The organism is Vreelandella populi (assembly GCF_003989825.1).
In the GTDB taxonomy this organism is placed as follows: Bacteria; Pseudomonadota; Gammaproteobacteria; order Pseudomonadales; family Halomonadaceae; genus Vreelandella; species Vreelandella populi.
This window is the reverse complement of sequence record NZ_RZHE01000006.1, coordinates 514,834-571,478: the sequence shown is the minus strand read 5'-3', so window position 1 is coordinate 571,478 and position 56,645 is coordinate 514,834. Positions and strand designations below refer to the sequence as shown.

The following is a 56,645-nucleotide window of genomic DNA, read 5'->3' as shown; positions in this document are numbered from 1 at the left end:
TGATCGGCACCGATTCGGGGTGAGGGTTGAGCTGGGCAAGCTGTTGCAGCAGAGCGCTTCTGTCCTGCGCGCCTTCACCCATCCCCAGAATCCCGCCTGAGCATACTTTCATGCCTGCCTCGCGTACGGTGGCCAGCGTTTCCAGGCGGTCGCTGTAGGTACGCGTGGTGGTGATCTCGCCGTAATACTCGGGTGAGGTGTCCAGGTTGTGGTTGTAGTAATCAAGCCCCGCACTGGCCAGGCGGTTGGCCTGTTCGCCATTAACCATGCCCAGGGTCATGCAGGTTTCAAGCCCCAGCGCTTTTACCTGACGCACCATCTCCTCAACGGCTAGCAGGTCTTTATCTCGCGGGCTTCGCCATGCGGCCCCCATGCAGAAACGGCTGGCGCCTGCCTCTTTGGCTGCTTTGGCCTGTTCCACGACCTTTTCGATTTCCAGCAGCTTCTCTTTTTTAAGCTGAGTGGTGTAGTGGCCGGACTGCGGGCAGTACTTGCAGTCTTCCGGGCAGGCGCCCGTTTTTATCGATAGCAGCGTGGATACCTGCACGGCATTGGCATCAAAGTGTGCCCGGTGAACCTGCTGGGCCTGAAACAGCAGGTCATTGAACGGCAGCGCAAACAACGCGTTGATGTCAGTAAGCATCCAGTCGTGGCGGGGGGCAGCAGTTGTAGTCATCGGTAAACCATTTTGATTTAATAGGTTGACTAGACTTTATCGGCGCCAAGAGCGCTATGTCAACTTCAAGAGTTTTTCTGGTTTACATGGCGGAGTTCGTCATTCGTAGTGCCCTGCTTTATACTCTGCGCCCTTTTCTTCTCTCTGGAGCGCGGATGTCTGCCTCTGATACTTCCCCTGAGTGTGATCCGGCAACCGGCCATCCGCGCCCACCGCGGCGTGAGTTCAAGGCGCGGGGCAGTTTTGTAATACGCTGTGAAGGCTGCAATCTACCCAAACTGAACTGCCTGTGCCCATATCAGGTAAAGGCTGAAAGCCACGCTCAGGTATGGCTGCTGACGCACCCGCTGGAGCACTATAAACCGACCAACACCGGTCGGCTGATTGGTGATGTGCTGGCGCAGACCCAGGTGTTTACCTGGTACCGTACGGCGCCCGATGCACAGCTGACCGCTCTACTGGCAGACCCGCGCTATGCGCCCTTTGTGATTTTTCCCGATGACCAGCCCGACTATGCGGATCGCGTGGTGGGGATGGATGCGGTACATAGCGCCAAGCGAGAATCTCGCATTCCGGTGTTTATCATTCTGGATGGCACCTGGCGTCAGGCGCGGCGCATGTTTCGTAAAAGCGCGTACCTGGATGGGCTGCCAGTACTGCCTTTGCGCACCGAGCGAGAAACCCGCTACCGGCTACGCAAGCCCGCTTCAAAAGCGCATTTATGCACGGCGGAAGTAGCGATTGAGCTGCTTCGCCAGGGTGGCGACGACAACGCGGCGGCGGTGCTGGATGACTACTTTGATGTGTTTAACGACAGTTACGCTGCCAGCCGGTTCTACAAGAAAATTGCCGAACCCACCGAGGCCATGACGCGTCTGCTGGCACGCCAGGCCGATTAAGCGGATCAATCGCGCAGGATGGCTAGCGGGCTGTACTCGGTAGCCAACGCAGGAGTAATTTGCGCACCCAGTACCAGCGGTTGATCAGCAGGGCGGTAAAGATCAGCCCACAGCCAAGCAGTTGCAGTGGCGCCATGGTTTCGCCAAACCACAGGGCGGCAAAGAGCGCTGTCCATACTGCTTCCAGCATCAAGATGACCGAGGCATGGCTCGGGGTGGTCATGCCTTGGGCCTTGATCTGCAGAAAAAAGCGCAGCGAGCTCGAAAGCAATACGCTTGCTATAAACCAGCCCAGAATAGAGGTATCCAGCGCCACGGGCTGGCGCTCGAAAATAAGTGAGGTAAGCGTTAATACGCCCCCCACCCCCAATAGCTGGAGCGTGGTCAGCGAAAGCGCGGGTACGTTACGCACCACGCGGGTGTTGACGTTGATCAACAGAGCAAAGCAGAGCGCGGCACATACCATTAACAGCTGGCTTTTTTCTACATTAAAACCTGCGTTAAGCGAGAGTAGCCCAAAGCCTGCCAGTGCCACGGGCAGGGCGATCCAGGTTGAGCGCGGCGGCCGGTCGCCAAACAGAAGCTTGGCAACGATAGGCACCAGCAGGATGCCCAGACTGTTGATAAAAGCGCTTTCGCCCAAGTGGCTGGATGTTTGCAGCCCCAGAATCCAGAAGCCGATAGCCACACTAAACAGCAGGCCGACAAAGAAACCGCGCCGAATGCGCCGCGCGGGCATGCGGCTTAACGTCGGCCAGGCAAAGCCCAGCAGGATCAAGCCTGCCAGCAAGAAGCGCGTACCGATAAACAGTAGCGGCGGCATGCCGGCGAGCGCTTCTTTTGAAAAGATCCACCCGCCCGCTGCCACTATGGTGACCAGCAGTAGCAGGGCATCCGCCTGCCAGGGCGCGCGCTTGAGCGTGCTCACGCGGCTGTGCCACCAAACAGGGCTCCGGCAATTCTGAAACCGGCCACCCAAGTGCCCACCGCCGAACCGAGCGTGGCGAGTATGAACACCAGCAGGGTGCGCGACACGCGGTTTTGCCACCACCCTTTAAGGTGAGTGACATCTTTACGCAGCGAAGAGAAGTCGCGCACCTTGGGTTTGCGCATATAAAGCTCAACCCCGGCGGCGACAAACCCGGCGCCAATGGTGGGGTTCAGCGAGGTAAGCGGTGCGGCAAAGAAGGTGGCAATCACCGTTACCGGGTGGGCGAGAGCGATAATGGTCGCCCCGCCGGATAGAATGCCATTGATCAGGAACCATTCCAGCACTAGCTGCCAGCCGAGATCCGTATTGCGGGAGAAGCCAATCGCAAAGCCGGTAATCACCAGGATGGTAATCAGCCAGGGCAGGGCTTTCCAGAGTTTGGAGGGTGGCGGTGTGGCTTCCAGCGCTTCGCGCTCAATCGTGGGGTTTTCGGGAAATGGGGCTTCCAGGTGTTCAACCGTACCTTTCAAATGCCCGGCACCCAACACCACCAGCACGTTTTTATAGCGCCCAGGCGGGGCCTGTTCGGCCAGACGCAGCGCCATATAGCGGTCGCGCTCGCGAATCAGCGGGGTATACAGCGCCTCGGATTCGGCGGCAAACTCGCTAAAGGTGGCTTCCAGCATGTCGCCTTCCTTGAGCTTTTCGATCTCTTCCTTGGAAACATCCTGACGCGACAACACGCTGCCGATCAGTCCGGAAAAGAGCGAAAAGCGCTGCCACCAGGGCACATTGCGGTAGATGCGTTTCAAGGTCACGCCCACGTCGCGGTCTACCAGCAGCAGCGGCAGGTTGCGCGTGCGGCACTCTTCAAGGGCGGCGCGCATTTCCGCGCCTGGCTCGATGCCGGACTGCTCGGCGATGCGCTGCTGGAAGGCGCCCAGCGCCAGGCTTGCCGCCACCATACCTGCCTTGCCTTGCTTGAAGACCTGGAACAGATCCTGCTCGCCCATGGCGTCGGGGTTGTTCATGCTGTGATGGCGGGCGTCGCATAGCTCAATGGCGATAGCATCGAACTGCCCGCTATCGGCCAGCCTGCGCACATCGTCGGCACTTTGCGCCGATACGTGCGCGGTGCCCAGCAGCGTGTAAGTGGTGTCGCCAACGCTGACTGCTTTCAGCGGCCCGCTGGTCGCTGGTATAGCATCAGGTGCCGTTGTCAGCGGGGTGATATTGTCTTGATTCATGGTTTCTCAACTCAAATAGTAATGCGGTGTCATACGGGCTAGCGTCGCCAGAAAGCCGGCGTAAACAGAACGAGCACCGTGAAAATTTCCAGGCGGCCCATCAACATCGCAAGCACTAATATCCATTTGGCAAGGCTTGGCAGTTCGCCGTAGTGGCTGCTGGCTTCCCCCAAGGCAGGGCCAAGGTTATTAAGCGCTGAACCCACCGTCGACCAGGCGGTAATCTGGTCAACGCCTGTGGCCATTACGCCTACCATCATCAAGAAAAACAGCATGACGTAGGCGGAGAAAAAACCCCAAACGGCCTGGGCGATGCTGTCGGGGACGCTCATCTTGCCGACCTTGACTGCAATCACCGCATTGGGGTGAATCAGGCGCATGACTTCGCGCATGCCCTGTTTAACGATCAGGATGATGCGGATCACTTTCATGCCTCCCGCAGTTGACCCCGAACACCCGCCCACAAAGGCGGCAATAAACAGTAAGAAAGGCAGCGCGCCAGGCCAGGCCGAAAAGTCAGCTACTGAGAAGCCCGCCGTGGTGGCCACCGATACCACCTCGAAGAGGCCGTAGCGCAAGCCGCTCATCGTGTCGTAGGTTTGCGTCAACCACAGGGTAAGCACGGTAATGGTGACCAGCCCCGCCAGAAACAGCATCAAAAAGCGGGCTTCCGGATCCTGGAAGTAGTGCAGCAGCCGCTTTTCACGCCAGGCCATGAAATGCAGGCTGAAGCTGAACGCTGAAATCAGCATAAAACCCACACAGATCAGCTCGATAGAGGGGCTGTTAAAGTAGCCGATACTGGCATCGTGGGTAGAAAAGCCGCCAATCGCTACGGTGGAAAAGCTGTGCCCGAGTGCATCAAACCAGTTCATGCCCGCGAGCATGTAGGCCACCATGCAGGCGATGGTTAGCGTGGCGTAGATATACCACAGCGCTTTGGCCGTTTCGGTAATCCTGGGGGTCAGCTTGGAGTCCTTCAGCGGCCCCGGGATTTCGGTGCGGTAGAGGGCCATGCCGCCTACCCCAAGCGTGGGCAGGATGGCCACGGCCAGCACCACGATTCCCATGCCGCCCAGCCATTGAAGCTGCTGGCGGTAGTAGCGAATCGATTCGGGCAGAAAATCGATGCCCGTGATCACCGTTGCCCCCGTGGTGGTAAGGCCCGAGAATGACTCGAACACCGCATCTGTAATACCCAGCGCAGTATCGCCAAACAGCATCAGGGGCAGCGAACCGAACAGGGCCAGTACTGTCCAGAACATGGCGGCAATCAAAAAGCCGTCGCGGATGCGTAGCTCCTTGCGCGCCCGCCGGTTCGGCAGGTAGAGGATCAGGCCTGTCAGCACCGAGATGGCAATGCCGATCATGAAGGCATACCAGACCCCATCGCGAAACCAGAAAGAAATCAGCATGGGGGGGAGCATGGTCAGGCTGAACAGCATCAGCAGCAGCCCTAAAATGCGTAGGATTACCCGCAGACTCATGGTTGTTGCATGCTCCTAAAAGAACGTCAAACCGACTTGGAACAGGCGTTCCACATCGCGGATGCGGCGCTTGTCGATCACGAACAGAATCACGTGATCGCCGCTTTCCACCGTGACTTCCCCGTGGGCGATAATGACCTCCTTGCCGCGCACGATTGCCCCAATGGTGGTGCCCTCGGGCAGGTTGATCTCGCGAATAGTACGGCCGACTACCTTGGAAGACTGCTTGTCGCCATGGGCGATGGCCTCAATGGCCTCGGCCGCCCCCCGGCGCAGCGAGTGCACGTTGACGATATCGCCCCGGCGCACGTGGGTTAACAAGCTGCCGATGGTGGCCTGCTGGGGGGAGATCGCGATATCAATCTCACCGCCCTGCACCAGGTCCACGTAGGCGGCGTTGTTGATCAGCGTCAGCACCTTCTTGGCGCCGAGGCGTTTGGCGAGCAGCGACGACATGATGTTGACCTCATCGTCGTTGGTCAGCGCGCAGAAGATATCGCAGTCCTCGATGTTCTCTTCTTCCAAAAGCCGCTTGCTGGTGGCGCTGCCGTGGAGCACCACGGTGCGGTCGAGCCGCTCGGATAGCGTGGTGCAGCGTTCCAGGTTGTGCTCGATGATCTTGACCTGGTGGGTATGCTCCAAATGCTCGGCCAGGCGCTCACCGATATTGCCGCCCCCGGCAATCACCACCCGACGAAAGCCTCGCTCGACACGTCGAAGCTCGCTCATTACCGCACGAATATCGCGTCGCGCAGCGAGGAAGAACACCTCATCATCGGCTTCGATCACCGTATCGCCGCGCGGGATAATCGGCCGGTTGCGCCGGTAGATGGCCGCCACGCGGGTGTCCACGTTGGGCATATGGCGGCGCAGAAAGGCCAGGTCCTGGCCCACCAGCGGCCCGCCAAACACGGCTTTCACCGCCACCAGCTGAACGAGCCCCCCGGCAAAATCCAGTACCTGCAGGGCGCCAGGGTGTTCGATCAGACGGCGTACGTGATCGGTGACCACCTGCTCGGGGCTGATCAATACATCAATGGGAATGGCTTCGTGGGCAAACAGCCCTTTACGGGTCAGGTACGGCGTGGCGCGTACCCGGGCAATCTTGGTGGGCGTACGAAACAGGGTATGGGCGACCTGACAGGCGATCATGTTGACTTCGTCGGTATTGGTCACCGCGATCAGCATGTCGGCGTCTTCACAGCCCGCCTGACGCAGCACGATGGGGTAGGAACCTGGGCCGGTAACGGTGCGGATATCGAGCTTGGTATGCAGCTCGCGCAGCTTGTTGGCATCGGTATCCACGACGGTGATGTCGTTCTCCTCGCGGGCGAGGTGCTCCGCCAGGGTGCCGCCGACCTGGCCGGCGCCGAGAATGATGATTTTCATTACTGAGCATCGGTTCCATTAAAAGCGCCAGCGCAGGATAAACGTAAGGGCTACGTAGTGCGCTGCAATAAAGACGGCGGCCAGTGTAAACCAGCCGCCGTTGAAAAGCAGGTGAGGATTATTCCAACGTGAAACCGACTTTTACAGTGACCTGCCAGTGAGCCACTCGGCCATCTTCAATATGACCGCGGGTGTCGGTAACTTCCAGCCAGCGCATGTGCTGAAGGGTTTCTGATGCCTTGGCGAGTGCGTTCTGCACGGCTTCCTCGATACCTTTCTCGGAAGAGCCGGTGATTTCTACGTGCTTGTAGGTGTGATGAGTCATGGTATCTCCATCCTTAGTCATGAATTCACTGCCTGGGCATTAGATAAACCTAGGCAGTACGCTTCTCTAGTCTGGCATAAAAAAAGCCATCGTGACGCCCCGCCTCGGGAAACAGCTGTCGGCCGTGGCCGCTCGGGGTTCCCCAGGCCACGTCATCCGGCGTGGTGACGTTGGCATCCGGCGTGCGGGCCAGAAACGCCTCGATTTGCTTGGCGTTTTCCTCCGGCAGTACCGAGCAGGTGGCGTATAACAGTGTGCCGCCTTCACGCAACATCGGCCACAGGTTATCCAGCATCTGCTGCTGGAGCTTGGCCAGCTTGCGAATATCTTCCTTGCGGCGCAGTGTCTTGATATCCGGATGGCGCCGGATAACACCTGTGCCCGAGCAGGGGGCATCCAGCAGAATAGCTTCAAACGGCGTGCCGTTCCACCAGTCGCGCTGGGTGGCATCGGCGTGCTGGAGATTAGCCGTCAAGCCCAAACGGCTGAGCGTATCCTCTACCCGCGAAAGACGCTGGTTATCGCTATCCAGGGCTGTCAGGGCGATATCGAACTGCTCAAGAAGGTGAGCGGTCTTGCCACCGGGGGCGCTGCACGCATCCAGAACCTGTGCGCCATGCCGTGGCGCCAGCACCGGACCAAGTAGCGCTGCACAAAGCTGAGCCGCCTCATCCTGTACGCTGACGTGACCCTCGGCAAATCCGGGTAACGAGGTCACATCGCACGGCACGTTAAGCGTAATACCGTCAGGCGCGTGAGCGCATAGCTCGCCGCTGAGGCCCTGTTCAACCAACCGCTCCAGATAGGCTTCGCGGTCGTTGTAGTGCTGATTAACACGCAGCGTCATAGGGCCAGGCTGATTGTTGGCGTCAACAATCGTACGCCACTGCTCGGGCCAGGCGTTGCGTAGAGTATCCAGCAGCCAGCGGGGGTGGGCTAGCGCCACGCTTTCATCTTTATCAACAGTGGCCTGGAGTTCCTCGGACTCGCGCTGCAAGCGGCGCAGGCAGCCGTTGAGCACGCGTGTCGCCCACTCCTTGCCCAGCAAACGCGCAGCACCTGCGGTTTCACCTACCGCCGCATGGGCGGGAATGCGCATATACAAAAGCTGATAAATACCCACCAGCAGCAGGGCGTGGATATCGCTGTCACGTTTTTTAAAGGGTTGCTTTAAGAGGGTATTCGCCAGGGCTTCCAGACGTGGCAACTGACGGCAGGTGCCAAAGCAGAGCTCTTTTAACAGGCTCCGGTCACGGGCCACCACGCTATGCTCATCCAGGTTGGCAAGAGAACCCTGCTGGGCAATAACCGGCGCCAAGGCACGGGCAGCGGCGGCACGAACGTCCTGGCCGCTGTTGCCTGAGGCGCGGCCGTTCTGCGCGGGGCGTTTCTGGCTCATAAGAAATCTCCTTGCTGGGTTTCTGATTGACCAAGGCGCGTGCCAGTAGTCAAGCGAGCGTGGCGGGCATTGAGCAAATCGCGGACCGCCATGGCCTTGCCGCCCGGCAGTTGAGCGGTGGTTATACACAACACCTCGCGGCCTTCCTCACCACAGGCAATGCGCAGGTGGTCTTCGCCATGCTTCAGAAGCATGCCGGGTAGCGAAGGGGCATGTTCGCCTGGTTCAGCGTTTGCCATAAGCAGGCGCAAACGGTCGTCACCTAGCTGACACCACGCGACCGGCCAAGGATTAAAGGCGCGAATTTTGCGTGCCAGCGCCTGGGCGGGTTGGGTGAAATCAAGTTCGGCCTCGGCCTTGCTCAGCTTGGTGGCGTAGGTAACACCTTCCTCGGGCTGAGGTGTGGCGCTTGCTGTTCCCTGAGCCAGTTCATCCAGCACGTTGATCAGCGCAGTGGCGCCTTGAATGGCCAGACGGTCGTGAAGGTCACCGCCGGTGGTGCGCTCGGTAATGGGGGTTCGGACTTCGTGCAACATGGCGCCGGTATCAAGCCCCGCATCCATCTGCATGATCGTCACGCCCGAAGCTTGATCCCCCGCTTCAATAGCGCGCTGAATCGGGGCGGCGCCGCGCCAGCGTGGCAATAGTGAGGCGTGCACATTGATGCAGCCCAGCCGTGGCGTATCCAGCACGGCCTGAGGCAGCAGCAAGCCATAGGCGACCACCACCATGATATCGGCATCCAGCGCTGCAAGTTCGGCCTGAGCGTCGGTATCTTTTAGCGTTTGCGGTTGATAGACCGGCAAGTTCTGCTCAAGGGCCAGCTTTTTAACAGGGCTAGGCGTGAGTTTGCGACCACGACCCGCCGGACGGTCGGGCTGGGTATAAACCGCGACCACCTTGTGCTTGCTCTCCAGCAGGGCGGCAAGACTTGAGGCGGCAAAATCGGGCGTGCCCGCAAAAACAACGCGCAACTGTGACATGTAAATAGATACCTAATAACAAGAAAAGAAATAAAGCCCTACGCTCACGATAAAGGCCGAGAAGCGAAGGTAGACAACAGCTGTTGTGATTACCGGGCTCCTCGGCCTGACACGTTTTACACCACGCTTTTTGAACGCCAGCTACCAAAACCGAAGTAAACTGTGGTAAAACCGTTTAACCGTTATGCATCGTCCTGCATCAGCTTATGGCGTTTTTGCATTTTTTTCATGACGCGATCGCGCTTGAGCGGTGAGAGGTAGTCAACAAACAGTACGCCTTCAAGGTGGTCGTACTCGTGTTGAATACAATGCGCCAGCAGGCCATCGGCCTCAAGCTCGTAAGCTTCTCCATTACGGTCAAGGGCGTTGAGCTTGACCTTGAGATAGCGCGGCACTTCGGCGTAGTACTCAGGAATTGACAGACAGCCTTCTGAAAGCGGCTCTTTGTCTTCGCCAATGGGTGTGTAACGAGGGTTGATAAGCACCAGCGGCTGCGAGTTATCTTCGCTGACGTCCATCACGACAACACGCCGATGCACGTCAATCTGCGTGGCTGCAAGACCGATACCGCGGGCGTCGTACATGGTTTCCAGCATATCGTCGACAAGCTGGCGAACTTCATCGTCGACGGTTTCTACCGGTACCGCCTTGGTGCGCAGGCGCTCGTCGGGAAATTCGAGAATAGGTAGTTTGGCCATGGGATTACAATCACCGTTATGCAGAATCTTAGATAATCAGGCCGGCTAGCCGCGGCCTGGTACTTTCTTGATGATTACTATACCACGCTGGCAGCGCTCCTGGGCATTGCCACACGGCCTGACAGGCAGCAAAAAGCGCGCCGTCGGCTTGCATAGGCCAGCTTTTAACCAGCCTTTTAAGAGAGCGTAAAATGTCGACACCACCCAAGGCAGCTTACATGAAAAGGGCAGCCCCCAAGATGGCGTTATACGCGTTAGGGCTCGGTTTACTGCTGCTATTCAGCGGTCAAACGCCAGGTAATGAACATCAGCAGGTCGTCAAGCTCTCTCCGCAAATAAGCACAATAGCGCTGGATGAGGCGGGGCAGGAGGAACGCTTTGCCGACTTCGCGTTACCTCTTGCAAGCCTGGATGCTTTCTTGCGCGCGCACCGCGTGTTGGAGGAAGGCGATAATCTGCCAGAACTTGCTTACGTACTGGCTGGAAATCAGCAGCGTCTGATGAGTGCCGCAGGGGATACGCTCTATGCGCGAGGCCAGGTGCCCCATAACGTGGCGCTTGGGATCTATCGCCCAGGGGAGCCTTACCGCGCTGATGACGGCAGGCTGCTAGGGCGTGAGTTGCTCAAGGTGGGAGAAGCGCAGCATCTGCAAAGTGACGGTGATATTGCGCAGTTACACGTACTCAAGGCCAGCCAGGAGGTGCGTAGCAATGACCTGATCTTGCCCCTTGAGTATGACGGTGCTCGCCCGGCATTTCAGCCGCACCCGCCTTTGGATGATATCCGTGGGCGTATTGTTGCCGTGCCAGGTGGTTTGCGGTTCGTTGGTCGTTTGCAAATGGTTGCTCTGGATGTGGGCACTCAGGATGGCTTGGAGCCTGGACATATCCTTCAGGTTAACCAGCAAGGCGCGCTGATCGACGACCCGCGCACCCAAGCGTCAGTTCAATTACCCGCCACGCCAGCAGGGCAGGTGATGATTATCAAGCCCTACCAGCGGATCAGCTATGCGCTGGTGATGCAGGCATCCAACGTGCTGAAAGTGGGCGACTGGGTAGTTGACCCGAATTGATCAATGAACCTTTATTCGTGCAATGCACTGTAAGGAGAGCCGATGGAGACCAGGGAGTGGCTGGCAGTCAATGCCTTGCCTGGGATGGGAGCGCTGCGCATACATCAACTGGTGGCCCGCAGGCCGCGCTGGCCGGAAGGCTGGCTGGCGGCATTGCCCAGTAATGCTGCCAGCGCGTTAAGGCTATGGCTTGAGCATCCTGAGCGCAGTCCGCTACAGCAACAGGTCGAGGCGTCTCTCACCTGGCAGCAAAGCAGCCCCGGTCGGCATATTCTGCATCGTCATCACCCCGCCTGGCCGGCCCTGTTGGATGAAATAGATGACCCGCCCGCCGTACTCTGGGCGCAAGGTGATTTAAGTGCGCTTGAAGGCCCAAAGCTTGCCATGGTGGGAACCCGCAAGCCGACCTCGGAAGGGAGCGCTAATGCGCAAGGGTTTGCCCGCGAGTTGGCGCGCCGCGGGTGGTGCGTGGTTAGCGGGATGGCACTTGGGGTTGATGGTATCGCCCAGCGCGCTGCGTTAAGCGCCGGCGGGAGCAGCATTGCCGTGCTGGGCTGTGGCGTTGATGTTATCTACCCCGCCCGGCACCGTGATCTTCACGAACAATTGGGCCAGGCACCCGGCGGGCTGCTGCTTTCAGAACACCCGCCGGGTACGGTGGCCCGGCCTGCCTTCTTTCCACGGCGCAATCGCATCGTGACCGGGCTTTCTCTAGGCACGCTGGTGGTGGAGGCGACAGAGAAAAGCGGCTCGCTGGTCAGCGCACGTCTGGCACTGGAGCAGGGCAAGGAGCTATTTGCCCTGCCGGGGTCGCTGCATAACGTACAGGCACAGGGCTGCCTGCACCTGCTGCGTAACGGGGCAACACTGGTGCGTCACGTTGACGACATGCTTGAAGAGCTACAGCAGTGGGCAAGCACGTTTTTGCCGCCGCCTACCGTTGAGCCGCAAGTCCCAGTCGCTGAGGCTGATGAGTGCGAAACACTGCCTGATACACTGTTACGTGACTTATCAGCAACGCCTACGCCCCTTGATGTGCTGGTGCAGGCGACCGGTGAAAGCGTCAGCGGCTGCCAGCAGCGGCTGCTCATGCTGGAGCTTGATGGTTGGGTAGCCCAGCAGGCGGGTGGCTGGGTGCGCTTGCCCAGGCCGTGATAGGATGCGGAAAACTCTTTTTATTGCCCGTTGCCTTGAGTAGAGCAGGAGTTGCCATGAAACCGGCTACCGACCTCGATACTGCCATTAATGCGCTGCACGCAGGTGGTGTGATTGCCTGCCCCACCGAAGCCGTCTGGGGGCTTAGCTGCGACCCGGATAATGACGAAGCGCTTACCCGATTAATGCGCATGAAAGAGCGCGACCCGGCCAAGGGCGTTATTCTGGTGGCTGCGAGTATCCAGCAGTTCCAGCCCTGGTTAAATCAGCTTCCCTTGGCCCTGCATGCCCCACTGGCGTCTAGCTGGCCTGGCCCCAATACATGGCTGGTGCCGGATAACGGCCGCAGCCACGCGCTGGTACGCGGGGCTCACCAGCGCGTAGCGCTGCGGGTGACCGACCACCCGCTAATGAAGGCGCTGTGCGAGGCGTTTGGCGGCCCGTTAGTCTCTACCTCGGCCAATCGCGCCGGAGAGCCACCGGCCATGAGTAGTGACGAAATTGTCAGCATCTTTGGCCAGGAGGTCGCCGCGATTGTGGCCGGTGAGCTGGGAGGCAACCCACGACCCAGCACCATACGCGATCTTGCCACGGGCCAGGTGCTGCGCGCATAGCCGTGATCACTTTCTTGTATGACGCCATGGCGTCGCGCCTGGGTGAGGCGCGCGCCGCGCAAAATCCTGGCCCCTTTCCTCTGGATGGCCTGGTACGCAACATTCATGGCGACTTCACCCCCATGATGTGCGGCGGTATCAGCGCACTGCTCTTGCAGATGCTGCATCCGCTGGCGCTGGCCGGTGTATGGGATCACTCAAGCTTTCGCCACGATATGGTCGGGCGGCTAAGACGCACCAGTGATTTCATCGCCACCACCAGCTTCGGCACCTTCGCGCAGGCCGAAGAGGCGATCGCTCGGGTGCGCCGGGTGCACGCCAACGTACGCGGCCACGCCGCCGACGGCCGCCCTTACTCGGCCGACGATCCTGACCTTCTCACCTGGGTGCATGTGGCGGAGATGAGCCGCTTCATGGCCGCACACCTGCGTTATCGTAATCCTCACCTTGAGCGCGAGAGCCAGGACCGTTACTTTTTCGAGACCGCCTGTATCGCCGAGGCGTTGGGAGCGCGCAACGTGCCTGACAGTTGCGCCGCCGTCGAGGCGTATCTCGACACCAAGCGGCGCGAACTCATCTGCGACGAGCGCACCCAGGAAGTCGTACAAGTATTGCTAAACGCCCCGCCGCGCCATCTAATCTTTCGCCCGGCCGGCGCTCTTTTCATGCGTGCGGGTATCGACCTGCTTCCCGAATGGGCCGCAAACCAACTTGAATTGGATATGCCTCGGCTTCAGCGCCAGCTGGTGCGGGCTGGGATCAAAAGCGCCATGCCCATGATCAGCCGCGCGGTGCGAAGCGGCGCCTACCGCCGGGCGCTCGTGCGCTTCCAGGCGCGGCCGTAGCGCTTAGGGGCTTGCTACCTTTTGCCGTTTCGTCCTTCACCCCTCAAGTCTTACGCCTTACCATTGTCACTAACCCCTAAGCACACTATTGGAGACACCGTGGCCCACGAGCATTTAGACAGCGTCAAACATTACCTGCTCGGCCTTCAAGATCGGCTATGCGAAGGCTTAGCGGCGGCTGACGGCACGGCAACGTTTAAAGAAGACAGCTGGCAGCGTGAAGAAGGCGGCGGCGGGCGCTCCCGGGTGATCGAAAACGGCGGCGTGTTTGAAAAGGGCGGAGTCAACTTCTCTCATGTATACGGCGAGCAACTGCCGCCGTCGGCAACGGCGACCCGCCCGGAACTCGCCGGACGCAGCTTTCACGCTGTGGGCGTCTCCTGGGTACTGCATCCGGAAAATCCGCATATCCCCACCAGCCACGGCAACGTACGCTTCTTTATCGCGGAAAAAGAGGGCGAAACGCCCGTTTGGTGGTTTGGTGGCGGCTTCGATTTAACGCCTTACTATCCCGTTCTGGAGGATGTCGTGCACTGGCATCAGGTTGCCAAGGCCGCCTGTGACCCCTTTGGCGAGGATGTATACCCCCGCTACAAAGCCTGGTGTGACGAGTACTTTTACTTGAAGCATCGCAATGAAACGCGCGGTGTCGGCGGGCTTTTCTTTGATGACCTGAATGCCGGCAGTTTCGAGGAGTGCTTCGCCTTTCAGCGTGCAGTGGGCGACAGCTTCTTGGGCGCCTATCTGCCCGTTGTCGAGCGTCGTAAGCTGGACGCCTGGGGCGAGCGCGAGCGCGAGTTTCAGCTCTACCGGCGCGGTCGCTACGTTGAGTTCAACCTGGTATGGGACCGGGGTACGCTATTTGGCCTGCAAAGTGGTGGCCGCACGGAGTCGATTCTAATGTCGATGCCGCCCTTGGCACGCTGGGAGTATGCCTATACGCCAGCACCTGATAGCCCTGAAGCTCGGCTGAATGATTATCTGGTAGCCCGCGACTGGCTGCGCATCGAGTGATGCTACCTGCTCGGCTGCGTAGCAACGTAGGGTAACGTAAACACCGCATAGGAACGCGCTAATGAGTGACCTTTACTGCGTATTTGGCAACCCGATTGAGCACTCAAAGTCGCCGCTGATCCACGCCGAATTTGCTCAGCAGACGCAGCAAATAATCGAATATACGGCGAAGCAGGCGCCTCCCGACGGCTTCGCCGACGCCTGGCGCACTTTTGTCGAGAAGGGCGGGCGGGGAGCCAATGTTACCGTACCCTTTAAAGGCGAGGCGTATGCGTTATGCGACACCCTGAGCAAACGCGCCCAGCGTGCCAAAGCGGTCAATACCTTAACGGTGGGGGGCAACGGACTTACTTATGGCGATAACACGGATGGCGTTGGTCTGATACGTGATCTGAAATATCACCGCGTTACGCTGGCGGGCAAACGCGTGCTGGTAGTGGGCGCCGGCGGGGCCGTGCAGGGTATCCTGGAGCCGCTGCTCGCTGAGCAGCCAGGCGAGGTGATGGTGGTCAACCGCACCCCTGAAAAAGCCCAGCAGCTGGCAGAGGATTTCTGCGACCTCGGTGAGCTGTACAGTGGGGGCTTCAAAGCGGCTAAAGGTCCATTTGATGTGGTAATCAACGGTAGCAGCGCAAGCCTTAACGGCGATCTACCGCCGCTACCCGACAACTTGTTTGCCGACGGCGCCTGGGCCTACGACATGATGTACGGTGCGGAAGAGACGGTGTTTCTGAAATGGGCCGGCACCCACGGCGCCCAACGGCTGGACGGGTTGGGAATGCTGGTTGAGCAGGCCGCTGAAGCGTTCTTTTTATGGCGCAACGTGCGTCCTGACACCACCCACGTGCGCCAGACGCTGCGCCGGATGCTGAACGCTGGCTAACCGAGCTGGAAACCAAAAGGGCCGAGATCGCTCGGCCCTTTTGGCTGGTTTTATCGCCAGCCGACTAAAGTCGGTACCTCAGGGACGCTGACAGTTAGGCGTACGCCCGCTGCTGCGTGCCTGCTCATAGGTGGCGAGCGCGCCATCCATATTGGCCTGAAGGCCCTGAATACGCTGGCCCTGGTTGGGGTGGGTCGACATCCAGGCGGGCGGGGCGCCGCCCCCAGAGGCTGCCTGCATATTTTCCCAAAGCGTTACGCTTTGGCGGGGGTCAAAACCTGCCTGGGCCATGAGATCCAGGCCAATGATATCGGCTTCACTTTCATGACGGCGTGAGAAGGGCAAGGCAATGCCGTATTGAGCGCCGAGGCCCAGTACGCCCATCAGCTGCTGTCCGCCCGGGGTTTGCATGCCTGACGCACTGGAAATCACCGATAGCCCAAGGGAGGTGGCATTCTGGGTTGAGGCACGCTCGTTGGCGTGGCGGGCAAGCACGTGGCCAATTTCATGGCCGACAACGGCGGCCAGCTGGTCCTGGGTGGTGGCGATATTCAGCATGCCGGTGTTTACACCCATGTAACCGCCGGGCAGGGCAAAGGCGTTGGGCTGCTCGGCCTTGAAGACACGCACCTGCCAATCCAGATTGCGCTGCTCGCCGGGAAGCACTTCAACAATCGCATCGGTGATGCATTGCACATAGCGAAGGCTGGCCTGGTCAGCAATGGGGACATCCTGCTGATACTGGGCAAATGCCTGTTGACCCATTTCGTTGAGCTGATCATCTGAGAGCAGCAGTAATTGCGAGCGCCCGGTGGGCGAAGTGGAACAGGCTGCCAGTGAAGCGCACAACGCGGTAACCGCAAATGGACGAAGCCAGCGCATGAGATGGTTTCCTTATAGACGAATGAGTTCCTTGAACACAAGATAACCACTAAGAGCGGTAAATCAATCCCCTTATTGTAACCCTGCTTGCCAGAGGATAGGTATGGACGCTGAACTGAACCAACGTTTAACCACGCTACTTGACCACGTAGAGCAGTGGCTGCCCCCCGCCCCGACACCGGTGGACTGGAGCATCCACGTGGCCGCCATTTGGCAGCGCCATCCGCTGGGTGGCCGGTTGGTACCGGTACCGCCCCGCGATGCCATGACCATGGACGACCTGCTAGGTATTGAACGGCAGAAGCTGGCGCTTTTGGATAACACCCGCGCTTTTCTGCAAGGCTTACCGGCGAACCACGCCCTGCTCTGGGGCTCGCGGGGAAGCGGTAAATCATCGGTGGTGCGCGCGCTGCTTAACTCACTGGGTGGTGAGGGGTTGCGCTTGATCCAGGTCGACCGTCACGACCTGGCAAGCCTGCCCATGCTGGTTGAGCAGTTACGCCATGTGCCGCACCGGTTTGTAGTGTACTGCGATGATCTGTCGTTTGAAGGTAACGACGCTGCCTACAAGGCGTTAAAGAGCGTACTGGATGGCGCTTTGACCGGCCCGCCTGAAAACGTACTGCTGTATGCAACATCCAACCGACGCCATTTGCTGCCGGAGTCGATGGACGACAATAGCGGGTCACAGCTCGTAGGCGAGGAGCTTCATCACGGTGATGCAGTGGAGGAAAAAATCTCCCTGTCGGACCGGTTTGGCTTGTGGCTGGGCTTTCACCCGTTCAGCCAGGCCACGTATCTTGAAGTATGCGAGCACTGGGTCAGGCAGGTAGGCAAGCCGGGCGATTGGGATGACGCAGCAAGAGCTGAAGCGGTGCGCTTTGCTACATTACGCGGTGGGCGCAGTGGTCGTACGGCGTGGCAGTTTGCGGCTCACTTTGTTGGCCGCAAACGCCTGGAAGAGAAACGTTAACGCTGTGGAATCAGCTGGCCATCTTCACCTACATTGAGGCGAATGGTCGGCGTCAGTAGCCCTGCGGGTAGCGTCATGCCAAGCCCGCGCAGATCCCCCGGCGTGATAGCCAGTTGACTACCCGCCGGCAGCTCGCCTTGAGCAGCGAGCTGCCTGGCTAAATTGAGCATCGGCGTCATCTTCTGGGTATCGGTCGCCAGGATATCAAACGCCACCGGCAGGCGCAGGTTGGCGCCGTCGCCTGGGGTCAATGAAACATCCTGGGTATATTTCCCCTGCACAGGATCAACGCCCGGCATATCCAGCGTCCAGTTAAAGCCTGACATGGCCACCGGTGGCATGCCAGCCGGTAACCCCAGACCCATGGCAAGCGTTGCCTGAACCGGCAGGCTGCCAGCGCCCAGGCTTGACGCCAGCAGGCTGGTCAGGTCGCTGGTATCCAGGCCTGCATTGATGCTGTAGGGGCCAATACGTACATCCTCAACGCCCAGCGATGTGACCGCCAAGCGGAACGCAAAAAGCCCTGTTTGGGGCAGTGCAAGACAGCCACTAAGCAGGCTGGCCAAACTAAGGGTCACCAGCCAGCGCCAGTGACGAACGGCATAACGCATAAGTTCCCTCCTAAGAAGGGCAGTGATGGCAACTGCCAACGTGATAGGCTAAAAAGCGCGGCTATTTGAGGGCCCGCAGGATTTTCTGTCAAGCGAATTAAAGGCGTTGAAAGCGCCATGGTAGGGTAGAACAAAAAAACGCCTGCTCAAAGCAGGCGTTTGGGTACGTAGAGCGCTTGGCGATTAGCGGCGCTTCTGGCGTGCCTCTTTGGTGCGGTTAAGCTCGCGCTTCTTGGCCTTCTCTTTATCGCTGGCCCCCGCCATATGGTCAAACGGGTTATCGCCTGAACGGAATTCAAAGCGCATGGGCGTGCCGCGCACCTTCAACACCTTGCGGAAGGTATTGATCAAATAGCGACGATACGCTTCGGGCACTGATGCGGTCTGGTTGCCGTGCACCACGATAATCGGCGGGTTGCTGCCACCCTGGTGAGCCATACGCAGCTTGATACGCCGCCCGTTAACCATGGGAGGCGGATGCTGGCTAACCGCATCCTGCAGCAGCGTGGTCAACCGGTTGGTAGACCAGTGCGCGTTGGCCGCGTTAAATGCCCGATCAATGGAGGGGTACAAGTCGCCGACCGCCGTGCCGTGAAGCGCCGAGATAAAGTGTATTTCAGCGTAGTCGGCAAAGCCCAGGCGGCGCTTGATATCCGAGCGCATCTTCTCTTTGGCTTCGTTTTCCAGGCCGTCCCACTTGTTGATCGCCAGCACCAGGGCGCGCCCGGTGGTCAGCACGTAATCCAACAGGTGCATATCCTGCTCGACCAGGCCGTTGCGTGCATCCAATACCATCACCGCCACATGACACTCTTTGATCGCATCAAGTGTCTTGATGATGGAGAACTTCTCGGCAATTTCGCTAACGTTCTTACGTCGACGAATACCGGCTGTGTCGATCAGCACATAGGGCTTGCCGCGCCGCTCAAACGGAATCTCGATGGCATCCCGTGTGGTACCCGCTTCATCGAATACCACCACGCGCTCTTCGCCTAGCAGGCGATTGACCAGCGTAGATTTGCCTACGTTCGGGCGGCCGATCACGCCGATGCGAATGCCCTTGCTGCCGGTGTCGGCCGGAATGCTGGCATCGCGTTCGGGAAACGGTTCAAGCACAGTATCCATCAGCGTGGAAACGTTACGCCCGTGGGCGGCCGCAATGGGCCACGGATCACCCAGGCCCAGCTTCCAGAAGTCGGCCATGGCCGAGTGCTCTTCAAGACCATCGGTCTTGTTGACCACCAGCCAGGTTTTCTTCTGGTTGACCCGCAGATGGTTGGCAATGGCTTCGTCGGCCACGTTCAGCCCGGCGCGGGCATCGACCAGAAACAGGACGATATCTGCCTCATCAATCGCGGCAAGCGACTGCTCGGCCATGGCCGCATCGATGCCTTCTTCATCACCGCTGATACCACCGGTATCGATGACGGTGTAACTCTTGCCGCCCAGCATACCGTTTCCATACTTACGGTCACGGGTAAGGCCGGGGAAATCGGCCACTAACGCATCACGCGAGCGCGTCAGGCGGTTGAACAGCGTCGATTTACCCACATTGGGGCGACCGACCAAAGCAATGACGGGTGTCATGGAGTGACTTCCAGGGTTTCCAGGCGACCATTATCGGCCTGGACATGAATGGTGCTGCCATCAGTAACGGCGGGCACGCTAATGCCGGATTTATGAACCCGGGTGCGGCCTACGATGTTACCTTCACGCGCGTCGATCAAATGGACATAACCTTCAAAATCGCCAAGCACGATACGGCCATCGGCAAATGCCGGGGCGGTGAGCCAGCGATCCTCAAACTCATCGTTACGCCAGATTTCCTGGCCATTGCTGGCATCGAGTGCCACCACTTGACTGTCATCGGTAACGACAAACAGATAGTCACCTACCATCAACGGCGTATGGCGGCTAGAGAGATTGCTTTCCCAGAGAACGTTGCCACGGGTGGCTTCAAGCGCCACGACCCGGCTGTTGTAACTGGTGATAAACAGGCGACCGTCAGGTGTAATCAACGGCTGGCCGGAAAGGTCGACAAGTCGCTCAACTTCGCTGCGCCCTTGAGGGGTTGCAATCTGCATATCCCAAAGGGGCTGGCCGCTACGGTTATCAAGGGTTGCCAGGCGCCCGTTGGCAAGGCCCACGAACGTGACCGGTTCAATCACCGTTGGCGTGCCGGTGCCGCGCAGGGTCAGTGCAGGCTGTGAGCTGGTGTATACCCAGCGCTCGGCGCCGGTGGCGCGGTCCAGAGCCGTCACCTGACCATCGACGCTCTGTACGACCAGAAGCTGCTGATTGGCTTGAGGAGCGGCGAGCACTTCACTGGAAACCCGCGAGCGCCAGCTAACGCTGCCATCGCGCTGGTCAAGGGCGATCACTTCACCGTTGCGGGTGCCCAGGTAAACCTGACCGGCAATAGCGGTCAAAGCGCTTGAAATTGGCGTATCGAGCTCTACCCGCCATTCGCGCTCGCCATTATTGGCGTTAAGCGCCATGACCAGCCCTTCAGCATCGGCGGCAAACACGGTATTGCCTTCACGCGCCGGGGCAATGGGGTAGCGTGCCCGGCCCAGGCCGCTGCCAACATTCTGGCGCCATTGTGTTTCAAGCGTTGCGGTTTCATTAAAGCTACGTAGCTCTTTAGGCGTGTAGGCGGGTTCGCCTTTGCTGGCACAGCCTGCCAAAAGAGCAACGGCTACCGCGCCTAACGTCACGCGCATGATCTGTTTGGAAAAACGCAGATTCATCATTGTGTCGCCTCCTCGGCGCCGAGATCGTCAAGCTTGAATTGCACGCCGTAAAGCGTTTGATCCTGCTGTTGAGCAAGCGCCAGTGCGTCCTGCCAGGCGCTACGTGCCTGTACGGTCTGGCCAAGCGCTGCATGAGCATCGCCGCGTACGTCAGCCTGTTGAGCGGCCAAGGATTCACTGATGGGCTCATCAAGCAGCTCAAGCGCGGCATCCGGGTTTCCAGAAGCTACTTCAATACGCGCTAAACGCAGCCAGGCAAGGCTTTGCACATAGCGGCGCGATGAACCGTCGGCCACCTGCTCAAGTGACGCTTTGGCGCCGTCAATATCATCCTGCTGCACCGCCAGCCGGGCATCCAGCAATCGGGCGAGATCGGCATACAGCGTCTTGCCGTAATCGTCGGTAAGCTCACTAATCAACTCGCGGGCACTAGCGGTCTGCTGCTCGTCCAGCTCCTGGGCCGTCGCTATGCTGATCAACTGCTGGTAGCGGACCGAGGCGGCTTCTGACTGGCCTTCCTGGTAGTTCTGCCAGGCGTTCCAACCAAACACACCCGCAGCCGCCAGCACAGCACCTGCAATCAGCGAAGTACCGTTCTCTTTCCACCAGCGTTTGACGATATCCAGCTGCTCTTCTTCGCTTCGATCCGCCACGGGCGGTCTCCTATTGCATAAAATCGCCGCTATCTAGCGACGATAAGTGATTGGTAGGCGCAAGCGCCGGTTCGTTTGACCTAGCGGGCCAGCAGTTCGCCAAGCGCTGAAGAGAGCGCTGCCTGGCTTACTCGCTGCTGCTCGCGGTCGTCGCGCAGGAACTTGAGCGTTGCCATCTGCTCGGCCAGCTCATCTTCGCCCAGCAAAATAGCAAGGGTCGCTGCGCTCTTGTCGGCCTTTTTCATGCGGCTTTTAAAACTGCCGCCGCCGCAGTGCAGTTGAAGGCGCAGGTCAGGAAGCTCGCTGCGCAGCTGCTCGGCGAGCGTGAGCGCGGTAACGGTTGCGCTGTCATCCATGGGCACAAGATAGACGTCACAGCCGCCCAGAGCCTCTTCAGGTACCAGATCCAGCGTTTCCAGCAGCAAAATCAGCCGTTCGATACCCATCGCAAACCCGACCGCCGGGGTTGGCTTGCCACCCAGCTGTTCCACCATGCCGTCATAACGGCCACCGGCACATACCGTGCCCTGACTGCCCAAGGCCGAGGTGGTCCATTCAAATACCGTGCGACAGTAATAGTCGAGCCCACGTACCAGGCGAGGGTTGATCACAAAGGGGATGCCCGCCGCATCCAGCATGGCTTTCAGCTGCTCAAAATGCTCGCGAGACTCGTCATCCAGATGATCCATCAACTGCGGTGCGCCATTGAGCATATCGGCCATGGCCGGATTTTTGGAATCCAGAATGCGCAGCGGGTTGCTGATCAGGCGGCGCTGGGAATCCTCATCGAGAACTTCGCGGTGCTGTTCGAAGTAGGCCACCAGCTTTTCACGGTAGGCAAGACGTGCCTCCGCTGAGCCCAGCGAGTTCAGTTCAAGGGTTACATGCTCAAACAGGCCAAGCTCTTTCCATAGACGTGCAGAAATCAAGATGACTTCAGCGTCGATGTCCGGGCCTTCAAAGCCGTAAGTTTCCACGCCCACCTGGTGAAACTGGCGATAACGACCTTTTTGCGGGCGTTCATGACGAAACATCGGGCCCTGGTACCAAAGCCGCTGGGTCTGGTTGTGCAGCAGGCCATGTTCCATCGCCGCGCGTACACAGCTGGCGGTACCTTCAGGGCGCAGGGTCAGGCTGTCGCCATTACGATCATCAAAGGTGTACATCTCTTTTTCGACGATATCGGTCACTTCGCCGATCGAGCGAGCAAACAGGGCGGTTTGCTCGACGATCGGGGTGCGAATTTCGTCAAAGCCATAGCGCTGCATCAACTGGCGCACCTTGGCCTCAAAAAATTGCCAGCGAGGGCTATCGCTGGGCAACAGGTCGTTCATTCCACGGATGGCTTGAATCTTTTTAGCGGCGGACTTGCTCAATGAAAACTCCTTGTTCTGCATCCTGGCTGATGCGCTGTCCCGGCGATCAAATGCTGCGGGCAATCATGTCATCTTCTTGCTGCTGTTTCTGGCGCACTTTTTCGCGGATTAGCCGCTCCAAGTCATCCACTAAGTGATCATTGTTCAATTTGCTGGCGGGCTTACCATCGATATACACCAGGTTGGCAGGGCTGCCGCCTGTCAGGCCGATATCGGTTTCCTTGGCTTCACCTGGCCCGTTGACCACACAGCCGATGACCGAGACATCCAGCGGCGTCATCACATCTTCCAGGCGCTCTTCAAGCTGGTTCATGGTGCTGATAACGTCAAAATTCTGCCGTGAGCAGCTGGGGCAGGCGATGAAGTTGATGCCTTTGGCGCGCAGCTTAAGGCTTTTGAGCATGTCAAAGCCGACCTTGATCTCCTCGACCGGGTCAGCGGCAAGCGACACGCGAATGGTATCGCCAATACCGTCCATCAGAAGCATGCCCAGGCCGATGGAGGATTTGACGGTACCTGAACGCAGCCCGCCGGCTTCCGTAATGCCCAGGTGAAGCGGCTGCTCGATACGGGTGGCTAGGTCGCGATAGGCGGCCACGGCCATAAACACGTCAGAGGCTTTAACACTGACCTTGAACTCTTGAAAGTCGAGTCGGTCCAGGTGGTCGATATGGCGCATGGCCGACTCCACCAGTGCGGCAGGCGTGGGCTCGCCATACTTTTTCTGAAGATCTTTTTCCAACGAACCGGCGTTCACGCCAATGCGGATAGGAATACCGTTATCGCGCGCCGCGCTCACCACCGCGCGTACGCGGTCTTCACGGCCAATATTGCCGGGGTTGATGCGCAGGCAGTCAACGCCGAGCTCGGCCACACGCAGGGCGATCTTGTAATCGAAGTGGATGTCTGCAACGAGCGGCACGTCCACCAGCTTCTTGATCTTGCCAAAGGCGTCGGCGGCGTCCATATCGGGCACGGACACGCGCACGATATCAGCACCGGCCTTTTCCAGCTGCTGGATCTGCGCCACGGTAGCCGCCACATCCAGCGTGTTGGTGTTGGTCATGCTCTGTACGGAAATAGGCGCATTTCCGCCTACCGCGACCTTGCCTACATGAATTTGGCGAGACAGACGGCGTTTTATCGGAGAAGGGGCGTGCATAAGACGGGTCACTCTCCCAGAGTAAATCGGGCTACATTATTGGCGCCTGCGCGTTCTACAAGATTGACCTGCTCACCTTGATAACGCAGCACAACGCCAGTGGCGTTTCCTACGGTTAAACGAAACGGCGGCTCACCTTCCACTGTGGCAGTGGTGCCCGGCATTTGTAAGCCAACAAAGACACGCTGGTTGTTGGCATCGAAAATTTCAGTCCATGACTGCTCGTTGAACGTAAGCTCCAGCCGGTTGGTGCTGCCTGCAGGCGCTGGCTCTTCGGCAGCTTCGCCGGAGATATTCGCCGCCAAATCCAAGGCAGCGACATCGTTTACAGTCGCGGTTTGCTCAGTCTCGGCAGGCGCGGCTTGGCTTTCGGTTGTCTCCGCGGCATCAGCTTCCTCGTCAGGCTGCGTTAAGCGCGCGCCTGGCTGCTCTGAGGAGAGCGCCGGTGTGGTAGGAGGGGCCGGCTCGGCACCTTCCTGAGCACCTGGAGGCAGTTCGTTATTCTCTTCCATGGCCGGGGATTCATCGAAGCTGGGCGGTTCGCTGCCCCCCCGGCTTTGCCACCACATCACCGTCACGCCGATCAAGCCTGCAATGACTAGTACCGTCATCAATCTGAAGAGCCAGACACCAAGCTTTGATGGCGGGCGGTTGACGGAAACCGGCGCCACTTTACGCTCGGCATCTGCCGCGCCAAAGCGCTCCTGATAGCTGTCTAGAACCAGGCGATCATCCAGACCCAGGTATCTGGCGTAGGCACGCAGATAACCCCGACGATAAGCCGCGACCGGAATCTCGTCGTAGCGGTCCTGCTCAAGACCTTCGACCACTGCAGGGCGTAAATTGAGTGCACGGGCAGCTTCACCCAGCGGTACACCTAGCTGTTCACGCTGGCGTAAGAGAAGCTCCCCAGGAGAGGCGTTGATACGAGAAGAAGTAGCGCTATCTTGAAACTGTGTGTCGCTCATGGCTGAGCATCCTTAAATAATTGGGTGATCAGGGCATCAATTAATAAGTGCTAAGCTTGCGCTGGTAATCGGCAGCCGCGGCGTCATCGCCTTCGGCGCGGGCGATATCAATCGCCATTTCCAACGCAACCTGGTCGGGACCTGCCAGCTGTAGATAAGTGTGCAGCGGTGGCCAGGCATCCGTGTAATTGCCCTGCAAAACTTCCAGTTCGGCTAACGTTAAATATCCGCGTGTATGGCGCGGGTCGATACGCTGCGCGCGGGTTAAATAGCCGCGCGCCTTATCAAATTCTTCCAGTGCCAGATAACATTGGCCCAAGTTGGTAAAGAGTTGGGCGCGGTTGGCGTACTGGGGATCTTCTGAAGCACTTTCCAGCTGTTTACAGGCGGCGTCTATCTGCCCCTGCTGATACAAAAAGGCCGCGTAATTGTTACGCGCCCGAGTAAAAGTAGGTTCGGCGTCGATGGCCTGTTGAAAATACGTGTCGGCAAGTTCAACGTCGCCTTGCTGCTGATAGACCAGCGCCATGGCCTGGAGCGCTTGCGCATGACGTGGGTCGATCTCCAATGCGCGCTCAAGAGCGCTACGTGCCCGGGGCAGGTTGGCTTGTTCAAGGTACGCGACCCCTAGCTGGGTATAAGCGTCCTTGGCATCATTATTTGCCTGGGTGGGCGAAGAACTGGATGTGGCACAGCCGGCAAGCCACACACTGCTAAACAGCACAGCGAGCATGGGCACCCTGAATGGGTTAAAGCGCCTGCAGTGACAGATCATGTTTGCCCTCATGGTGTAAGTTGCCAACTATCCGCGAACACGGCAAATAAAAACGTGACCATCAAAGCGCCGTGCTCGCCGGAAGTCAAGATAAGCACTGTTTAGTCAGCATCCAACTGCACGGATTGGATATAGCGTGCACTGCGTTTCGTGCGGTCTTTTACGCGGCCAACCAGCTGGCCACAGGCCGCGTCAATGTCATCACCACGAGTGACGCGTACCGTGGCGTTATATTCCAGGTCGTAAAGCCACTGCTGAAAACGCATTACCTGATTGCGTGAGGGTTTCTCGTAACCTGAGTTCGGGAACGGGTTAAACGGTATCAGATTGATCTTGCAGGGCAACTCTTTGAGCAAGGCAGCTAGCTGCTCGGCATGCTCCTGCTGGTCGTTTACATCCTTGATCAAGGTGTACTCGATGGTGACCTGGCGATTGTCCGGGCATTTGGACAAATAGCGGTGGCACGCATCCAGCAACGCCTGGATGTTGTACTTGCGATTGATCGGCACTAATTCGTTGCGCAGCTCGTCGGTTGAGGCGTGCAGTGAAATGGCCAGGCTAACGTCAATTTCGTCGCCCAGTTTGTCGATCATGGGCACAACGCCGGAGGTCGACAGCGTGACACGGCGCTTGGAAAGCCCGTAGCCGTTGTCGTCCAACATCAGCTTCATGGCGGGGAGCACGTTGTCAAAATTGAGCAGCGGTTCACCCATGCCCATCATGACCACATTGGTCACGGGGCGGTTTGCGGTATCGCGACGCGGGCCTACGCTTCGTTGAGCAACCCATACCTGGCCGATGATTTCTGCGGCGGTCAGGTTACGCTGAAAACCCTGTTTACCGGTCGAGCAGAAGCTGCAGTCCAGTGAACAGCCCACCTGTGAAGACACGCACAGGGTACGGCGTTTACCGTTTTCAGCCGGGATCAGCACCGTTTCGACGTAGCTTCCGTCTTCAACTTCAAGCACCCATTTGCGCGTGCCATCACTTGAGGTGCCTTCATACACCACGCCTGGGCCACGGATCTCGGCTACCTGGGCAAGTTTGTCGCGCAAGGGTTTCGACAGGTTGGTCATGACGGAAAAATCGTCGCTGCCTTCCTGGTGAATCCACTTCATCAGTTGGGCGGCGCGAAATTTCTTTTCGCCAATCGACAAAAAGAACGCTTCCATCTGTTCGCGGGACATGCCAAGCAGGTTCTGGCGCGCAGGCGCCTTTTCGACCGGCGTTGTGCTGTCAGGTGAAGAGTGGGAGGCAGGCGTATGTTGGGCTACGGTGGTGGTCATGGCGGTCAGCGTTCTAGAGAAGAGGCGGGGACTAAAGCCCCCGCGAAAATGGCCGGCAACGAACGTTGAAACGGCGGCGCTAGTAATTAGCGCGGGCAGATTTCGTCGTTACCGAAGAAGTAGCTGATTTCACGCTCAGCGCTTTCTGCAGAATCAGAACCATGGACAGCGTTAGCGTCGATTGTTTCCGCAAAGTCAGCACGGATAGTGCCGGGTGCCGCTTCTTTCGGATTGGTCGCGCCCATCAGGTCGCGGTTTTTGGCAATCGCGCCTTCGCCTTCCAGCACCTGTACAACAACCGGGCCAGAAGTCATGAAGCCTACGAGATCTTTGAAGAACGGACGCTCTTTGTGCTCTGCGTAGAAACCACCCGCTTTCTCTTCAGAAAGCTGAACCATTTTGGCGGCAACCACTTGCAGACCCGCTTTTTCAAAACGAGCGATGATGTCGCCGATCGCATTTTTGGCAACGGCATCGGGCTTGATGATGGAAAGAGTGCGTTCAGTAGCCATGTAAAGATCTCCTTAAAAGGGGATAAAGCAGAAATTGCCGCCCTGGCAAGCCGGGGCGGCGAAGGAAAAGCGTTTCGGCATGTGGCGATAACTTTGCAACACAACGTTACCGGTTGCCGAGTGGGCGCGATTATAGCGCTTCACGCGGGGGTTGAATACCGGTGATGCGCAGAGGGGCATGCGGATTAGACCGTAAAGCTTTCACCACAACCGCACTGGTCCTTGACGTTGGGGTTGTTGAACTTGAAAAAGCGGTTCAAACCTTCGCTTACGTAATCCACTTCGCTGCCGTCGAGCATCTCAAGCGCGTCAGGGGCCACGTAAACGCTGGCGCCGTGGTCTTCGAAGCGAATTTCTTCGTCGCTGACCTCGTCGGCAAAATCCAGTACGTAGCTGTAGCCCGAGCAGCCGCTGGGCTTGACCGACACACGCAGGCCCAGGCCCTGGCCGCGCTCATCAAGCACGAGACGGATCTGTTGTGCGGCAGCCGGGGTGATGTTGAGTGTTGCCATAAGGCGTCCTCCTGATAAAAAGCGCCAGCCGCTTAGCGTGGCGGTGTGCGCAAACCCGTTACCGCATGGCGGATAAGGGTCAGCGCGTGATCAATATCGTCTTCGCTGGTAAAGCGCCCGAAACTAAAGCGTAGCGAGGATAGCGCCAGGGCGCGCGGAACGCCGACGCCCAGCAGTACATAAGAGGGGTCAACGCTTGCCGAGTTGCAGGCCGAACCGGTGGAAACCGCGACATCACGTAGCGCCATCAATAGCGACTCGCCGTCAATTCCTTCAAACGCCAGGTTCAGAATGTTCGGCACTGCCCCGTCAAGTGGGGTATTGGCTACCACGCCGTCAAGCTCGCCAAGCCCTCTCAAAAAGCGTTTCTGCAAACCGGCAATATGCGCCTGATCTTCTGCATGTTGCTGCTGCATCAGCGCAAACGCTTCGCCCATGCCAGCAATTTGATGGGTCGGCAGGGTGCCGGAACGCATGCCGCGCTCGTGCCCGCCGCCGTGAATCAGCGCCTCCAGGCGGATATCCGGGTGGCGCTTGACGTAAAGCGCGCCCACGCCTTTCGGGCCGTAGGACTTATGCGCGGAAAGCGACATCAAATCGATTCCCAGAGCGGCCACGTCGAGAGGAATTCGCCCCACCGCCTGAGCGGCATCCGTGTGAAAGACCGCGCCAAATTCGTGGGCTACTTCAGCAAGCGCGGCAACATCGTTAATGCTGCCCAGTTCGTTATTCACCGCCATCAGCGAAACCAGCGCAGTATCATCTCGCATGGCGGCACGCAGCTGCTCTGGCGTGGTGCGACCATCCTCACCCGGCGTTAACCAGGTGACCTCAAAGCCTTCGCTTTCAAGCGCTTTAGCGGTATCCACAATCGCCTTGTGCTCAATGATCGAGGTCACCAGGTGCATACCGCGCTCGCGATTGGCGCGCATATAGCCAATCAGCGCGAGGTTGTCGGCTTCTGTTGCACCACTGGTCCAGACGATTTCACGTGGATCGGCGCCAATGGTGTCAGCCACCTGGCGGCGCGCCTGCTCGACGGCCTGTTCGGCCTGCCAACCCAGCATATGGCTGCGCGAGGCAGGGTTGGCAAACAGCTGATCCACCGTCAGATAACGCTGCATAACGTCAGCCACACGGGTATCTACCGGCGTGGTAGCGGCGTAATCCAGATAAATAGGTAGTGAGGGCGTAGAGGTCGTAGTCATGAAAAGCCGCTTAATTCAAATGCGCCTGGGTGGTCGTCGTCACACTCAGACGCATTACGGTGATGAGGCAAGAATGCCTGCTTCAACGCGATTTCTTTGCCGCGTAGCAATACGTAGAACATCGGGGCGCTGCATCAATTGGGCAAGGGTAACGTCATCAAGAAAATGCCGAATCTGGCCAGATAGTTCACACCAGAGATGATGGGTCAGGCACGTGCTACCCTGCTGGCAATCGGATAACCCCTGGCAACGCGTGGCATCTACCGTTTCATCTACCGCATCGATCACCTGGGAAACGCTGATTTCACCCGCCGGGCGGGCCAGCAAGTAACCACCGCCCGGGCCGCGAACGCTCTGCACCAGCCCCGAGCGGCGTAACCGGGAGAACAGCTGCTCAAGGTAGGAGAGCGAAATCTCCTGACGCTTTGAAATGTCCCCAAGGCAGGTAGGCCCGTACTGACCGTTCAAGGCCAGATCAAGCATGGCGGTAACAGCGTAACGCCCTTTGGTAGTTAAACGCATGACAGGCACCTCGACGCTGAGCGTTCAGCGTGCTCCCGGCAAATGTGCTGCCATTATGGGAAAACCTGAGTAGTTTGGTCAACCTTTACCCGGTGGCCGGGTGCCATCCACCGTGCCAGCCGTAGGTGTGTCGGTAGCGGCGAGCGGTTCGCCAGGCCCTGCGCAGCCGGTGTCGTTTTCATCCAGAATGCCGGCGAAGTCCTCATCGCGCAGCTCCGGAAGGCGCCCCTCACGGTAGCTGGCATCCAGCTTGCGAAGTGTTGAACACATCCGCTCGATGCGCTCGTCCACGGCGTGCATGTGGTCGAGCATCGCCTGCATGGAACGGGCGACCGGATCGGGCATGTCCTGGCTGACGCCATAGGCATCGAAGCCAAACTTCTGACAAATGGCCTCACGACGAGCCGGGTCGACATCCAGCGCTTCTTCAACGTCGGGGTCGGCGCGTTTAACAATCTTGCCGGGAATGCCCACGACCGTAGCGCCCGGCGGCACTTCCTTGGTGACGACTGCGTTCGAACCGATTTTAGCGCCTGCACCCACGGTAAAGGGGCCGAGAATTTTAGCGCCGGCGCCTACAATCACGCCATTCTCAAGGGTAGGGTGACGCTTGCCCTTGTTCCAGCTGGTGCCGCCGAGTGTCACGCCCTGGTACAGCGTCACGTTGTCTCCCACCGTGGCTGTTTCTCCGATCACAACCCCCATGCCGTGGTCGATAAAAAAGCGCCGGCCGATCGTGGCCCCTGGGTGGATCTCGATGCCGGTCAGCCAGCGCGAAAACGTTGACAGCGTGCGGGCCAGCCATTTCAGGTTTTTGTTCCACAGCCAGTGACCACAACGGTGAATCAACAGCGCGTGAAGACCGGGGTAGTTGGTCAGTACCTCTAGAAAATTGCGGGCCGCCGGGTCGCGGTCAAATACGCTGTTAATGTCTTCACGTAGGCGTTGAAACATGAGTGGTCCTTGATCAGGGCAGGCGCGCGGTCATTTAAGGCATCGTTAGCAGGGTAGCGAGATTGGGGCGTTGACCCGTAACTTCAAGTTTACGCTTTCCCTGGCTATTTGCCGGTGTCGGTTATGGCTTGCCTGCCGCTTTTTCAGTGGCGGATAAAATGCCGCGTAAAATGTTCATTTCCATTTTTTCCGGGCGGGCACGCAAATAGAGCCTGCGCAGCCGCGCCATCAGCTGGCGAGGCTGGGAAGGGTCGTGAAACTCGATAGCAATCAGGGTGCGCTCGAGATGCTCAAAGTAGCGCTCAAGCTCCTCGTGAGTAACTAGCTCATCATCGGCGACAGGCGCAGGAGTTACGTCTTGCTGGCTTAGCCAGGCCATGCGGCATTCATAGGCCAACACCTGTACCGCAGCGGCCAGGTTGAGCGAACTGAAATCTGCGTTGGTGGGAATATGCACATGGGCATGGCAGCGCTGAAGCTCGGCGTTGGTCAGGCCGCTATCTTCCCGGCCAAATACCAGCGCCACACGTGAAGCGGCCGCCTGACATTCGCTTGGCAGGCGATCCGCCAATTCGCGAGGGGTCAGCATGGGCCAGGGCAGGGTGCGGGAGCGGGCGCTGGCGCCAACGGCCAGCGTGCAATCGGAGACGGCTTCTTCAAGCGTTGCGTAGACGCTTGCCTGGTGCAACAGATGATCAGCGCCGGACGCGCGGGAGATGCTGTCCTGGGTAATTACCTCACAGCGAGGGGCGACCAGCGCTAGATCGGCCAGGCCCATGTTGTGCATGGCGCGGGCGACGCCGCCGATATTGCCGGGATGGCTGGTGCCGATTAAAACGATACGAATGCGCTCAAGCATGATAATAGGCTCGGTGATCAAAAGCAGAAAACGGGCAGTTTAGCACGAGTCGATAGCGTGCCCGAGAGGGGTCTGCTAGAATTGCGCGCCATAGGCAGTCCTGCGCCTAACGTTCTTTAACATCACTGTGACAAGGCCCGATCATGAATCCGATGGTCCAATTTACGCTGCGCGCGGCGCGCAGCGCGGTTGAACAATTTCAACGTGTTCGTGAGCGTATCGAAAACGCCCATGAAGAATCCAATCTTGACCGCCTGCTTGAAGATACGGCGCGCAAGGCCGAAGCGACAATTGTGCATCAGTTGGAGCGCGGCTATCCCCAGCACGGTGTTACCGGTCGCTACACGCCTCACAAGGCTGGCGAAGGCGAAGGAGAAGAGATCGTCTGGAAGATTGAACCCATGCATGGCTACTCCAATCTGGCGGTAGCGGGTAAAGGCTTTGCTCTCTCAGTGGTGTGTCTTATCAAAGGCCGCCCGGAACACGCGGTGGTTATCGCCCCCTTTGGCGATGATGAATACATTGCCAGCCGCGGCCGTGGCGCCCAGCACAATGGCAAGCGTATGCGGGTCAGCAAACCCACCGCGATTACTGGCACACGCCTGGCTATGAGCCTTCCTGAAGCGTGGCTGCGTCCTAGTCATCTGCCTGCCTACCTTACCGTCACCCAACAGCTTGCCCCGCAGGTAGAAACCCTGGTGGCGACCGGCTGTGGCCTGCTGGACATGTGCGAACTGGCGGCTGGCCGTGTCGACAGCGCGTTCGTGATGGGCATGGAAGAGCAGGACATGCAGGTAGGTACCCTGTTCTTGAAAGAAGCCGGTGCACTTATGGGCACGCCCGATGGCCAGCCAAGCGTCAAGGTGGAAGGGCAGTTGATGGCCGCCGGGCCGCGCCTTTACAAGGCCATGATCAAGCAGCTGGCACCGCATTTTTGATGAGTAGAATAGCCAGTGGTAAATAGTGAATGGTAAGTGGTCGGTAACGAATAGCTGCTTGTCATTTGCGTATTAAAAAGGCCCTGCCGGGTTGTCCCGGCAGGGCCTTTTTGCGTTATACAAGAACTACTCGTTAGGGCAGCTCTTCTTCCTCTTCATCAATGGCTTTCTTGGTGGGGATCAGGTCCTCACGCGAAAGCTTGAGCGGCAGCAGCAGCGCGCCCGAGATGTAGATGGAGGAGAACGTGCCCACGCCGATGCCAATCAACAGGGCAATCGCAAAGTTCTCGATCATATCGCCGCCCAGCAAGAGCAGGGCAATCAGTACCAGCATGGTGGTGCCGGAGGTTGCCAGCGTACGTGACAGCGTGGCGTTGATCGCTTCGTTGAAGATTTGCGGCATATCGTCGATACGCGAAGTGCGGATGGTTTCACGAATACGGTCATAGACGACGATTGTGTCGTTCAACGAGTAGCCAATAACCGCCAGAATGGCCGCCAGTACGGTCAGATCGAACTCAAGCTGGAACAGCGCAAAGATGCCCACCACGATGATCACATCGTGAAGCAGGGCGACGAGCGCTCCGATGGCAAACTTGTACTGGAAGCGGAAGGCGACATACAGCATCACTACGCCAAGCGCGACCAGCAGGCCCAGGCCGCTTTGGTCGCGCAGCTGATCGCCTACCTGGGCGCCGACAAACTCGGCGCGTACCAGGTTGACGCTCTCACCGCTGGTGCGCAGCAGGTTGACGACATCGCTGCCGACATCCGGGTCGAACGCCTGCTGCAGGCGGATAAGCACCTCAGTGGATGCACCGAAGGTCTGTACCGAGACATCTCTAAAGCCACTTTCTACCATCAGCTGGCGAATGGCATCCAGCGAGGGCGCCGTGGCGTAGCGCACTTCAATCAGCGTGCCGCCGGTGAAGTCGAGCCCCAGGTTAAGCTGTTGGAACACGATAGCGCCAATCGACACAATCAGCATTAAAGCAGAGACGATAAACGCAAGCTTACGCCGTCCCATAAAGTCGATTTGCAGGTGTGATAGGGGTTTCATTGCCACCTCTTGAATTCGGGGCTGAGCGCATGATTCAAACGCATGTTCTTTAAATTCATATCCTTTAAGTCCATGCTCTTAAATCCAAAGCTTTTTGACGGGCTTACTGCCGTAGGTCAGGTTGACCATAGCGCGCGTCACCATCAGCGCGGTGAACATTGACGTCAAAATGCCGATAGAAAGCGTGACGGCAAAGCCTTTCACCGGGCCGGTACCAATCGAAAATAGGATAACCGCCACCAGCAGCGTGGTGATGTTGGCATCCACAATCGAGGTAAAGGCGCGCTCGTAGCCTGCGTGAATCGCCTGCTGAATCGACAGACCGTTACGCAGTTCTTCGCGTATGCGCTCGAATATCAGCACGTTGGCATCCACCGCCATCCCCAGCGTCAGCACGATACCGGCTATACCCGGCAGTGTCAGCGTGGCACCCAGCATCGACATCACTGCGACCAGCAGCGTCAGGTTCAGAGCCAGCGCAACATTGGCGAATATGCCAAACACCTTGTAGCGGATAAGCATGAACAGCACGACCAGCAGCAGGCCGATCTGTACCGACATCAGGCCGCGCTCGATGTTTTCCGCCCCCAGGCTTGGGCCGATGGTGCGTTCCTGCACGAAGTAGATCGGGGCGGCAAGCGAACCCGAGCGCAGCAGCAGGGCAAGCTCGGCGGCTTCAGTCGGGGAGTCCAGGCCGGTAATCCGGAAGCTGTTACCCAGTGCGCTTTGAATGGTGGCCAGGCTAATCAGGCCGCGCTCCACGTAAGGCTCGCGCACAATGGTTTCTTCACCGGTATCCGGATCAACCACCACCGTGTCTTCGCTCTTGTGCTCGATAAACAACACCGCCATGTTGCGCCCGATATTGGTGCGCGTGGCGCGGTTCATCAGCGTACCGCCAGTGCCGTCCAGGTTGATGTTGACCTGTGGGCGACCGTTTTCATCAAAGCTGTTGCTAGCGCTGGAAACGCTATCGCCGGTAATAATGACATCGCGCATCAGCTCGGCAGAACGCACGGGATCATTACGGAAAACGTGAGTTTCCGTTTCAGCAGTCGGCGTGTCGTTACGCGCTTCCAGGCGGAACTCAAGATTCGCGGTAGCGCCCACGATCCGCTTGGCGGCAACGGTATCCTGAACGCCGGGCAGTTCCACCACAATCTGGCTTGGCCCCTGGCGCTGCACCATCGGCTCGGCCACGCCCAGCTCGTTCACTCGGTTACGTAGGGTGGTCAAGTTCTGGTTGATGGCGTAGTCCTGAATCTCGTTGACGGTCTGATCGCTCAGCGTCATCACAAGGCTTGAGGAGCGGTCACTGCCTTCGCTGGTGAACTCGAAGTTAGGGAAATCACGGCTGATCAGGCGGCGAGCGCTGTCGCGGTCTTCGGAACTTGCGAAATCGATCGAGAGGGTACGGCCTTCAACCTCGGTGTTGCGGTAGCGGATACGCTCGCTGCGCAACAGTTCGCGCATGGCGCTGGCATTGACTTCCAGGCGCTGGGTCAGCGCTGCGTCCATATCCACTTCCAGCAGAAAGTGAACGCCACCGCGCAGATCAAGGCCCAGTGTCATGGGGGAGGCCGAAAATGCCTGCAGCCAGCCGGGGGTAGCTTCGGCAAGGTTGAGCGCCACCGTGGCGTCGCCACCCAGCTGTTCATCAGCAATGTCGCGGGCGCTTAACTGATCTTCGTCGTTGCGCAGGCGAATCAGCCACTGGCCGTTTTCCTGCTCGGAGGCTTTGACGGCGATGCCGTTTTCTTCAAGTGCGCTTTCAACGCGTTGGATTTGACGCAACTCCAGCGTGTCACCCTGGGCGCTGCTTAGCTGAATAGCGGGATCTTCGGGGAATAAGTTGGGAAGCGAATAGATAAGGCCAACCACCAGGACGACCAGTATCAGCAGATACTTCCACAGGGGGTAACGGTTGAGCATGCAAGCCCTGCCTTCAATTACAAACGGAATTGCTGTGCATGGAGATTCCATGCACAGCAAAATTTACCATCGTATCTACCATGGCACCCCTGCCGGGGTGGCTGGCACTGAATCGGCAGGGATGTTTTAAGCGTTAGATGGACTTAATAGTGCCCTTCGGCAGCACGGCGGCAACGGCGTTCTTCTGCACGTTTACTTCGGTGCCTTCAGATACTTCAAGGGTCAGGAACTCATCGCTGACTTTAGTGACGCGACCTACCAGGCCACCGCCAATCACGACTTCATCGCCTTTATCCAGGCTGGTGACCAGCTGTTTGTGCTGCTTTGCACGCTTGGCTTGGGGACGCCACAGCAGGAAATAGAAAATCAGCACGAAGCCGACCAGCATGACGATTTGCGCGATGCCACCGCCAGCTGCCGCTTCTTGGGCGTGGGCTGGTGAGATGAAGAAATCCAGCATTGCAGAGAACTCCTAGGTTAAGACCCTAATGGGTAAAAGGGTTAGAGAAGGTGCTGATCAACTAATACGTTAATCAGCACCTCCTTGGCTCATCCGCCAAAGCGGGTGAACTCTATTCGGCCAGGGGAGGCACCGGCAGGCCGCGCCGGGCATAGAAGCCTTCCACAAAGGTCGTCAATGTACCCGCTTCGATTGCCGCGCGCAAATCAGCCATTACACGCTGGTAGTAGCGCAGGTTATGGATGGTATTGAGCATCGAACCCAGCATTTCGTTGCAGCGGTCCAGATGGTGCAAATAGCCGCGTGAGAAATTCTTGCAGGTGTAGCAGTCGCACTCCGCTTCAAGCGGGCTTGTGTCGTGGCGATGCTTGGCGTTGCGAATCTTGACCGTGCCATCGGCGGTAAACAGGTGGCCGTTACGCGCGTTACGGGTCGGCATCACACAGTCGAACATATCCACCCCGCGGCGTACGCCTTCCACCAGGTCTTCAGGCTTGCCCACGCCCATCAAGTAGCGCGGGGTATCCTCCGGCATCCAGGTGGGCAGATAGTCGAGCACTTTGATCATCTCTTCCTTGGGCTCGCCCACGGAAAGCCCGCCAATCGCCAGGCCGTCAAAGCCGATCTCCAAAAGCCCCTTGAGCGAGCGCTCGCGAAGCTCGGGGTGCATGCCGCCCTGAATGATGCCGAAAAGTGCTGAAGGCGAATCGCCATGGGCGTCGCGTGAACGCTTGGCCCAGCGCAGCGACAGCTCCATGGATTTCTCGGCTTCCTCGAAAGTAGCCGGATAGGGCGTGCACTCGTCAAAGATCATCACTACATCAGAGCCCAGCGAGCGCTGCACGGCCATGGACTCTTCCGGGCCCATGAAGACCTTGCTGCCATCCACCGGCGAGCGGAAATGCACGCCCTGCTCGGTGATCTTGCGCATCTCGCCGAGCGAGAATACCTGGAAGCCGCCGGAATCGGTCAGGATCGGCTTGTCCCATTGGGCGAAATCATGCAGGTCTCCGTGGGCTTCAATTACCTCGGTACCCGGACGTAGCCACAGGTGGAAGGTATTGCCCAGAATGATTTCGGCGCCGATCTCCTTGATGGATTCCGGTGTCATGCCTTTTACCGTGCCATAAGTGCCGACCGGCATGAAGGCTGGCGTTTCGACCGTGCCGCGGGGGAAATGGAGGCGACCGCGCCGAGCGCGGCCATCGTCGGCCAGGCGTTCAAAGCGCATAAAGCATTCGTTTCGCATTGTGGTAACTCGTCAAATAATCATCGGTAAAACGCTAAGGGCAACGGCAAGGCGCTTAGCGGGTAAGCAGCATGGCATCGCCGTAGCTAAAGAAGGCGTAGCACTCATCAACCGCTTTTTGATAGGCGTTCATCATGGTGTCGTAACCGGCAAAGGCGGACACCAGCATTAGCAGGGTCGATTCCGGCAAATGGAAGTTGGTAATCAATGCATCCACACAGTGCCACTCGTAGCCGGGATAGATGAAGATATCCGTATCCCCGCTGTAGGGCGCGATTTGCCCGTCGCTACTTTTCTGGCAGGCACTTTCCAGGCAGCGAACGCTGGTGGTGCCTACGGCAATTACCCGCTTGCCCGCAGTTTGTGTTTCGCGCACCTGCTGACAGGTGGCTTCTGACACCTCAATCCACTCGCTGTGCATATGGTGCTCAAGAATGTTATCCACCCGCACCGGCTGAAAGGTGCCCGCGCCCACGTGCAAAGTGACAAACGCGCTGTTGATGCCTTTTTCGGCCAGTGCATCCAGAAGCGGTTGGTCGAAGTGCAGCCCCGCGGTGGGCGCAGCAACGGCACCGTCCCTGCGGGCGTAGACGGTTTGATAGCGTTCGCGGTCGCTGAGTTCGTCTTCGCGGGTAATATAGGGCGGCAGCGGCATGTGGCCGTGCTGCTCTAATAGCGCAATCATGGGCGTATCGCCCAGAAAGCGCAGCTCAAACAGCGCGTCGCGACGGCCTTCCACTACGGCGTGAATATCACCTTCAAAGATCAGCTCGGTGCCGGGCTTGGGCGATTTACTGGAGCGGATATGCGCCAGGCCCCGGTGGCTATCCAGAGGGCGCTCGAGCAGCATTTCCACTTTGCCGCCGCTGGCCTTGTGGCCGTGCAGGCGGGCAGGGATCACTCGGGTATCGTTGAACACCAGCAAATCGCCAGGCTCCAGCAGCTCAAGCAGATCAGGAAAACGGCGATGCTCAAGCGCGCCGCTCTGGCCATCCACGCACAGCAAACGGCAGTCGCTGCGCTGCTCAGAAGGGTAGCGAGCAATCAGCTCATCGGGTAGCTCGAAATAAAAGTCCGCGCGCTGCATGGAAGTGGCTCTTTTCGGTGGTCAAACAGGCGGCATAGGATACCCCCTTCGCTGGACAAAGTCAGTCAATGTGATTGACCTATTGGGTTATCTACGTATAATGCGCATCCATTGCCGGTGTGGCGGAATTGGTAGACGCAGCGGATTCAAAATCCGCCGCCTTTACGGGTGTGCCAGTTCGAGTCTGGCCACCGGCACCAAACTTTAGGGCTTAGCGTTTATCGCTAGGCCCTTTTTTGTTTTCGGCTTTCCAAAGCGTCAACGATCTTCACTAGTGCAGCCTCACTCTTAATACATTGATCTGGGCTACACTCGACCATGTTGGCACAGGTGTTTTAGGCGAATTCTCAGATGCCATGGATACCGTAGGTGCTTCACTCATTGTGTGAATGGCGCTATGGCTACCGGAGAGGTCGATAATGGCCGAAAACCCGACGCGGGCACTCAGCGAGGTGCTTGATCACCTTGAGCGCTCGGTTCAAGGCAAGCAAGTCAGCGTCGGATCGCTTGTGCACGAACTTGGCTCTCACTCCTTTGCATCACTGATGCTGATGTTCGCCCTTATTTCGACGTCTCCGGCAAGTTCGATACCGGGGGTCACCGCGATGGTTGCCGCTATCGAGTTCATCCTCGTCGCACAGATGATCTTGGGGCGGGATTGCCTTTGGCTGCCAAGCGTCGTTTCACGTAAAAACCTGTCGACCAGCAAACTCTGCAAAGGGATTAACTGGCTGCGTAAGCCGATTCATTTTGCTGAGCGTTTTCTCAAACCGCGTCTGGTGTTTTTCGTCAAGCCGCCTTGGTTGTATCTACCTCTCGCCGTTATTTTGGTCGTCACTCCCTTCATGCCGTTTATGGAAGTCATCCCCACCTCAGGTTCGATGGCTTCGGCCGCCATCGCCTGTTTAGCGGCAGGGCTCTTAACCAGGGATGGATTGCTCGCCATGATCTCTACGCTATTTCTGGCGGCGGTGCCTTTCGTGATCTGGTATGTGGGGTTTAGTGGTTAGGAAAAAACGGCCTCAATGACCCAGTGCGCCCGTTTAGCGCCATCTCCGCTGGCTCGCTTTTTCGCCGCGGGTCGTTTTATAGTGCGAAGACAGACTCCAATAAGAAAGGCTATTGCCATGACCCATTTTGAGCTGCAGAGCCGAAACCTGGCATCTGAGCATGTGGCTCACTCGCATGAATTTCATCAGCTGATTCTGGCAACCAGCGGGGTGACAGAGCTTGCCATGGAAGGGCAGGGGGAGCGTGTTACCGCACGCCGTGGCTGTTTGATTCCCTCTTCACGTCACCATGAATATGAAGGCGATGGCAGTAACCGCACGCTGGTGCTGGATATTCCGACTGCCCAATTAGCCAGTCTTGAAAAGGGCGATGATATCGAGCGGCTATTTGATAAACCACGCTTTTTTACCATCCCGCCGGCCTTAAACCAGCTTACCCACGCGCTAGCAAATCAGCTTGAGCAGTGCCCTGGGCTGCAAAATGAAATCGCCATTTTGCTACTGCGCGCGCTGACCATGTATTTGCAGGATGAACCTGCTTCAGCCGTTGCCCAGTTGGGCACGCGGTGTGTCAGTGAACGACTTGATCTGGAGCGCCTTGATGCCTGGCTGGACCAGCATCTAGCCGATGATATACGGGTCGAACAGCTGGCCGCCCTGTGTGCGCTGAGCCCTGGGCATTTTCACGCCTGCTTTCGCGAGCTGACCGGCGTTACGCCCTTGGCCTACGTGCAGCGGCGGCGTTTGGAGCATGCCCGCACCCTGGCAAGGCACAGCGTCTTGAGCCTGGGCCACATCTCGATGCTGGTGGGCTTTCGTGATCAAGGCAGCTTCTCGCGCGCTTATCGCCGCCACTTTGATATTGCCCCTTCATCAGACCGCTAGGCTTTCCCCTTCTTTTATCTCTTGTTGATCACTCTTTATGACTTACCTGATTTCTGGGCAAAACTGCCGGAGTTTGGGGCAAGCGAGTTACCTGGCAACATCGTAGTCTCAAGAGGAACCCATTATTCCTTGGAGAGAGCCTATGAGCGTTACTTATCAAGACAGCAATGCGCGTATGAGCCAGGTGGCTATCCATAACGGTACCGTGTACCTCGCAGGCCAGGTGCCGGGCGATGCCAGCGCCGATATGCGCGGCCAAACCGAGCAGGTGTTAACGCGTATCGATCAGCTGTTGGAGCAGGCGGGTACTTCTAAAGAGCATCTTATTTCAGCGCAAGTCTGGGTGACCAGTATGGCCGAGTTTGACCAGATGAACGCTGCCTGGGATGCCTGGGTTTTGCCAGGGCGCCCGCCAGTACGTGCCGCGCTTGAAGCCAAGCTTGCCAAGCCTGAATGGAAAGTCGAGATCATGGTGGTCGCCGCACTGCCGGAGGCTTGATATGCGGATTGTTTCTGCCGAAGAGGTAGCTCACCACCTCACGTGGGAAGGGGTGATCAGTCGGTTGCATACTACGTTTGTAAATGGCGTTGAGTCACCGCCGCGCCATCACCATGCCATGCACCGGCCTGATGGCGAAGCCACTATGCTGCTGATGCCCGCTTGGGAAGCGGCGGGCTATATCGGCGTTAAAATGGTTAATGTATTTCCACAAAACGCGGATCATGGCATCCCGGCTATTTCTGGGCTTTACCTGCTGAGTGAGGGGCAGCACGGTCAACCGTTGGCCTGTATTGATGGCAGCGAGCTGACCCGACGACGTACCGCGGCCGCCTCGGCATTAGCGGCTCAGGCGCTAGCCAATGAGTCAGCCGAAACATTGCTGGTGGTGGGTACTGGCAAGCTAGCGCCCATGGTGATTGAGGCGCACGCAAGCGTCAGACCTATTAAGCATGTGATGATTTGGGGGCGTAACGCAAGCAAAGCAGCCGCTATTGCGGATGCATACGCCACGCGTTTTACAACCGAGGTAGTCGAAGATTTGGCGTCGGCAGTGGCGGCGGCTGATATCGTCAGTTGCGTGACGCTTTCAACCCAGCCGCTGATTAAAGGCGAATGGCTAACCTCTGGCACACACCTGGATTTGATTGGCGCATTCCGACCACAAATGCGAGAAACCGATGCCGAGTGCCTGCGCCGCGCCGACGTGTTTGTCGATACTTATGCAGGTGCCCAAGGTGAAGCGGGCGATATTCTTCAGGCAATTGATGAAGGTGCCTTCCGCTTCGATGATATTAAGGCTGAATTAGCCGAGGTGCTCTCCGGTACTAAGCCAGGGCGTGCCTCAGAAGAGACTATCACCCTGTTTAAATCGGTGGGTGCATCGCTTGAAGACTTGGCAGCCGCTATTGAGGTCTGGGAGTCGCTGTCTCGCTAAGCGGGGCAAACAGAGGATGGCGAGCATAAATACAATCACGCCACTTCTATGTAAATAACTTAAAACGTCACTCATAACGAAGACCACTAATAATCAAAACGAGGTGTGTTATGAACGCTAATCAACCTTTGCTCTTGGCTACCTTGGCAGTGCTTCCGTTGGCGATTATCAGTGCCAATGCTCAGGCGCAATCCTATGAAATGGTGATCGGTACCCAACTGCCCGAAGACATGAGCAACAACGAAGTCTACCCGGCGCTGGTGCACTTTAAAAACCTGGTAGAAGCACGTACCGACGGCGATCTGGAAGTCTCCATTTTTGGTGGTGGGCAGTTGGGCTCTGAAGTGGAAAACGGCTCCGAAGTGCAGGGTGGCCGCACGCTTCAATCAACCATTATGTCAGCTGGCGCCATGTCCTCTTTTTATGGCGACTATCAAGCAGTCACCGCACCGTTTTTGTTTACCAGCTGGCGTCAGGCATGGACCTTTTTTGATAGCGAGTGGTTTGCCGACTTTATGTCCGGCACTATCGAAGAGGCCAATATGCGCTACCTGGGTACCTTCGACGATGGCGGCGGCTTTGTCGCGTTTACCAATAACGTCCGCTTAATCGAGACGCTTGAAGACCTTGAAGGTCTTAATATCCGTACCGAAGAGAACCCCGCTCACGTGGCCATTATGCGATCACTGGGCGCTTCCGCCACGCCTTTGCCCTGGGGCGAGTTGATTACCGCGCTGGAAACTGGGCTTGCCGACGGTCAGTTTAATGCCCCCGTTCTCAACACCACCTTTAATTTTGATGCGGTGACGGACTACACCACGCTCACCGGGCATGTGTATAACAGCGCCCCCTGGATGGTCAGTGAATCCTGGTATCAGTCGCTGCCAGAAACACATCAGCAGGCGTTGATAAGTTCTGCCCGCGAAGCGATTCAGCTTAGTCACGGTATGTCAGGAGCCTTGGCGACCACCAGTTGGGTGGAATCCTGCGAACGCTTTGAAGCTTGTTACCTGATGCCCGATGCCGAGCGCGAGCGAATGGCTGACATAGCCCGCCCGGCTTGGCAGGCGTGGATCGTTAACGACTTCGGCATGGATGAAACTCGTGTGCAGGGGCTGCTGGATGAAGTTGAGCGGGTAGGCCAGCAATTAGCAGATGATGACCTACGTATTTACGGGCAATAAAGTTTCGTGACGGATAAACGCTGGGGCAGTCGGTTTGCTCCAGCGTGAGGAATCATCATGGGCGTTTTACACCCGTTACGCCGCCTGAGCGATAGCGTTAACCAGGTGGCGATTGTGCTATGCGTTGGCTGCATTTTAGCCATGCTGGGCATCTCTTTTACCGCGTTTCTTTATAAGCTATTCACCGGCAGCACGCTGAGTTGGACCTACTCGCTGGCGCGGCTGTTTTTGCCGTGGATAGGCTTTCTCTCCATGACCATTTCGCTGCGCTATGGCGAACACGTGGCCATGACCCTGCTGGTACGCAGCCTGCCCAGAATAATGGTGCAAATAGCAGCGGGTCTCTGCCTGGCAGTGATTGGCCTGTTTGCGCTGATGTTGATTTGGTATGGCTGGGGTTATTTCACTAATGCGACTCAGGTGTACATGGTCTCCGATCAAATTCGCATTCCCAGTAAGTTCACCGCTGTGGTGGTGCCTATCAGTGGCGTCCTTATGCTTTTGCACTTGGTGCATGGCTTTGCCTTGTTAGAGCACTTTTTAGATGAGCGCGACATGATTGATGAGCTCATTGAAGCCAATGACGGGGAGCGCCGACCATGACGCCTGCGATTTTAGTATTCGGACTACTGTTGTTTATTGGTGCGCCGGTGGCGGTGGTCATGGCGATGTCGGGCTTGGCGGGTGGCTTTGCGCTGGGTGGCGAGCGCATGCTGGGGATAATTGCTGACCGTATGTTTTCCGGCGTTTCCGGCTTTCTGCTCATTGCCGTGCCCTACTTTATCTTTACCGCTGAACTGATGAATCAAGGCGGGCTAACCCATAAGCTGATCGCGTTTAACAATGCGCTGTTTGGCCGGGTGCGTGGATCGCTTTCCCACGTCAATATTTCAGTCTCGGTGTTTTTTGCAGGCCTGACGGGCGCCGCAGTGACCGATACCGTTGCCATCGGCAAAATTATGATCCCCGAGATGAAGAGGCAAGGCTACGACGCCGAGTATGCCGCGGCGGTTACCGCCTGCTCATCGATTATTGGGCCGATTATTCCTCCTAGTGTAGTGATGGTGGTTTACGCCACGCTGCTGCGCGATATATCGGTGATCGATCTGTTTGCGGGCGGCATTATTCCCGGCCTGCTGATGGCGTTGGCACTGCTTGGGGTGAGCTTTTTCCTGGCCTGGAAACGTGGTTACCCTAAACAGGCACCCACCCCTTTTAAAGCGGCGATAGTTGCGCTGCTGGTCGCGCTACCGGCGATGGTGGTGCCGTTGATTATTCTTGGCGGCATTCTTTCGGGCCTAACCACAATTACCGAGGCATCCGGCTTTGCGGCGGTGTATGCCATCGTGATTGGCGTGGTGTTCTACCGCAATCTTACTTGGCGCAAGATATGGGACGCCCTGGTGACCACGGTGCGCTTCTCCGGCGTGGTGTTTTTTCTACTCGCGACCTCGGCAGTGCTGGGCTGGTTCGTCACCCGCTCAGGGATTGCCAGAGACGCGGCCAGCATGATTACCACCTTTAGCGATGTGGCCTTTGTGCAGCTGATGCTGGTCTGCCTGCTACTCTTGTTGATTGGCACGGTAATGGATGTGCTGCCCGCGCTGGTAGTGATTGCCCCGGTGTTAGTACCTGCCATGATACAACTGGGGTTTGACCCCTTGCATTTCGCGATCCTAATGATCGTGGTACTCAATATCTCCAACGTGACGCCGCCGGTAGGCATGACCCTGATGACCGCCGCGCGAATAGCCGAAGTACCTTATGAGCGGGCCATTGTGGCGTCGCTGCCGTTTTACGTGTCGTTTATTGTGGTGATCGTGCTGCTTGCCGCTTTCCCAGCGCTATCTACCTGGATTCCTTCTTTACTCTAACGGGCTGCCAAGGATTGCGAACGCATTATGAAATGTTTTTATCACCCCGATCAGGCCTACCATGCACCGCCGACTTTTCTGCTACGCGGCCAGCCTGCGCCTTCACCGGAGGGCCCGGTACGTGCTGAGCTGCTTACCCAGGGCTTGGCAAGCGTAGGACATACGCTGAGCGAACCTAAAGAGGCCGATTCACCCACGCTGCGCAAGCGCTTGGAACAGATTCATACGCCGCGCTATCTGCATTTTCTCGAGACTATCTACAAGCGCTGGCAGGAACTCCCCAATGCTGCTGAGTTCGTCGCCCCCAATATTCATCCTTGCGGTGGTGGCCATCACTACCCACGCCACCCGATTGGCCAAGCCGGGTGGCATCTGCACGATATGGCCTGCCCATTGAGCGCAACCAGCTTTCGTGGTGCGTTGGCCTCGGCGGCCACCGCTGAAGCCGCGGCAGAAGAGGTGCTGAACGGCGCACCCAGCGCGTATGCGCTGTGTCGACCGCCGGGCCATCATGCGGGGCCGGAGCGCGCCGGCGGTTTTTGCCTGCTAAACAATGCAGGGCTTGCCGCCACCGTACTGCGCGAGCGCTATGCCAAAGTGGCCATCATTGATGTAGATCTCCACCACGGAAACGGCACCCAGGATATCTTTTACTCAAGAAGCGATGTCTGGACCGGTTCGCTACACGCCGACCCCAGCGACTTCTACCCGTTTTTCTGGGGTGGTGCCGATGAAGAGGGCTGTGGTGAAGGCCTGGATACCAACGTTAACTTGCCCCTGCCAGTTGGTAGCAATGGCGAGGTGTATTTAGACGCACTGGCGGTCTTGATTGATCACCTGCAGCGCTATGAACCCGAAGCCGTGGTCGTCGCGCTAGGTCTGGATGCCCATAAGGACGACCCGCTAGCGGGGTTGAATGTCGAGGCCCAGGCATTTATCGACGTAGGCAAGCGCTTGGTGGCGCTGGCGCTGCCCACGGTGATTATCCAGGAAGGTGGCTATCCGACCGAGCATCTCAGCGCCAACTTGGCTGCCTTTATGCAGGGCTTTGCGTCATGAGCACGACCGGTTTTTACTGGCACGAGCGCTGTTTTTGGCACGATCAGGGCGCGATTGGGGTGTTTTCTGCCCCCGGCGAGTTTTTGCAGCCTCAAGCCGCCTCGGAAAGCCCCGAGAGCAAACGGCGCCTTAAAAATATTCTTGAGGTTAGCGGTTTGATAGACGAACTCCGCGTGGTCAAGCCGCCAGCGGCCAGCTTGGAAGACTTGCTACGCTGTCACACCCCGCGCTATTTAGAGGCGTTGCAGGCAGGCGATCAGGCGCAGGGCGGTAACGGCGGCGACTGCGCACCGTTTATGCCGGGCAGCTGGGCTGCTGCCCGCCATTCGGCTGGGCTGGCTATCGCCGCGGTAGAAGCCGTGGCGCTGGGTCAGGTCAGCAATGCTTATGCTCTGTGTCGCCCGCCGGGTCATCACGCGGAAGCGGATCAGGGTCGGGGGTTCTGCCTGTTAGGAAATATCCCTGTAGCCGTCATGCGCGCACGCGCCTTGGGCCAGACGAAGCGGGTGGCAATTCTCGATTGGGATGTTCATCACGGCAATGGCCAGCAGGCAGCGTTTTACGCCGAGCCTGACGTGTTGACTGTCTCGGTGCACCAAGCGGCCAATTACCCGCTGGAAACAGGGCACTTTGCGGAGCAGGGCGAGGGGGCCGGTTTAGGTGCCAACCTTAACCTGCCACTGCCTCCCGGCTGTGGCCTAGGGGCTTATGAATACGCGATGGAAAGACTTATTTTGCCAGCGCTTGAAGCTTTCGCGCCGGATTTGATCGTAGTGGCCTGTGGCTATGACGCCTGCGCCAAAGATCCGCTGGGCAAAATGCTCCTCAACAGCGGCGCATTCGCCCGCATGACGGGCCAGCTTAAAGCACTGGCTGAGCGTTGCTGCAAAGGAAAACTCGTCTTTGTGCATGAAGGCGGCTATTCAGAAGGCTACGTTCCGTTATGTGGCCACGCCGTCATCCAAACCTTGGCGGGCAGCGCGATTGCCGTACCTGACCCGCAGAATGATGAAATCGCCGCCTGGGGCTATCAGACCTTACAGCCGCACCAACAGGTTTTGATCGATGGCTGGCGCCAACAATGGGAGAGCATGCATGACACCGCTTTATGATCGCGACGGCTGGATTTGGCAGGACGGTGAATGGCGCGAATGGCGTGAGGCCAAGGTGCATCTGTTTACCCATACCCTGCATTACGGCATGGGCTGTTTTGAGGGCGTACGGGCCTACGCTGGAGCGGCTGGCACACACCTGTTTCGCGTGGCAGAGCACACGCGCCGCCTGGCGGAAAGTGCCCATGCGCTGGATGTCCCGCTGCCCTTTAGTGAAGCTGAGTTAATCACTGCCCAACGCGAGTGCCTGAATAAAAACGACTTGAGCAATGCCTACTTAAAACCCACCGTGTTTTTAGGGGCAGAAGGTTTGGGGCTACGCGCCCAAGGGCTAACGACCCATGTGATGGTGGCCGCTTGGGACTTGGGTCCGTATATCTCACCCCAGGCTGCCACCCACGGGCTGCGCGCGCTAACGTCTTCCTGGGCGCGCCATCATGTCAATATCAGCCTGTGCCGCGCCAAGACCAGCGGCCACTACGTCAACTCGATGCTGGCGCTCAATACCGCCGTGAAAGCCGGTTTTGATGAAACCATCATGCTTGACCCGGAAGGCTACGTGGCCGAAGCCTCGGCGGCTAATGTCTTTCTGCTGCGCGACGGCGTGTTGCACACGCCCGAGGTGACCTCGTGCCTGCAGGGCATTACCCGGGATAGCGTGATTCAGTTAGCGCAACAGGTGCTGGGCATTGAAGTGCGCGAGCGCAGAATTACCCGCGATGAGCTGTATACCGCCGATGAGGCTTTTTTAACCGGCACCGCTGCGGAAATTCTCCCGCTGCGCGAGTTGGATGGGCGCCATATAGGCACCCGCGCGGGCGCGCCGCCTACCAGCGAACCGATTAGCCCAGACAGCGTGACGGCCCAGTTGCAGTGCTTATACCAACAGGCGGTACGCGGCGAGTTGGATGATTTTAGGCATTGGTTGACCCCGGCTTAAGCCGGGGTTCTAGGCAAGCCTAAGCGGTTCAGACGTGCGCTTTAATGGCCTGTTCAATAATCGCTAGCCGCCCAGGCGCCAAAGCATCCGCCACGGCGGTAATACGTATCACGTTGGCAAGTTCAGGATGCGCCAGCCGTGCAACCAGCACGCCTTCTGCGAGCAGCTGCTGATGCACCGTCGCTGCAATGTCAGCGCTGGGTAGGCGGATGCCGATAAAGTTGGTGGCACTGGGTAACACATCGGCCCCCAAGGCGCGAAAGTGCTCGGCCAACTGCTCGCGGCGCGCTTTTACATCAGCGACGTGCTGATTCACTTCGTCAGGGTGGTCAAGCACTACTTCCGCCGCGGCCAGCGTCAGTGTCGACACTGCATAGTGAATGCGCACCTTCATCATCATGGCAAGCACAGCCGGTTCGGCAATTGCGTAGCCAATGCGCAGCCCCGCTAAGCCGTGGGCCTTGGAGAGTGTGCGCAGGCGAATCACGCCGGGCAGCGCTTTGGCCGCAAACTCGCTTCCCGCGTCATCACGAAAATCCCCATACGCCTCATCCAGCAATAGCCAGCAGGTGTCCGGCAGCGCCTCACGCAGCTTGAGAATCGCGCTATCGCTATGCAGATGGCCGCTGGGGTTATCCGGGTTGGCAAGATAGACAAGACGCGCGTTTTCTTGATGCGCTGCTGTGGCCAGCGCTTCCAGGTCAGGCGCTAACACGCCCGGCGCTTCATGGTAGCTAGGTTCAATCAGCCGGCAGCCTTGCCCCTTGGCAAAATAGCCAAAAGTGGGGTAAGTGCCCGCCGTACACACGACCGTGGCGCCGGGCTCACAGGTAGTTCGCACGGCCAATGCAATCAGGCTGTCAGCGCCAGCATCCACCAGCATATGATCAAGAAGAATGCCCTGCTGAGCGCTCAGCCGCTGGCGTACGCCCAAGGCTTCGGCATCGCCGTAGCCGTACACGTGTTTAGCTAGGGCATCACCAAAGTGCTCGCGCAGCGCCCGATGGGGCATATCCAGGCCTTCGTTTGAACCCAGCTGATGTGGGATCTCTCGGCCAAGGCGGCGCTCAAGCACTTTAATACCCGGAAAGGGGTTAACCGGGCCTTCGCCGGTCAGGTGGTCTGGGTAGCGAGGCATGTCGATATCCTAAAAACAGTACTAATGATTAAGCCAAGACTTTACCGCGATTCAGCAGGCAGTGGGGGTCAAGTGCCTGTTTGAGCGTCTGCATTAGCTCAATTTCAGCGCTGGTCCGACAGGTGCTTAGCCAGGCGCGCTTTTCAAGCCCGATACCGTGCTCTGCCGAAACAGACCCTCCCAAGGCCTGAAGCGGTTCATAAACCAGCGCTTCGACGGCACGGCGCACGTCAGGGTCATGACTGCCGACGCTGATGGAGATATGCAGATTACCATCGCCCAAATGGCCAAACACGACCAGGCGGCCGTCAGGCCAGCGCTGCAACAACTGTGCTTCCAGCGTATCGGTGTAGCGCTGCATATCGATAATCGGCAGGCTGACATCGAAGGTCAGCACCGGCGCTAGCCCTTTGACCAGTCCTTCAATATCCTCACGGATAGCCCAAAGACCAGCGCGTTGTGTGGCCGATTGGGCAATCACGGCATCGACGATCAGTTCACGTTCCAGCGCCTGCTCCAGCGCTTCACTAAACTGTGCTTCAAGGCGGGCTTCATCACTGCCTAACCCTTCGATGATCACGTAAAAAGGGTGGTCAGTAGGAATCGGCGGGGTGTGGCGTCCCGTCGTCTCGGTGAGCAGGCGGTAGTGGTTCTGCCACATGACTTCAAAGGCACCGAGGCTGCCGCCCAGCGTTTTACCCATATGGCCGAGTAGTTCGGTAAGTGCATCAAACGACGGGCAGGCGACCAGCGCTGTCTGCTCAATGGGCATAGGCGGCTGCAAACGCAGCACGGCGCGGGTCACAATGCCCAGGGTGCCTTCGCTGCCGATAAACAGCTGCTTTAGGTCAAACCCAGCGTTGTTTTTCAGCATGCGATTCATGGAGCTAACCACGCGGCCATCGGCCATCACGGCTTCAAGACCCAAAACCTGTTGGCGCATCATTCCGTAGCGAATAACCCGAACACCGCCGGCGTTGGTGGCAATATTGCCGCCGATGGTACAGCTGCCCCGCGCGCCAAGGTCCAACGGGAACTGCAGGCCTGCCTCGCTGGCCGCCTCCTGTACCCGTTGCAGTGGGGTGCCTGCTTGTACCGTCAGCGTGCCGCCGACTCGGTCTATCTCCTCAATGGCGGTCATGCGTTCAAGAGAGATCACCAGTTCATCGGGGCTGGTTTCAGCGCCGTGCACCAAGCCGGTAAGCCCGCCGTGAGTGACGATAGGTTGCTTGAGTTCAAAGCAGGCGCGCATAACGGCCGCCAGCTGGTCGGTATCGGCGGGGCGTACAATGGCACCGGCGTGGCAAAGCGCACCGGTCATCCAGTCTTCCTGACGACTATTCACATCATCGCCGGTGATAACATGGGCAGCGCCCACGATGTTGCGCAGTGTTTCTAGACTTATTTGCACTGATTATCCTTAGAAATTAATGGGTCTTTCGCTACGCGGTCGCGGCAACCGATGCGCTGCGGCCGGGAATCGCCTCCAGCAGCGAGCGAGTATAGGCCTCGCGAGGATGTAAAAATATCTGCTCGGCGCTTCCCTGCTCCACAATTCGCCCATGCTGCATCACCACAATACGATCACAAATTTGCGCAGCGACCCGTAAATCGTGGGTGATAAACAAAAGCGATAGCGACAGACGCTGTTTGAGTTCTTCAAGCAGTTCCAGCACCTGCGCCTGAATCGATACGTCCAGCGCGGAGACGGCTTCATCGGCCACGATCAGCTCTGGGTTGAGTGCCAAGGCCCGTGCAATGCCAATCCGCTGGCGCTGGCCACCGGAAAATTCGTGGGGGTAGCGCTCCACCGAGCTGGCGCCAAGCCCAACCATATCGAGCAGTTCGCCAGCCTGCTTAAGTGCCTGCGCTTTAGGCGTACCGTTGGCGATCGGCCCCTGAGCAATTGCCATGCCCACTCGAGTGCGCGGGTTGAGCGAGGCGTAAGGGTCCTGAAAAATCATCTGCACTCGATGACGTTCACGACGCAGTGCATCGCCTTTAAGCTGTGAAAGGTTAACACCATCCAACAGTAGCTCGCCGTCATCCGGGTGTTCCAGGCGCACCACGCAGCGCCCGAGCGTTGACTTGCCCGAACCGGATCCCCCCACAATGCCTACTGTTTCACCCCGGGCTAGAGTGAGTGAAACATCATCCAGCGCGCGCACTTCGCGAGACGGTTTAAACCAGCCCCCGCGGGAGCGAAAGACCTTATTAAGCCGTTTGATGTCGAGCAGCGGTGTGGTGGTGTTCGCCTCTCGGTGGGGCGGCACGGCATTGCTGGGAATAGCGGCAATTAGCGCTTGGGTGTACTCGTTCTGAGGGTTACCAAGCACCTCGCTGGCTTCACCGATTTCGACAATCTGGCCGTGGCGCATCACGCAAACACGGTTGGCTATCTCGGCCACCACGCCAAAATCGTGGGTGATAAACATCACTGCCATGCCTCGGCGACGTTGCAGGTCGCGAATCAGCTCAAGAATCTGCGCCTGGGTGGTGACATCCAGCGCCGTGGTTGGCTCATCGGCAATCAATAGCACCGGCTCTAACGCCAGCGCCATGGCAATAACCACCCGCTGACGCTGCCCGCCGGAAAGCTCAAAAGGGTAGGCGCTGATCGCCTTTTCCGGCTGAGGAATTCCCACCTCAATTAAAAGCTCCAGAGCACGGGCTTGACGCTGTTTGGGTGTAAGCTTGCCGTGGGCCTCAAACACCTCGGCAATTTGCGCCCCGACGCGCATCAGCGGGTTGAGTGCTGTCATCGGCTCCTGAAAAATCATGCCGATCTTGAGACCGCGCAGCGCCCTATGTTGCTTTTCGGTCAAGGTGATGAGGTTTTGCCCCTCGAATATAACCTCACCCTGAACGGGCCGAACGCCCTTGGGCAGCAGCCCCATGACCGTATTGGCAGCCATGGATTTGCCTGAACCAGACTCACCTACCACACACATGATTTCGCCGCGCTTAACGTCGTAACTGACGTCTTCAACCGCGAGAGCCCGGTCGGCGCCCTTGGGTAGCGCCACGCTAAGCTGACGGATACTCAGTACGGTCTCTGTCGCTATATCAGACATAAAAAGCTCCTAGCGCTCGCGGGAAAGTTTGGGGTTCAGGGCATCATCCAAGCCTTCGCCCACTAGGTTAAGCGCCAGTACGGTCAGCAGAATGGCCACACCGGGGAAGAAGCTTAGCCACCACGCCTGACGAATCACGGTGCGGGCTGCACCAATCATATAGCCCCAGGACATCACGTTAGGGTCGCCCAGGCCGAGAAACGACAGAGAAGATTCCAGCAAAATGGCGGTTGCTACCATCAGAGATGCCAGCACAATAATCGGGGAAAGCGTATTGGGCAGGATTTGGCGCAATATAATAGTGGTGTTGGTTTGCCCCACTAAGCGGGCAGCCTCCACATACTCGCGGTTGCGCAGTGACATAAATTCAGCGCGCACCAGACGAGCCACGGGGGGCCAGCTCACCAGGGCGATGGCCAACACAATGGAAGTAACGCTGGGCTGCATGATGGCGACCAGCACAATGGCCAGGGCAAAGTTGGGAATGGTCTGAAAGAACTCGGTGAAGCGCATCAGGATGTCGTCAATCAATCCACCGTAATACCCGGCAATAGCGCCTAGCGGTACGCCAATCAATAGCGCCACGCTGGTAGATACCAGGCCAATCAGCAGCGACACCCAGGCGCCATGCATCAGGCCTGCGGCCACATTGCGGCCCATGGTATCGGTACCTAGCGGAAAACCATCCTGAGATAAGGGCGGCAGAAAGGGGCGTTGCACCATGCGCCAGGGAGATTCAGGAAATAGCAGCGGGGCAAGAATCGCCATAGCGATAATCATCAGCAGGATAATCAGCCCCACCAGGGCGCCACGGTTCTGCGCAAAACGTGCGAAAAAGCTCATGAGGCCCCCTTGATACGCGGATCAGCCAAGCGGTACACCAGGTCGGTAATAATGTTGAAGACGATGACCAGGGCGGCAGAGAAGAAGAAAATGCCTAGCAGCAGGTTGTAATCGCGCTGTTGAAGCGCCTCGAACATCAGCCGACCGATGCCCGGCCAGGCAAATACGGTTTCCGTCAGAATAGCACCGCCCACCATTTGTCCTGCCTGTAAGCCTGCCAGAGTAATAATGGGAAGTAGTGCGTTACGCAGCACGTGGCGACGTTGGATAATCCCAGGTTTTAAGCCCTTCGCTCGGGCGGTTTTAACGTAGTCCTGCTGAGCGGCGTCCAGCATGGAGGTACGGGTCATCCGGGTATAGATCGCCATAAAGAACAGCGCGAGGGTCGTGGCGGGGAGTATCAGATGTTTTGCGACATCCAGCACCAGGGCAAAACCGGTGTAGCCAGCGCCAACCGTATAAAAGCCGTAGGCCGGTAGCCAGTCTAGATAGACGGAAAACACCAACACCGACATCAAAGCGACCCAGAACAGCGGTGTGGCATAGAACACTAGTGCCAGCGCCATAATAATCGAGCCGGAGGGCTTTTTAACCCGTGCTGCGGCCATCGAGCCCGCGATAATGCCCAATACCAGCGAGATCAGAAAAGCCGTGCCGGTGAGCAGCAACGTCGCAGGTAGCCGCGCCATAATCAGGTCAAATACCGGGACGCCAAGCCGGTACGAGTAGCCGAAATCGAGCATCGCGATACCCGAGACATAGCGCCACAGCTGAACATACATGGGCTGGTCGAGCCCGAAGCGCTCGCGCAGCTGGTTGAGAAATTCCTGGTCGGCAGCACCCGCTTCACCGGCCAGAATGGCAGCGGGGTCGCCAGGGGCCAGCTGGATGAGCAGGAAGTTAAGAATAACGATTAAGAACAGCACTATCACGGCTTTGAAAAGCCGCATGATAATTAAGCGGGCATAAAGCATGAGTATTTCCCTGACAGCAATAGAGCGCCCAGATAGCTTGCGCTACCTGGACGGGCTTGGCTTAGCGGTCTAGCCAGGCATCCCTGAAGCCTTCGTTCAGCCCTACGCTAGAGTTGACGAGGTCTTTCACATCGCAGCGGTAGAGGGTCGGAAAGCCCAGTTCCATCAGCCAGCCAACGGGCACATCTTCATGCAGTATCTCTTGCACTTCTTTATAGAGCGCTTCTCGCTCTTCATCTGGATAGGCGGTAGCAGCTTCGTTGAAAAGCTCATCAACACGCGCGTTTTCATACCCTTCCACGTTATTCCAGGGCGACCCTTTAGCGATGTTGTCGGAAAGGTAAGTGCGTGAAATCCCCAGCGCTGGGTCGCCGTACTGGTATAGGTAGGTAAAGGCGAGGTCGTAATCCCAGTCGCCCAGGCGCTGATTCCAACCGCCAACGTCAGTGGCTTGCGTGCGAACGTTGATACCTACTTCACGTAGGTTCTGTTGCACGGCCTCGGCCCAGCGGGTCCAGGTTTCTCCGTAGGGCAGCGGCAGGATAGTAACTTCTTCGCCGTCGTAACCCATTTCCTCCAGCAGCTCACGGGCGCGCTCAGGGTTATAGTCGTAAGGTTCCAGCGAGTCATCCTGGAAACGAGCATTGGAGCCGAAAGCCGAGAGAGGCACTTTGCCTAAACCATTCCACAGAACATTCCGGGCAAACTCCCGGTCCATGGCGTACATCACCGCCTGGCGGAAGCGTTTATCGGCCGTGGGGCCTTCGCGGTTGTTCATCCAGAGCATGGAGTAGGGGCTGAAGTACTCATGGCCCTCTTCAGTCACACAGACGTTATCCATCTCGGATAAGCGCGGAATATCGAAGTTTTCAACGGTGCCGCTGGGCAGTACATCAATCGTGCCGTTTTCAAAGGCCACGGCACGCGAACCACCGTCGGGAATAATGTGCCAGTTGACGCCATCAAGATAAGGCAGGCCTTCCTCGTAATAGTCATCGTTTTTGACCAGCTCAATCACGGTACCGCGCTCCCAGTTGGCAAACTTAAAGGGGCCAGTACCGATGGGGTGGTCGTTATGTTCGTTGTTGCGAAAATCGGTGCCTGCGTAAAGGTGCTCCGGCACCATGGTGAAGGTGCCCGCTTCAAAAGAGAGCAGGAACGGGCCGAAAGGCTCGATCAAAGTGAACACCACCGTATGCTCATCGGTGGCTTCAATGCTTTCCACATGCTGCAAAACAGCCCGCGCACTGGGGTTTAGTTCGCGGTGGAAAACATCGGCAGAGAATACGACGTCATCAGCAGTGAACGGCTCTCCGTCATGCCACGTAACATTTTCGCGCAGGTGGAACGTATAAGTGCGGCCATCATCGCTGACATCCCAGGACTCAGCCAATTGGGGAATAGGTTCCAAGTCGGTGGTGTAGCGCAAAAGGCCTTCATAAATATTACCAGCCACGACCCGGGTGGGGGCGTTTTGGATCATGCCCAGTACCAAGCCAGGCGGCTCTGGCTGAACGATGGTATTAACGGTGCCGCCCTGTTGAGGGGCGTCGGCTAGTGCGGTGGTCGTAAAAGCGAGTGCTGCAGCGGAAATTGCCAAAGCCAAAGGGTGTTTCATTGTTCCTGCTCCTCGGTTATTTATTAGCACGTAATTAAATTTACGTTGTCGTTAGGCGAGCGAGGCGTGGTACTTAAAAGCCCGGTTATGTTGGTTATTGGGGGCTTTTTTGACCATAGCACCGGTTTGTAAAACTGTCGACAGTCGGCAGTCGTTCATCGACAGAGCGCTTTTTTGCGTCATACTGAAATACGCAATAATTTTAATGAGTAACGTCAATGGCCTTATCAACCATGGCTCCCAAGGCCTTTATTCAACATCAAAATCTGGTTGAGCAAGTTGCTGACTATTTGACCCAAGCGATTATTCAGCAACACTTTTTGCCTGGTGAACGCCTTTCGGAAGTACAGCTTTCCAAAGATTTAGGAGTGAGCCGCGCCCCGGTGCGTGAAGCGGCCAGGCTGCTTGAAAGTCGGGGGCTTTTGATCTCCAAACCACGCCGCGGTTTCTTTGTCAGGGCGTTGAACGCCGTTGAATTTGAAGATGTCTTCGATCTGCGCCTGTGCCTTGAACGTCACGCTATTGATCGGCTAGCCGAGCGCTATAGTGTTGAAGCCCAGCGCGCCTTGGAACAGCAGGTAGAAGTATTGTGTGAAGCCGCCCTTGGCAATGATGAGACGCGCCGAATCGAGGAAGATCTTCAGTTTCATCGCTTAATGCTGCACTACGCGGGCAACGAACGCCTGCTAAAGGCATTTGATGGGCTAACCCACGAGCTGCGCCTATGTATTGCCCTGATTACCAAGACCCATGACGCACCGGACACTATTGCCACCAGCCATTTCAAACTGCTTGAAGCGCTGGCAAGCGGCAGCTCTGCTGTCTGCCGGGAGGCGATTGATTACCATATCGGTGTAGCACGGAAGTTCGTTGTGCGCGGTGTCGGAGAGCCAGGAGAGCTGGGGAGCCAGGAGAGTCAACGATGAAGACGTTTTACCACGGCGAACAAGCACTTCATCATCCGCAGACCTACTTCTCACGAGGGAAAATGCGTACGCCTCAGGAGGTGCCTGAGCGCACCATGCACCTGCTGGCGGCGGCCAAGCGGCTGGGGTTTGATATGCAGCCACCGGTGGATTATGGCGTGGCGCCGCTGAGAGCCGTGCACTCGTTGGCTTATCTTCGCTTCCTGGAGAGCGCCTATTCCC

The 56,645-nt window shown here is 57.9% G+C and carries 57 protein-coding genes and 1 tRNA gene (2 of these 58 only partly in view); 22 read left to right on the top strand and 36 right to left on the bottom strand.

Annotation, left to right across the window (positions count from 1 at the left end):
• A protein-coding gene (gene bioB / locus ELY25_RS07640) for a biotin synthase BioB (protein ID WP_126950672.1) crosses the window boundary here: on the bottom strand, positions 1–676 show its 5' portion. It extends 389 nt beyond the left edge of the window; 676 of the gene's 1,065 nt are visible here — the first part of the coding sequence; it begins with the start codon at positions 674–676; the stop codon falls past the left edge of the window.
• 155 nt (positions 677–831) lie between these two features.
• Here bioB and ELY25_RS07635 point away from each other — a divergent pair, with 155 nt between their 5' ends.
• On the top strand, positions 832–1,575 hold the full coding sequence (locus tag ELY25_RS07635; RefSeq protein WP_126950671.1) for a tRNA-uridine aminocarboxypropyltransferase: 744 nt from the start codon (positions 832–834) through the stop codon (positions 1,573–1,575).
• A 22-nt stretch (positions 1,576–1,597) separates the two neighbouring features.
• Here ELY25_RS07635 and ELY25_RS07630 read toward each other — a convergent pair whose 3' ends face one another.
• The 8 genes from ELY25_RS07630 to def all read right to left on the bottom strand — a co-directional run bounded on the left by ELY25_RS07630 (position 1,598) and on the right by def (position 10,034).
• Positions 1,598–2,503, bottom strand: coding sequence for a DMT family transporter (locus ELY25_RS07630; protein ID WP_126950670.1), 906 nt, complete (start codon positions 2,501–2,503; stop codon positions 1,598–1,600).
• Positions 2,500–3,753, bottom strand: a complete 1,254-nt coding sequence (locus tag ELY25_RS07625) for a TraB/GumN family protein (RefSeq protein WP_126950669.1) — start codon at positions 3,751–3,753, stop codon at positions 2,500–2,502. The genes ELY25_RS07630 and ELY25_RS07625 overlap by 4 nt, the downstream gene beginning before the upstream one ends.
• A 38-nt stretch (positions 3,754–3,791) precedes the next feature.
• A complete protein-coding gene (locus tag ELY25_RS07620; RefSeq protein ID WP_126950668.1) occupies positions 3,792–5,240 on the bottom strand; it encodes a TrkH family potassium uptake protein in 1,449 nt (482 codons plus the stop codon).
• Between the two features lie 15 nt (positions 5,241–5,255).
• Positions 5,256–6,629, bottom strand: a complete 1,374-nt coding sequence (gene trkA / locus ELY25_RS07615) for a Trk system potassium transporter TrkA (RefSeq protein ID WP_126950667.1) — start codon at positions 6,627–6,629, stop codon at positions 5,256–5,258.
• A 118-nt stretch (positions 6,630–6,747) separates the two neighbouring features.
• A complete protein-coding gene (locus ELY25_RS07610; protein ID WP_126950666.1) occupies positions 6,748–6,954 on the bottom strand; it encodes a dodecin in 207 nt (68 codons plus the stop codon).
• A 49-nt stretch (positions 6,955–7,003) separates the two neighbouring features.
• Positions 7,004–8,353, bottom strand: a complete 1,350-nt coding sequence (rsmB, locus tag ELY25_RS07605) for a 16S rRNA (cytosine(967)-C(5))-methyltransferase RsmB (RefSeq protein WP_126950665.1) — start codon at positions 8,351–8,353, stop codon at positions 7,004–7,006.
• Entirely contained in the window at positions 8,350–9,336 is a 987-nt protein-coding gene (gene fmt, locus ELY25_RS07600) for a methionyl-tRNA formyltransferase (protein WP_126950664.1), read from the bottom strand. The genes rsmB and fmt overlap by 4 nt, the downstream gene beginning before the upstream one ends.
• A 182-nt stretch (positions 9,337–9,518) precedes the next feature.
• Complete coding sequence (gene def, locus ELY25_RS07595; protein WP_126950663.1) at positions 9,519–10,034, bottom strand: peptide deformylase; 516 nt, start codon at positions 10,032–10,034, stop codon at positions 9,519–9,521.
• A gap of 218 nt (positions 10,035–10,252) precedes the next feature.
• Here def and ELY25_RS07590 point away from each other — a divergent pair, with 218 nt between their 5' ends.
• The 6 genes from ELY25_RS07590 (at position 10,253) to aroE (ending at position 15,618) form a co-directional block, all read left to right on the top strand.
• Positions 10,253–11,107 carry a peptidoglycan-binding protein gene (locus ELY25_RS07590; protein WP_126950662.1) on the top strand — a complete coding sequence of 285 codons (855 nt, stop codon included), beginning with the start codon at positions 10,253–10,255 and terminating at the stop codon, positions 11,105–11,107.
• Positions 11,108–11,149: 42 nt separating this feature from the next.
• Positions 11,150–12,262 (top strand): DNA-processing protein DprA, encoded by a 1,113-nt coding sequence (dprA, locus tag ELY25_RS07585; RefSeq protein WP_126950661.1) that lies wholly within the window; start codon positions 11,150–11,152, stop codon positions 12,260–12,262.
• A 56-nt stretch (positions 12,263–12,318) separates the two neighbouring features.
• Positions 12,319–12,876: an L-threonylcarbamoyladenylate synthase type 1 TsaC gene (gene tsaC / locus ELY25_RS07580; protein ID WP_126950660.1), complete on the top strand. Its 558-nt coding sequence runs from the start codon at positions 12,319–12,321 to the stop codon at positions 12,874–12,876.
• A gap of 2 nt (positions 12,877–12,878) precedes the next feature.
• The gene (locus ELY25_RS07575) at positions 12,879–13,721 is read left to right on the top strand and encodes an oxygenase MpaB family protein (protein ID WP_126950659.1); all 843 of its coding nucleotides are present in this window, start codon (positions 12,879–12,881) and stop codon (positions 13,719–13,721) included.
• 99 nt (positions 13,722–13,820) lie between these two features.
• Positions 13,821–14,735, top strand: a complete 915-nt coding sequence (hemF, locus tag ELY25_RS07570; protein WP_126950658.1) for an oxygen-dependent coproporphyrinogen oxidase — start codon at positions 13,821–13,823, stop codon at positions 14,733–14,735.
• A 61-nt stretch (positions 14,736–14,796) separates the two neighbouring features.
• Positions 14,797–15,618, top strand: coding sequence for a shikimate dehydrogenase (gene aroE, locus ELY25_RS07565; protein ID WP_126950657.1), 822 nt, complete (start codon positions 14,797–14,799; stop codon positions 15,616–15,618).
• Positions 15,619–15,696: 78 nt separating this feature from the next.
• Here aroE and ELY25_RS07560 read toward each other — a convergent pair whose 3' ends face one another.
• On the bottom strand, positions 15,697–16,500 hold the full coding sequence (locus tag ELY25_RS07560) for a M48 family metallopeptidase (RefSeq protein ID WP_126950656.1): 804 nt from the start codon (positions 16,498–16,500) through the stop codon (positions 15,697–15,699).
• 103 nt (positions 16,501–16,603) lie between these two features.
• Here ELY25_RS07560 and ELY25_RS07555 point away from each other — a divergent pair, with 103 nt between their 5' ends.
• Entirely contained in the window at positions 16,604–17,473 is an 870-nt protein-coding gene (locus tag ELY25_RS07555; RefSeq protein WP_126950655.1) for an ATP-binding protein, read from the top strand.
• Here the strand turns inward: ELY25_RS07555 and ELY25_RS07550 are convergent.
• From ELY25_RS07550 to trmJ, 15 genes are all read right to left on the bottom strand, one after another.
• Positions 17,470–18,084, bottom strand: coding sequence for a hypothetical protein (locus tag ELY25_RS07550; RefSeq protein ID WP_126950654.1), 615 nt, complete (start codon positions 18,082–18,084; stop codon positions 17,470–17,472). The genes ELY25_RS07555 and ELY25_RS07550 overlap by 4 nt on opposite strands.
• A 183-nt stretch (positions 18,085–18,267) precedes the next feature.
• Complete coding sequence (gene der, locus ELY25_RS07545) at positions 18,268–19,671, bottom strand: ribosome biogenesis GTPase Der (RefSeq protein ID WP_126950653.1); 1,404 nt, start codon at positions 19,669–19,671, stop codon at positions 18,268–18,270.
• Positions 19,668–20,837: an outer membrane protein assembly factor BamB gene (gene bamB / locus ELY25_RS07540; protein WP_126950652.1), complete on the bottom strand. Its 1,170-nt coding sequence runs from the start codon at positions 20,835–20,837 to the stop codon at positions 19,668–19,670. The genes der and bamB overlap by 4 nt, the downstream gene beginning before the upstream one ends.
• Positions 20,834–21,490 carry a YfgM family protein gene (locus ELY25_RS07535; RefSeq protein WP_126950651.1) on the bottom strand — a complete coding sequence of 219 codons (657 nt, stop codon included), beginning with the start codon at positions 21,488–21,490 and terminating at the stop codon, positions 20,834–20,836. Before ELY25_RS07535 ends, bamB begins: the two co-directional genes overlap by 4 nt.
• An 80-nt stretch (positions 21,491–21,570) precedes the next feature.
• Positions 21,571–22,866, bottom strand: a complete 1,296-nt coding sequence (gene hisS / locus ELY25_RS07530; RefSeq protein ID WP_126950650.1) for a histidine--tRNA ligase — start codon at positions 22,864–22,866, stop codon at positions 21,571–21,573.
• A 46-nt stretch (positions 22,867–22,912) separates the two neighbouring features.
• Positions 22,913–24,028 (bottom strand): flavodoxin-dependent (E)-4-hydroxy-3-methylbut-2-enyl-diphosphate synthase, encoded by a 1,116-nt coding sequence (gene ispG / locus ELY25_RS07525; RefSeq protein ID WP_126950649.1) that lies wholly within the window; start codon positions 24,026–24,028, stop codon positions 22,913–22,915.
• A gap of 8 nt (positions 24,029–24,036) precedes the next feature.
• On the bottom strand, positions 24,037–24,996 hold the full coding sequence (locus ELY25_RS07520) for a RodZ domain-containing protein (protein WP_126950648.1): 960 nt from the start codon (positions 24,994–24,996) through the stop codon (positions 24,037–24,039).
• A gap of 40 nt (positions 24,997–25,036) precedes the next feature.
• Positions 25,037–25,771 (bottom strand): type IV pilus biogenesis/stability protein PilW, encoded by a 735-nt coding sequence (gene pilW / locus ELY25_RS07515; protein ID WP_126950647.1) that lies wholly within the window; start codon positions 25,769–25,771, stop codon positions 25,037–25,039.
• A 101-nt stretch (positions 25,772–25,872) separates the two neighbouring features.
• Positions 25,873–27,057, bottom strand: coding sequence for a dual-specificity RNA methyltransferase RlmN (gene rlmN, locus ELY25_RS07510; RefSeq protein ID WP_126950646.1), 1,185 nt, complete (start codon positions 27,055–27,057; stop codon positions 25,873–25,875).
• 86 nt (positions 27,058–27,143) lie between these two features.
• The gene (ndk, locus tag ELY25_RS07505) at positions 27,144–27,569 is read right to left on the bottom strand and encodes a nucleoside-diphosphate kinase (RefSeq protein ID WP_126950645.1); all 426 of its coding nucleotides are present in this window, start codon (positions 27,567–27,569) and stop codon (positions 27,144–27,146) included.
• A gap of 185 nt (positions 27,570–27,754) precedes the next feature.
• Positions 27,755–28,081: a HesB/IscA family protein gene (locus ELY25_RS07500; RefSeq protein WP_126950644.1), complete on the bottom strand. Its 327-nt coding sequence runs from the start codon at positions 28,079–28,081 to the stop codon at positions 27,755–27,757.
• Positions 28,082–28,113: 32 nt separating this feature from the next.
• Positions 28,114–29,289: an aminotransferase class V-fold PLP-dependent enzyme gene (locus ELY25_RS07495; protein WP_126950643.1), complete on the bottom strand. Its 1,176-nt coding sequence runs from the start codon at positions 29,287–29,289 to the stop codon at positions 28,114–28,116.
• Between the two features lie 54 nt (positions 29,290–29,343).
• Positions 29,344–29,811 (bottom strand): Fe-S cluster assembly transcriptional regulator IscR, encoded by a 468-nt coding sequence (iscR, locus tag ELY25_RS07490; protein WP_126950642.1) that lies wholly within the window; start codon positions 29,809–29,811, stop codon positions 29,344–29,346.
• A 78-nt stretch (positions 29,812–29,889) separates the two neighbouring features.
• Positions 29,890–30,765, bottom strand: a complete 876-nt coding sequence (gene cysE, locus ELY25_RS07485; RefSeq protein WP_236995672.1) for a serine O-acetyltransferase — start codon at positions 30,763–30,765, stop codon at positions 29,890–29,892.
• Positions 30,766–30,886: 121 nt separating this feature from the next.
• Positions 30,887–31,624 carry a tRNA (cytosine(32)/uridine(32)-2'-O)-methyltransferase TrmJ gene (trmJ, locus tag ELY25_RS07480; RefSeq protein WP_126950641.1) on the bottom strand — a complete coding sequence of 246 codons (738 nt, stop codon included), beginning with the start codon at positions 31,622–31,624 and terminating at the stop codon, positions 30,887–30,889.
• Between the two features lie 143 nt (positions 31,625–31,767).
• Here trmJ and ELY25_RS07475 point away from each other — a divergent pair, with 143 nt between their 5' ends.
• Positions 31,768–32,562 carry an inositol monophosphatase family protein gene (locus ELY25_RS07475; RefSeq protein WP_126950640.1) on the top strand — a complete coding sequence of 265 codons (795 nt, stop codon included), beginning with the start codon at positions 31,768–31,770 and terminating at the stop codon, positions 32,560–32,562.
• Between the two features lie 133 nt (positions 32,563–32,695).
• Here the strand turns inward: ELY25_RS07475 and secF are convergent, their stop codons facing one another.
• The 5 genes from secF to queA all read right to left on the bottom strand — a co-directional run bounded on the left by secF (position 32,696) and on the right by queA (position 38,350).
• Positions 32,696–33,622: a protein translocase subunit SecF gene (gene secF / locus ELY25_RS07470; protein ID WP_126950639.1), complete on the bottom strand. Its 927-nt coding sequence runs from the start codon at positions 33,620–33,622 to the stop codon at positions 32,696–32,698.
• A gap of 78 nt (positions 33,623–33,700) precedes the next feature.
• Complete coding sequence (gene secD, locus ELY25_RS07465) at positions 33,701–35,554, bottom strand: protein translocase subunit SecD (protein ID WP_126950638.1); 1,854 nt, start codon at positions 35,552–35,554, stop codon at positions 33,701–33,703.
• A 133-nt stretch (positions 35,555–35,687) separates the two neighbouring features.
• Complete coding sequence (yajC, locus tag ELY25_RS07460; protein ID WP_018918121.1) at positions 35,688–36,014, bottom strand: preprotein translocase subunit YajC; 327 nt, start codon at positions 36,012–36,014, stop codon at positions 35,688–35,690.
• A gap of 112 nt (positions 36,015–36,126) precedes the next feature.
• A complete protein-coding gene (gene tgt, locus ELY25_RS07455) occupies positions 36,127–37,245 on the bottom strand; it encodes a tRNA guanosine(34) transglycosylase Tgt (RefSeq protein WP_126950637.1) in 1,119 nt (372 codons plus the stop codon).
• 73 nt (positions 37,246–37,318) lie between these two features.
• Positions 37,319–38,350, bottom strand: a complete 1,032-nt coding sequence (gene queA / locus ELY25_RS07450) for a tRNA preQ1(34) S-adenosylmethionine ribosyltransferase-isomerase QueA (RefSeq protein WP_126950636.1) — start codon at positions 38,348–38,350, stop codon at positions 37,319–37,321.
• A gap of 113 nt (positions 38,351–38,463) precedes the next feature.
• Here queA and ELY25_RS07445 point away from each other — a divergent pair.
• The 11 genes from ELY25_RS07445 (at position 38,464) to ELY25_RS07395 (ending at position 47,850) form a co-directional block, all read left to right on the top strand.
• A tRNA-Leu gene (locus ELY25_RS07445) sits at positions 38,464–38,550 on the top strand.
• 219 nt (positions 38,551–38,769) lie between these two features.
• Positions 38,770–39,360: an exopolysaccharide biosynthesis protein gene (locus tag ELY25_RS07440; RefSeq protein ID WP_126950635.1), complete on the top strand. Its 591-nt coding sequence runs from the start codon at positions 38,770–38,772 to the stop codon at positions 39,358–39,360.
• A gap of 117 nt (positions 39,361–39,477) precedes the next feature.
• On the top strand, positions 39,478–40,245 hold the full coding sequence (locus ELY25_RS07435; RefSeq protein WP_126950634.1) for a helix-turn-helix transcriptional regulator: 768 nt from the start codon (positions 39,478–39,480) through the stop codon (positions 40,243–40,245).
• Between the two features lie 142 nt (positions 40,246–40,387).
• Entirely contained in the window at positions 40,388–40,744 is a 357-nt protein-coding gene (locus ELY25_RS07430) for a RidA family protein (RefSeq protein WP_126950633.1), read from the top strand.
• A gap of 1 nt (position 40,745) precedes the next feature.
• Complete coding sequence (gene lhpI / locus ELY25_RS07425) at positions 40,746–41,681, top strand: bifunctional Delta(1)-pyrroline-2-carboxylate/Delta(1)-piperideine-2-carboxylate reductase (protein WP_126950632.1); 936 nt, start codon at positions 40,746–40,748, stop codon at positions 41,679–41,681.
• A gap of 110 nt (positions 41,682–41,791) precedes the next feature.
• Complete coding sequence (dctP, locus tag ELY25_RS07420) at positions 41,792–42,865, top strand: TRAP transporter substrate-binding protein DctP (RefSeq protein ID WP_126950631.1); 1,074 nt, start codon at positions 41,792–41,794, stop codon at positions 42,863–42,865.
• A gap of 57 nt (positions 42,866–42,922) precedes the next feature.
• Entirely contained in the window at positions 42,923–43,468 is a 546-nt protein-coding gene (locus ELY25_RS07415) for a TRAP transporter small permease (protein ID WP_126950630.1), read from the top strand.
• Positions 43,465–44,739, top strand: coding sequence for a TRAP transporter large permease (locus tag ELY25_RS07410; RefSeq protein ID WP_126950629.1), 1,275 nt, complete (start codon positions 43,465–43,467; stop codon positions 44,737–44,739). Before ELY25_RS07415 ends, ELY25_RS07410 begins: the two co-directional genes overlap by 4 nt.
• Positions 44,740–44,766: 27 nt before the next feature.
• Positions 44,767–45,798, top strand: a complete 1,032-nt coding sequence (locus ELY25_RS07405; RefSeq protein ID WP_126950628.1) for a histone deacetylase family protein — start codon at positions 44,767–44,769, stop codon at positions 45,796–45,798.
• On the top strand, positions 45,795–46,910 hold the full coding sequence (locus tag ELY25_RS07400) for a class II histone deacetylase (RefSeq protein WP_126950627.1): 1,116 nt from the start codon (positions 45,795–45,797) through the stop codon (positions 46,908–46,910). Before ELY25_RS07405 ends, ELY25_RS07400 begins: the two co-directional genes overlap by 4 nt.
• Positions 46,894–47,850, top strand: coding sequence for a branched-chain amino acid transaminase (locus ELY25_RS07395; RefSeq protein ID WP_126950626.1), 957 nt, complete (start codon positions 46,894–46,896; stop codon positions 47,848–47,850). The genes ELY25_RS07400 and ELY25_RS07395 overlap by 17 nt, the downstream gene beginning before the upstream one ends.
• Before the next feature lie 28 nt (positions 47,851–47,878).
• On the opposite strand, the gene ELY25_RS07390 is transcribed toward ELY25_RS07395, so the two are convergent.
• The 6 genes from ELY25_RS07390 to ELY25_RS07365 form a co-directional block, all read right to left on the bottom strand.
• Entirely contained in the window at positions 47,879–48,988 is a 1,110-nt protein-coding gene (locus ELY25_RS07390) for a pyridoxal phosphate-dependent aminotransferase (RefSeq protein ID WP_126950625.1), read from the bottom strand.
• 28 nt (positions 48,989–49,016) lie between these two features.
• Positions 49,017–50,399: an FAD-binding oxidoreductase gene (locus tag ELY25_RS07385; protein WP_126950624.1), complete on the bottom strand. Its 1,383-nt coding sequence runs from the start codon at positions 50,397–50,399 to the stop codon at positions 49,017–49,019.
• Positions 50,400–50,430: 31 nt separating this feature from the next.
• Complete coding sequence (locus tag ELY25_RS07380; protein ID WP_126950623.1) at positions 50,431–52,062, bottom strand: dipeptide ABC transporter ATP-binding protein; 1,632 nt, start codon at positions 52,060–52,062, stop codon at positions 50,431–50,433.
• Between the two features lie 9 nt (positions 52,063–52,071).
• Positions 52,072–52,905: an ABC transporter permease gene (locus ELY25_RS07375; protein WP_126950622.1), complete on the bottom strand. Its 834-nt coding sequence runs from the start codon at positions 52,903–52,905 to the stop codon at positions 52,072–52,074.
• Positions 52,902–53,879, bottom strand: a complete 978-nt coding sequence (locus ELY25_RS07370; RefSeq protein ID WP_126950621.1) for an ABC transporter permease — start codon at positions 53,877–53,879, stop codon at positions 52,902–52,904. Before ELY25_RS07370 ends, ELY25_RS07375 begins: the two co-directional genes overlap by 4 nt.
• A gap of 61 nt (positions 53,880–53,940) precedes the next feature.
• Positions 53,941–55,497, bottom strand: coding sequence for an ABC transporter substrate-binding protein (locus ELY25_RS07365; protein WP_126950620.1), 1,557 nt, complete (start codon positions 55,495–55,497; stop codon positions 53,941–53,943).
• Between the two features lie 218 nt (positions 55,498–55,715).
• Here ELY25_RS07365 and ELY25_RS07360 point away from each other — a divergent pair, with 218 nt between their 5' ends.
• Both ELY25_RS07360 and ELY25_RS07355 read left to right on the top strand, forming a co-directional pair.
• Entirely contained in the window at positions 55,716–56,423 is a 708-nt protein-coding gene (locus ELY25_RS07360; RefSeq protein WP_126950619.1) for a GntR family transcriptional regulator, read from the top strand.
• Positions 56,420–56,645: the beginning of a histone deacetylase family protein gene (locus ELY25_RS07355; RefSeq protein ID WP_126950618.1), read on the top strand. The gene runs 812 nt beyond the window's last position; only the first 226 of its 1,038 coding nucleotides appear in the window; its start codon is at positions 56,420–56,422; its stop codon lies off the right edge, out of view. The genes ELY25_RS07360 and ELY25_RS07355 overlap by 4 nt, the downstream gene beginning before the upstream one ends.

Bases quoted from the DNA above. Each gene is read 5' to 3' on its own strand.
- ELY25_RS07635 (WP_126950671.1), top strand. From the start codon at position 832: ATGTCTGCCTCTGATACTTCCCCTGAGTGTGATCCGGCAACCGGCCAT.
- ELY25_RS07625 (WP_126950669.1), bottom strand. From the start codon at position 3,753: ATGAATCAAGACAATATCACCCCGCTGACAACGGCACCTGATGCTATA.
- ELY25_RS07620 (WP_126950668.1), bottom strand. From the start codon at position 5,240: ATGAGTCTGCGGGTAATCCTACGCATTTTAGGGCTGCTGCTGATGCTG.
- trkA (WP_126950667.1), bottom strand. From the start codon at position 6,629: ATGAAAATCATCATTCTCGGCGCCGGCCAGGTCGGCGGCACCCTGGCG.
- ELY25_RS07610 (WP_126950666.1), bottom strand. From the start codon at position 6,954: ATGACTCATCACACCTACAAGCACGTAGAAATCACCGGCTCTTCCGAG.
- rsmB (WP_126950665.1), bottom strand. From the start codon at position 8,353: ATGAGCCAGAAACGCCCCGCGCAGAACGGCCGCGCCTCAGGCAACAGC.
- fmt (WP_126950664.1), bottom strand. From the start codon at position 9,336: ATGTCACAGTTGCGCGTTGTTTTTGCGGGCACGCCCGATTTTGCCGCC.
- def (WP_126950663.1), bottom strand. From the start codon at position 10,034: ATGGCCAAACTACCTATTCTCGAATTTCCCGACGAGCGCCTGCGCACC.
- ELY25_RS07590 (WP_126950662.1), top strand. From the start codon at position 10,253: ATGAAAAGGGCAGCCCCCAAGATGGCGTTATACGCGTTAGGGCTCGGT.
- dprA (WP_126950661.1), top strand. From the start codon at position 11,150: ATGGAGACCAGGGAGTGGCTGGCAGTCAATGCCTTGCCTGGGATGGGA.
- tsaC (WP_126950660.1), top strand. From the start codon at position 12,319: ATGAAACCGGCTACCGACCTCGATACTGCCATTAATGCGCTGCACGCA.
- aroE (WP_126950657.1), top strand. From the start codon at position 14,797: ATGAGTGACCTTTACTGCGTATTTGGCAACCCGATTGAGCACTCAAAG.
- ELY25_RS07560 (WP_126950656.1), bottom strand. From the start codon at position 16,500: ATGCGCTGGCTTCGTCCATTTGCGGTTACCGCGTTGTGCGCTTCACTG.
- ELY25_RS07555 (WP_126950655.1), top strand. From the start codon at position 16,604: ATGGACGCTGAACTGAACCAACGTTTAACCACGCTACTTGACCACGTA.
- ELY25_RS07550 (WP_126950654.1), bottom strand. From the start codon at position 18,084: ATGCGTTATGCCGTTCGTCACTGGCGCTGGCTGGTGACCCTTAGTTTG.
- der (WP_126950653.1), bottom strand. From the start codon at position 19,671: ATGACACCCGTCATTGCTTTGGTCGGTCGCCCCAATGTGGGTAAATCG.
- bamB (WP_126950652.1), bottom strand. From the start codon at position 20,837: ATGATGAATCTGCGTTTTTCCAAACAGATCATGCGCGTGACGTTAGGC.
- ispG (WP_126950649.1), bottom strand. From the start codon at position 24,028: ATGCACGCCCCTTCTCCGATAAAACGCCGTCTGTCTCGCCAAATTCAT.
- ELY25_RS07520 (WP_126950648.1), bottom strand. From the start codon at position 24,996: ATGAGCGACACACAGTTTCAAGATAGCGCTACTTCTTCTCGTATCAAC.
- pilW (WP_126950647.1), bottom strand. From the start codon at position 25,771: ATGATCTGTCACTGCAGGCGCTTTAACCCATTCAGGGTGCCCATGCTC.
- rlmN (WP_126950646.1), bottom strand. From the start codon at position 27,057: ATGACCACCACCGTAGCCCAACATACGCCTGCCTCCCACTCTTCACCT.
- ndk (WP_126950645.1), bottom strand. From the start codon at position 27,569: ATGGCTACTGAACGCACTCTTTCCATCATCAAGCCCGATGCCGTTGCC.
- ELY25_RS07500 (WP_126950644.1), bottom strand. From the start codon at position 28,081: ATGGCAACACTCAACATCACCCCGGCTGCCGCACAACAGATCCGTCTC.
- ELY25_RS07495 (WP_126950643.1), bottom strand. From the start codon at position 29,289: ATGACTACGACCTCTACGCCCTCACTACCTATTTATCTGGATTACGCC.
- iscR (WP_126950642.1), bottom strand. From the start codon at position 29,811: ATGCGTTTAACTACCAAAGGGCGTTACGCTGTTACCGCCATGCTTGAT.
- cysE (WP_236995672.1), bottom strand. From the start codon at position 30,765: ATGTTTCAACGCCTACGTGAAGACATTAACAGCGTATTTGACCGCGAC.
- trmJ (WP_126950641.1), bottom strand. From the start codon at position 31,624: ATGCTTGAGCGCATTCGTATCGTTTTAATCGGCACCAGCCATCCCGGC.
- ELY25_RS07475 (WP_126950640.1), top strand. From the start codon at position 31,768: ATGAATCCGATGGTCCAATTTACGCTGCGCGCGGCGCGCAGCGCGGTT.
- secF (WP_126950639.1), bottom strand. From the start codon at position 33,622: ATGAAACCCCTATCACACCTGCAAATCGACTTTATGGGACGGCGTAAG.
- secD (WP_126950638.1), bottom strand. From the start codon at position 35,554: ATGCTCAACCGTTACCCCCTGTGGAAGTATCTGCTGATACTGGTCGTC.
- yajC (WP_018918121.1), bottom strand. From the start codon at position 36,014: ATGCTGGATTTCTTCATCTCACCAGCCCACGCCCAAGAAGCGGCAGCT.
- tgt (WP_126950637.1), bottom strand. From the start codon at position 37,245: ATGCGCTTTGAACGCCTGGCCGACGATGGCCGCGCTCGGCGCGGTCGC.
- queA (WP_126950636.1), bottom strand. From the start codon at position 38,350: ATGCAGCGCGCGGACTTTTATTTCGAGCTACCCGATGAGCTGATTGCT.
- ELY25_RS07440 (WP_126950635.1), top strand. From the start codon at position 38,770: ATGGCCGAAAACCCGACGCGGGCACTCAGCGAGGTGCTTGATCACCTT.
- ELY25_RS07435 (WP_126950634.1), top strand. From the start codon at position 39,478: ATGACCCATTTTGAGCTGCAGAGCCGAAACCTGGCATCTGAGCATGTG.
- ELY25_RS07430 (WP_126950633.1), top strand. From the start codon at position 40,388: ATGAGCGTTACTTATCAAGACAGCAATGCGCGTATGAGCCAGGTGGCT.
- lhpI (WP_126950632.1), top strand. From the start codon at position 40,746: ATGCGGATTGTTTCTGCCGAAGAGGTAGCTCACCACCTCACGTGGGAA.
- dctP (WP_126950631.1), top strand. From the start codon at position 41,792: ATGAACGCTAATCAACCTTTGCTCTTGGCTACCTTGGCAGTGCTTCCG.
- ELY25_RS07415 (WP_126950630.1), top strand. From the start codon at position 42,923: ATGGGCGTTTTACACCCGTTACGCCGCCTGAGCGATAGCGTTAACCAG.
- ELY25_RS07410 (WP_126950629.1), top strand. From the start codon at position 43,465: ATGACGCCTGCGATTTTAGTATTCGGACTACTGTTGTTTATTGGTGCG.
- ELY25_RS07405 (WP_126950628.1), top strand. From the start codon at position 44,767: ATGAAATGTTTTTATCACCCCGATCAGGCCTACCATGCACCGCCGACT.
- ELY25_RS07400 (WP_126950627.1), top strand. From the start codon at position 45,795: ATGAGCACGACCGGTTTTTACTGGCACGAGCGCTGTTTTTGGCACGAT.
- ELY25_RS07395 (WP_126950626.1), top strand. From the start codon at position 46,894: ATGACACCGCTTTATGATCGCGACGGCTGGATTTGGCAGGACGGTGAA.
- ELY25_RS07390 (WP_126950625.1), bottom strand. From the start codon at position 48,988: ATGCCTCGCTACCCAGACCACCTGACCGGCGAAGGCCCGGTTAACCCC.
- ELY25_RS07380 (WP_126950623.1), bottom strand. From the start codon at position 52,062: ATGTCTGATATAGCGACAGAGACCGTACTGAGTATCCGTCAGCTTAGC.
- ELY25_RS07375 (WP_126950622.1), bottom strand. From the start codon at position 52,905: ATGAGCTTTTTCGCACGTTTTGCGCAGAACCGTGGCGCCCTGGTGGGG.
- ELY25_RS07370 (WP_126950621.1), bottom strand. From the start codon at position 53,879: ATGCTTTATGCCCGCTTAATTATCATGCGGCTTTTCAAAGCCGTGATA.
- ELY25_RS07365 (WP_126950620.1), bottom strand. From the start codon at position 55,497: ATGAAACACCCTTTGGCTTTGGCAATTTCCGCTGCAGCACTCGCTTTT.
- ELY25_RS07360 (WP_126950619.1), top strand. From the start codon at position 55,716: ATGGCCTTATCAACCATGGCTCCCAAGGCCTTTATTCAACATCAAAAT.